At 64.9% G+C, this 57,258-nt stretch carries 54 protein-coding genes (2 of these 54 cut by a window edge); 17 read left to right on the forward strand and 37 right to left on the reverse strand.

Translation table 11 applies throughout. From position 1 onward, the window contains the following. The 12 genes in view from ftsY to gdhA are tightly spaced (at most 56 nt apart) and all read right to left on the reverse strand, a layout consistent with a single transcriptional unit that may run on beyond the window. A protein-coding gene (gene ftsY / locus HMA55_RS04630) for a signal recognition particle-docking protein FtsY (protein ID WP_181191889.1) crosses the window boundary here: on the reverse strand, positions 1–501 show its 5' portion. The gene continues 1,209 nt to the left of window position 1, outside the view; only the first 501 of its 1,710 coding nucleotides appear in the window; the start codon lies at positions 499–501; its stop codon lies beyond the left edge, outside the window. A 56-nt stretch (positions 502–557) separates the two neighbouring features. Beyond that, a complete protein-coding gene (locus tag HMA55_RS04635) occupies positions 558–899 on the reverse strand; it encodes a hypothetical protein (RefSeq protein ID WP_181191890.1) in 342 nt (113 codons plus the stop codon). A 30-nt stretch (positions 900–929) separates the two neighbouring features. Beyond that, complete coding sequence (gene smc / locus HMA55_RS04640) at positions 930–4,388, reverse strand: chromosome segregation protein SMC (protein WP_181191891.1); 3,459 nt, start codon at positions 4,386–4,388, stop codon at positions 930–932. 24 nt (positions 4,389–4,412) lie between these two features. Next, a complete protein-coding gene (locus HMA55_RS04645) occupies positions 4,413–4,901 on the reverse strand; it encodes a CAP domain-containing protein (protein ID WP_181191892.1) in 489 nt (162 codons plus the stop codon). Next, on the reverse strand, positions 4,898–5,182 hold the full coding sequence (locus HMA55_RS04650; protein WP_181191893.1) for an acylphosphatase: 285 nt from the start codon (positions 5,180–5,182) through the stop codon (positions 4,898–4,900). The genes HMA55_RS04645 and HMA55_RS04650 overlap by 4 nt, the downstream gene beginning before the upstream one ends. A 21-nt stretch (positions 5,183–5,203) precedes the next feature. Next, on the reverse strand, positions 5,204–6,712 hold the full coding sequence (locus HMA55_RS04655) for an alanine/glycine:cation symporter family protein (protein ID WP_181191894.1): 1,509 nt from the start codon (positions 6,710–6,712) through the stop codon (positions 5,204–5,206). A 53-nt stretch (positions 6,713–6,765) separates the two neighbouring features. Continuing rightward, on the reverse strand, positions 6,766–7,272 hold the full coding sequence (locus HMA55_RS04660; protein ID WP_181191895.1) for a flavin reductase family protein: 507 nt from the start codon (positions 7,270–7,272) through the stop codon (positions 6,766–6,768). Positions 7,273–7,294: 22 nt separating this feature from the next. Continuing rightward, complete coding sequence (gene mutM, locus HMA55_RS04665; protein ID WP_181191896.1) at positions 7,295–8,116, reverse strand: bifunctional DNA-formamidopyrimidine glycosylase/DNA-(apurinic or apyrimidinic site) lyase; 822 nt, start codon at positions 8,114–8,116, stop codon at positions 7,295–7,297. Further along, positions 8,109–8,876: a ribonuclease III gene (gene rnc / locus HMA55_RS04670; protein ID WP_181191897.1), complete on the reverse strand. Its 768-nt coding sequence runs from the start codon at positions 8,874–8,876 to the stop codon at positions 8,109–8,111. The genes mutM and rnc overlap by 8 nt, the downstream gene beginning before the upstream one ends. Then, positions 8,873–9,409 (reverse strand): YceD family protein, encoded by a 537-nt coding sequence (locus HMA55_RS04675; protein WP_181191898.1) that lies wholly within the window; start codon positions 9,407–9,409, stop codon positions 8,873–8,875. Before HMA55_RS04675 ends, rnc begins: the two co-directional genes overlap by 4 nt. 21 nt (positions 9,410–9,430) lie before the next feature. Further along, entirely contained in the window at positions 9,431–10,228 is a 798-nt protein-coding gene (locus HMA55_RS04680; protein WP_181191899.1) for a DivIVA domain-containing protein, read from the reverse strand. 26 nt (positions 10,229–10,254) lie between these two features. After that, on the reverse strand, positions 10,255–11,601 hold the full coding sequence (gdhA, locus tag HMA55_RS04685; protein ID WP_181191900.1) for an NADP-specific glutamate dehydrogenase: 1,347 nt from the start codon (positions 11,599–11,601) through the stop codon (positions 10,255–10,257). A gap of 100 nt (positions 11,602–11,701) precedes the next feature. Between gdhA and HMA55_RS04690 the strand changes: the two genes are divergently transcribed. After that, the gene (locus HMA55_RS04690; RefSeq protein ID WP_181191901.1) at positions 11,702–12,832 is read left to right on the forward strand and encodes a glycerate kinase family protein; all 1,131 of its coding nucleotides are present in this window, start codon (positions 11,702–11,704) and stop codon (positions 12,830–12,832) included. Here HMA55_RS04690 and HMA55_RS04695 read toward each other — a convergent pair. Continuing rightward, positions 12,802–13,191: a hypothetical protein gene (locus tag HMA55_RS04695; protein WP_181191902.1), complete on the reverse strand. Its 390-nt coding sequence runs from the start codon at positions 13,189–13,191 to the stop codon at positions 12,802–12,804. The genes HMA55_RS04690 and HMA55_RS04695 overlap by 31 nt on opposite strands. Positions 13,192–13,222: 31 nt before the next feature. Between HMA55_RS04695 and HMA55_RS04700 the strand changes: the two genes are divergently transcribed. The 3 genes from HMA55_RS04700 (at position 13,223) to HMA55_RS04710 (ending at position 18,289) form a co-directional block, all read left to right on the forward strand. After that, positions 13,223–14,563 (forward strand): DUF4921 family protein, encoded by a 1,341-nt coding sequence (locus tag HMA55_RS04700; protein WP_235961737.1) that lies wholly within the window; start codon positions 13,223–13,225, stop codon positions 14,561–14,563. Positions 14,564–14,584: 21 nt separating this feature from the next. After that, on the forward strand, positions 14,585–15,838 hold the full coding sequence (locus HMA55_RS04705; RefSeq protein WP_181191903.1) for an amidohydrolase: 1,254 nt from the start codon (positions 14,585–14,587) through the stop codon (positions 15,836–15,838). Between the two features lie 66 nt (positions 15,839–15,904). Then, entirely contained in the window at positions 15,905–18,289 is a 2,385-nt protein-coding gene (locus tag HMA55_RS04710) for a glycogen/starch/alpha-glucan phosphorylase (RefSeq protein ID WP_181191904.1), read from the forward strand. On the opposite strand, the gene HMA55_RS04715 is transcribed toward HMA55_RS04710, so the two are convergent. Beyond that, positions 18,290–18,760, reverse strand: a complete 471-nt coding sequence (locus HMA55_RS04715; protein ID WP_181191905.1) for a GNAT family N-acetyltransferase — start codon at positions 18,758–18,760, stop codon at positions 18,290–18,292. 29 nt (positions 18,761–18,789) lie between these two features. Between HMA55_RS04715 and HMA55_RS04720 the strand changes: the two genes are divergently transcribed. Next, a complete protein-coding gene (locus HMA55_RS04720) occupies positions 18,790–20,631 on the forward strand; it encodes a chorismate-binding protein (RefSeq protein ID WP_181191906.1) in 1,842 nt (613 codons plus the stop codon). Next, positions 20,624–21,415, forward strand: coding sequence for an aminotransferase class IV (locus HMA55_RS04725; protein WP_181191907.1), 792 nt, complete (start codon positions 20,624–20,626; stop codon positions 21,413–21,415). Before HMA55_RS04720 ends, HMA55_RS04725 begins: the two co-directional genes overlap by 8 nt. A gap of 134 nt (positions 21,416–21,549) precedes the next feature. Here the strand turns inward: HMA55_RS04725 and HMA55_RS04730 are convergent, their stop codons facing one another. From HMA55_RS04730 to HMA55_RS04770, 9 genes are read right to left on the reverse strand one after another with little or no spacing between them, the layout of a single operon-like run. Continuing rightward, a complete protein-coding gene (locus HMA55_RS04730) occupies positions 21,550–23,970 on the reverse strand; it encodes an excinuclease ABC subunit UvrA (RefSeq protein ID WP_181191908.1) in 2,421 nt (806 codons plus the stop codon). 25 nt (positions 23,971–23,995) lie between these two features. Further along, positions 23,996–25,423: a pyruvate kinase gene (gene pyk, locus HMA55_RS04735; RefSeq protein ID WP_181191909.1), complete on the reverse strand. Its 1,428-nt coding sequence runs from the start codon at positions 25,421–25,423 to the stop codon at positions 23,996–23,998. Beyond that, a complete protein-coding gene (gene lgt / locus HMA55_RS04740) occupies positions 25,416–26,375 on the reverse strand; it encodes a prolipoprotein diacylglyceryl transferase (protein ID WP_181191910.1) in 960 nt (319 codons plus the stop codon). The genes pyk and lgt overlap by 8 nt, the downstream gene beginning before the upstream one ends. Positions 26,376–26,392: 17 nt before the next feature. Beyond that, positions 26,393–27,211 (reverse strand): indole-3-glycerol phosphate synthase TrpC, encoded by an 819-nt coding sequence (locus HMA55_RS04745; RefSeq protein ID WP_181191911.1) that lies wholly within the window; start codon positions 27,209–27,211, stop codon positions 26,393–26,395. Between the two features lie 51 nt (positions 27,212–27,262). Further along, a complete protein-coding gene (locus HMA55_RS04750) occupies positions 27,263–27,961 on the reverse strand; it encodes a TIGR02234 family membrane protein (RefSeq protein WP_181191912.1) in 699 nt (232 codons plus the stop codon). Then, complete coding sequence (locus HMA55_RS04755; RefSeq protein ID WP_181191913.1) at positions 27,962–28,768, reverse strand: inositol monophosphatase family protein; 807 nt, start codon at positions 28,766–28,768, stop codon at positions 27,962–27,964. Positions 28,769–28,773: 5 nt separating this feature from the next. Further along, positions 28,774–29,409, reverse strand: coding sequence for a type 1 glutamine amidotransferase family protein (locus HMA55_RS04760; protein ID WP_181191914.1), 636 nt, complete (start codon positions 29,407–29,409; stop codon positions 28,774–28,776). A gap of 27 nt (positions 29,410–29,436) precedes the next feature. After that, complete coding sequence (locus HMA55_RS04765; protein WP_181191915.1) at positions 29,437–30,735, reverse strand: MFS transporter; 1,299 nt, start codon at positions 30,733–30,735, stop codon at positions 29,437–29,439. Between the two features lies 1 nt (position 30,736). Further along, complete coding sequence (locus tag HMA55_RS04770; protein WP_181192070.1) at positions 30,737–30,916, reverse strand: hypothetical protein; 180 nt, start codon at positions 30,914–30,916, stop codon at positions 30,737–30,739. A 110-nt stretch (positions 30,917–31,026) separates the two neighbouring features. Between HMA55_RS04770 and HMA55_RS04775 the strand changes: the two genes are divergently transcribed. Beyond that, positions 31,027–32,064: a YbjN domain-containing protein gene (locus HMA55_RS04775; protein ID WP_181191916.1), complete on the forward strand. Its 1,038-nt coding sequence runs from the start codon at positions 31,027–31,029 to the stop codon at positions 32,062–32,064. Here the strand turns inward: HMA55_RS04775 and HMA55_RS04780 are convergent. Beyond that, positions 32,012–32,518, reverse strand: a complete 507-nt coding sequence (locus HMA55_RS04780; RefSeq protein ID WP_181191917.1) for a hypothetical protein — start codon at positions 32,516–32,518, stop codon at positions 32,012–32,014. The two genes, HMA55_RS04775 and HMA55_RS04780, sit on opposite strands and share 53 nt — an antisense overlap. Positions 32,519–32,571: 53 nt before the next feature. Beyond that, complete coding sequence (locus HMA55_RS04785) at positions 32,572–33,291, reverse strand: nuclear transport factor 2 family protein (RefSeq protein WP_181191918.1); 720 nt, start codon at positions 33,289–33,291, stop codon at positions 32,572–32,574. 226 nt (positions 33,292–33,517) lie between these two features. Here HMA55_RS04785 and HMA55_RS04790 point away from each other — a divergent pair, with 226 nt between their 5' ends. Genes HMA55_RS04790 through HMA55_RS04815 form a run of 6 tightly spaced genes read left to right on the forward strand, consistent with a single transcriptional unit; the run spans position 33,518 to position 41,747 of the window. Beyond that, positions 33,518–34,081 (forward strand): TetR/AcrR family transcriptional regulator, encoded by a 564-nt coding sequence (locus tag HMA55_RS04790; protein WP_181191919.1) that lies wholly within the window; start codon positions 33,518–33,520, stop codon positions 34,079–34,081. Between the two features lie 22 nt (positions 34,082–34,103). Beyond that, positions 34,104–36,272, forward strand: coding sequence for a glycogen debranching protein GlgX (gene glgX, locus HMA55_RS04795; protein ID WP_181191920.1), 2,169 nt, complete (start codon positions 34,104–34,106; stop codon positions 36,270–36,272). Beyond that, on the forward strand, positions 36,272–37,672 hold the full coding sequence (locus HMA55_RS04800) for an exonuclease domain-containing protein (RefSeq protein WP_181191921.1): 1,401 nt from the start codon (positions 36,272–36,274) through the stop codon (positions 37,670–37,672). Before glgX ends, HMA55_RS04800 begins: the two co-directional genes overlap by 1 nt. Before the next feature lie 52 nt (positions 37,673–37,724). Next, on the forward strand, positions 37,725–38,306 hold the full coding sequence (locus HMA55_RS04805) for a hypothetical protein (RefSeq protein ID WP_181191922.1): 582 nt from the start codon (positions 37,725–37,727) through the stop codon (positions 38,304–38,306). Between the two features lie 10 nt (positions 38,307–38,316). Then, complete coding sequence (gene treY / locus HMA55_RS04810) at positions 38,317–40,692, forward strand: malto-oligosyltrehalose synthase (protein WP_181191923.1); 2,376 nt, start codon at positions 38,317–38,319, stop codon at positions 40,690–40,692. 14 nt (positions 40,693–40,706) lie between these two features. Next, complete coding sequence (locus HMA55_RS04815; RefSeq protein ID WP_181191924.1) at positions 40,707–41,747, forward strand: GTP pyrophosphokinase; 1,041 nt, start codon at positions 40,707–40,709, stop codon at positions 41,745–41,747. Here HMA55_RS04815 and HMA55_RS04820 read toward each other — a convergent pair whose 3' ends face one another. The 4 genes from HMA55_RS04820 to ilvA are packed head-to-tail and all read right to left on the reverse strand — an operon-like array spanning position 41,748 to position 44,333. Continuing rightward, positions 41,748–42,116, reverse strand: a complete 369-nt coding sequence (locus HMA55_RS04820; protein ID WP_181192057.1) for an RNA-binding S4 domain-containing protein — start codon at positions 42,114–42,116, stop codon at positions 41,748–41,750. A 16-nt stretch (positions 42,117–42,132) separates the two neighbouring features. Beyond that, positions 42,133–42,366, reverse strand: coding sequence for a hypothetical protein (locus tag HMA55_RS04825; protein ID WP_181191925.1), 234 nt, complete (start codon positions 42,364–42,366; stop codon positions 42,133–42,135). 19 nt (positions 42,367–42,385) lie between these two features. Beyond that, positions 42,386–43,027 (reverse strand): IMPACT family protein, encoded by a 642-nt coding sequence (locus tag HMA55_RS04830; protein WP_181191926.1) that lies wholly within the window; start codon positions 43,025–43,027, stop codon positions 42,386–42,388. Between the two features lie 4 nt (positions 43,028–43,031). After that, complete coding sequence (gene ilvA / locus HMA55_RS04835) at positions 43,032–44,333, reverse strand: threonine ammonia-lyase IlvA (protein WP_181191927.1); 1,302 nt, start codon at positions 44,331–44,333, stop codon at positions 43,032–43,034. A gap of 196 nt (positions 44,334–44,529) precedes the next feature. Between ilvA and HMA55_RS04840 the strand changes: the two genes are divergently transcribed. After that, complete coding sequence (locus HMA55_RS04840) at positions 44,530–45,000, forward strand: hypothetical protein (RefSeq protein WP_181191928.1); 471 nt, start codon at positions 44,530–44,532, stop codon at positions 44,998–45,000. A gap of 33 nt (positions 45,001–45,033) precedes the next feature. Then, on the forward strand, positions 45,034–45,567 hold the full coding sequence (locus HMA55_RS04845) for a hypothetical protein (protein WP_181191929.1): 534 nt from the start codon (positions 45,034–45,036) through the stop codon (positions 45,565–45,567). 83 nt (positions 45,568–45,650) lie between these two features. Here HMA55_RS04845 and dnaE read toward each other — a convergent pair whose 3' ends face one another. From dnaE to lspA, 7 genes are read right to left on the reverse strand one after another with little or no spacing between them, the layout of a single operon-like run. Beyond that, positions 45,651–49,211 carry a DNA polymerase III subunit alpha gene (gene dnaE / locus HMA55_RS04850; RefSeq protein ID WP_181191930.1) on the reverse strand — a complete coding sequence of 1,187 codons (3,561 nt, stop codon included), beginning with the start codon at positions 49,209–49,211 and terminating at the stop codon, positions 45,651–45,653. 57 nt (positions 49,212–49,268) lie between these two features. Beyond that, positions 49,269–50,537 carry an ABC transporter permease gene (locus HMA55_RS04855; protein WP_181191931.1) on the reverse strand — a complete coding sequence of 423 codons (1,269 nt, stop codon included), beginning with the start codon at positions 50,535–50,537 and terminating at the stop codon, positions 49,269–49,271. After that, positions 50,538–51,278 carry an ABC transporter ATP-binding protein gene (locus tag HMA55_RS04860; protein WP_374680588.1) on the reverse strand — a complete coding sequence of 247 codons (741 nt, stop codon included), beginning with the start codon at positions 51,276–51,278 and terminating at the stop codon, positions 50,538–50,540. It lies immediately after the preceding gene. Further along, entirely contained in the window at positions 51,279–53,018 is a 1,740-nt protein-coding gene (locus HMA55_RS04865; RefSeq protein WP_181191932.1) for an efflux RND transporter periplasmic adaptor subunit, read from the reverse strand. 41 nt (positions 53,019–53,059) lie between these two features. Further along, positions 53,060–53,563, reverse strand: a complete 504-nt coding sequence (locus HMA55_RS04870) for a hypothetical protein (RefSeq protein WP_181191933.1) — start codon at positions 53,561–53,563, stop codon at positions 53,060–53,062. After that, positions 53,563–54,492 carry an RluA family pseudouridine synthase gene (locus HMA55_RS04875; protein ID WP_181191934.1) on the reverse strand — a complete coding sequence of 310 codons (930 nt, stop codon included), beginning with the start codon at positions 54,490–54,492 and terminating at the stop codon, positions 53,563–53,565. Before HMA55_RS04875 ends, HMA55_RS04870 begins: the two co-directional genes overlap by 1 nt. Then, a complete protein-coding gene (gene lspA, locus HMA55_RS04880; protein WP_235961738.1) occupies positions 54,482–55,003 on the reverse strand; it encodes a signal peptidase II in 522 nt (173 codons plus the stop codon). The genes HMA55_RS04875 and lspA overlap by 11 nt, the downstream gene beginning before the upstream one ends. Before the next feature lie 72 nt (positions 55,004–55,075). Between lspA and HMA55_RS04885 the strand changes: the two genes are divergently transcribed. Next, the gene (locus HMA55_RS04885) at positions 55,076–56,014 is read left to right on the forward strand and encodes an oxidoreductase (RefSeq protein ID WP_181191935.1); all 939 of its coding nucleotides are present in this window, start codon (positions 55,076–55,078) and stop codon (positions 56,012–56,014) included. A gap of 3 nt (positions 56,015–56,017) precedes the next feature. Here HMA55_RS04885 and HMA55_RS04890 read toward each other — a convergent pair whose 3' ends face one another. Beyond that, positions 56,018–56,623 (reverse strand): hypothetical protein, encoded by a 606-nt coding sequence (locus tag HMA55_RS04890; RefSeq protein ID WP_181191936.1) that lies wholly within the window; start codon positions 56,621–56,623, stop codon positions 56,018–56,020. Between the two features lie 76 nt (positions 56,624–56,699). Here HMA55_RS04890 and HMA55_RS04895 point away from each other — a divergent pair, with 76 nt between their 5' ends. Beyond that, positions 56,700–57,258: the 5' portion of an asparaginase gene (locus tag HMA55_RS04895; protein WP_181191937.1), read on the forward strand. Its footprint extends 335 nt past the window's final position; only the first 559 of its 894 coding nucleotides appear in the window; it begins with the start codon at positions 56,700–56,702; its stop codon lies off the right edge, out of view.

A 57,258-nucleotide genomic window follows, 5' to 3' on the forward strand; every position in this document is an offset into this window, starting at 1 on the left:
GACACCCGCAACCGGTTGCTGCTCGGCGGGACGCTCCGGCTCCACCGGTTCGTCAGCCTGCTCCACCGGTTCGTCCGCCGGCACCGCCGGTTGCTCAGCGGCAGGCTCTTCCTGCGCCGGTTGGGAGATCTCGGTGGGGACCTGCGGCTCGTCGTCACGCGAAATTGCTCGCTCGATGACGCTTTGCTCGCCGTCCTGCTCTTGTGGAACAAAAGCAGCCGCGGCCTCGGGCTGCGGCGCCGCCTTCTCACGGCGGATCGGCTCCGGCTGCTTGGGCTGCGCGTCGGCCTGCGCGAAGTTGAAGCCGCCCTTCGCCTGGTAGTTGCCCGACTTCTCCTGTTGGGTGAGCTCCTTGGGCTCCTCCACCTTTTCAAAGGAGATGGTCTTCGATTCCTTGCGCTTCTTCCCGGCCGCGACAATGCCGATGAGGATCAGCGCGATGACAACGACTGCAAGGACGATCCAAAATGCAGTGCTATTTACTAAGGCATTGAGATCCATGGGCTCCAGTGTGCCAGCCCCGTCGACATCACGCGGGAGCGGGCACCAGGAAAGCTCTAGTGGCTCCGTTGGTAGAGCTCCCCGTCACCGAGACCGATCCTCACATCCCCGTCGTCAGTCTTGGCCACCGGCAACCGTGCTTCTTCGCCGCCCTCGGTAAACACGATGTGATCGCCATCGACGGTGCACGTCTCGTCGCGCTCTACGCTCCCAGGCTCGGCAGCGTGGTGGAGCGTGCAATCTCCGCCGTCGATGGTGAGAGTGCTGGTCAGGTTCTCCCCACCGGCTGACTCCACTTTGGTGTAGGTGCCGTCGAGATTCGTTGTAGCGGAGCATCCTCCCGCAAAGAACGTCAACGCAACAACACCGATAACCCCGGCAGTACGTAAAGCTGACATTTCCATCCTTTCTCCAACTTTCGGACGATACTACTCGGCGGGAGCCGCCCCCGCAGGTTGCATGCGCTGCGACAGCACCCGCGTTACCCCGTCCCCGCGCATGGTCACGCCGTAGAGCACGTTGGCTACGTCCATCGTCGGTTTCTGGTGGGTGATCACAATGAGCTGGGAGTCCTGCCGCAGCTCCTCCAGCAGGGCGATGAGACGCCGAAGGTTGACGTCGTCAAGCGCTGCCTCCACCTCGTCCAGCACGTAGAACGGGCTGGGGCGCGCGCGGAAGATGGCCACCAAGAAAGCCAGCGCAGTGAGGGACTTCTCGCCGCCGGAAAGCAAGGACAGACGCTTGACTCGCTTGCCCGGCGGGCGCGCCTCGATCTCGATGCCGGTAGCGAGCATGTCGTCCGGCTCGGTGAGCAACAGGCGGGCCTCGCCGCCCGGGAACAGTGTCTGAAACACGCGGGGGAACTCGGCCTCAACGTCCGCCCAGGCGTCGGTGAACAGCTGCAGGATCTGCGCGTCCACATCCTCGATCACGCCGGTGAGGTCCTTGCGCGCCTGGATAACGTCATCGAGCTGGGTGCTGAGGAAGGTGTAGCGCTCCTCCAGCGCCTTGAACTCCTCCAGCGCCAATGGGTTGACCTTGCCCAGTGCTCGGAGATCCTTCTCGGCTTGCTTCAGGCGGGCCTGTTCCGCTTCGCGGTCGAAGTCCTCGCCGGGGGTGTACCCGGCAAGCAGGTCGGACACGGCGATGCCGAGGGAGGAGGTGATGTTTGCCTCCGCCTCGTCGATACGCACCTGCGCCTGCGAGCGCGCGATGTCTGACTGGTGGGCGCTGTCGGTGAGCCTGGCGAGCTGCTGACGCGTGGCGTTGACCTGTTGGCGGGCCTGCTGCACCTTGCTCTGAAGACTGTTTACCTGAGCGTTCAGGTCGTCGCGCTGCGCGGTCGCACGGGCGAGCGCGTCGTCGATGCGGGCGGCCAGGTCGCGCGCATGCTTCTCGACGGCGCGAGCTAGCTCACCTTCCGCCCTACGCCGCGCCACCGCCGCCTCGTGCCGGGCCTTCGCCAGCCGCTCCTGCTCAGCCTGCCTGCGCAGCGCGTCGCCTTTGCCGGCCTCTGCCTCGGCGCGCTGCTGTGCAGTGCGCGAGGCAAGCGTGGCCTCCATCTCCAACGACTTGGCGTGGTTGAGCGCGCTTCGGGCCTGGTCGCGCTGCTCGGTGGAGGGCTCTTCCGGCGAGGCCGCCACGTCAGTGTCCACGCGGGTGAGGCGGTCGCGCGTCTCCTCCAGCTCGGCACGGCGCTGAGCCAGGCGCGCGTCCGCCTCCGTCGCGCGGGCGGCCGCACGCTCGTGCTCGGTCGTGTTCGCCTCAGCCTGCTTGACCAGGCGGGTGCGGTCGCGCCGCCAAGACTCGACCTCAGTGTCGTGCTCGCGTAGCGCAGCCTTGGCGGACGCGGCGCTCACCCGGGCCTCGTCCGCTGCCACGGTCGCGCCTTCGAGCGTGCCGGCGAGCTCGTCGAGCAGCTGCTGTGCTTCGGCGAGTTCGGCTTTCGCCACCTCGATGCGGGCGGAAACCTCCACAGTGGAGGTCTGCCCCGTGCCGGCGGCGACCCAGCCCTCGCCCACCAACACGCCGTTTTTCGTCACGGCACGCAGTCGCGGGTCTTGCTCAACCGCCGCGCGGGCCGCTGCAAGATCGTTGGCCAGCACCACGTCCGCGAGCAGGCGCGTCACCGGGCCCACCACCTCAGCGTCCAGGCTGACGTGGTCCAGCAGCCAGTCCACCTCTCCGTCGGTGTCCAAGCGCCAGGACGAACCGCCCTGCGTGTCCACCACCACGGTGCGCGCGGCTGCCTCCAGCGCACCCACCGCGTCCTCGGACACTTCTCCGGCGAGCGCCTCCGCGTGCTCCCCGAGCGCGGCCGCGAGCGCGCGGTCCAGCCCGGACTCCACGGTGACTAAGCCCGCTAGCGCTGTAAACCCTGTGAGCACGTCCACCGCCGACCGCTTCGGAGCCTGCTCCGCGAGCGTGTCGATACGCGACTGCAGCGTCGCCACTGCGCGCTCGTGCTCGCGCTGCTGTGCGCGCAGCTGGTCTAGACGCTTATCCGCGGCATCCGATTCGGTGTGGGCGCGGGCGAACGCGTCGTCGAGAGGCGCACGCTCCGCCTCAAAGCCCGCAATGCGCTCCTCCACTTCCGCGACCTCCGCGTCGGCTTGACGGGCCCGTTGCTTCGTTTCTGCCAGCGTTTCCTCGAAACGGCGGACCTCCTCCTCGGCCGCCTGTACCGCCGCCGCCTGGGATTCCTCCTGCGCGATCAGGCGCACCACACCCTCACGGCGGTCCGCGATTGCGCGCACCTGGGCCATGTGCTCGCGCTCGGCGGCGTCGAAGGCCTCCTGGCGCTCGGCCACCTCCTCACGGATGGTTTCCAGCTGCTCGGCAGCTTCCTCGGCCGCGTCGAGGGCTTCGGCGTAGCGCTCGTCCGCAAGCTGCGCCCTCGCCTCGAGCTCTTCGGGGTCCTGGCCGGAATACGGCGCGACCGCGTTGGAGCTGCGGGCGCGCTCGGACGCGATGCGCTGCGTGGCGCTCACGCGTTCCGCGAGTGTGGAAAGCGCGAACCAGAGCTCCTGCGCCTGCTGCGCCTGCGGCTGCAGCTCCTGCTGGCGGGCCTCGACGCTTTCCTGTTCTTCTACTGCCGTCTCTAGTGTGGCCGTGACGGTTTCCACCTGCTCCGCCAGCATCTCGGCCGCGCGCTCCGCATCGGCGTATTTGGCGCGCAGGTGCACCACCTGGTCGCCGGCGAGCTTCAGTTTGGCGTCGCGAAGCTCCGCCTGCACCGCGGCGCCCCGCTTCGCGGCCTCGGCCTGGCGCGCCAGCGGTTTGAGCTGTTTGCCCAGCTCCTCGGTGAGGTCCGTGAGGCGGTCCAGGTTCGCCTGCATGCCGGTGAGCTTGCGCTGTGCCTTCTCCTTGCGGCGGCGGTGCTTGAGCACACCGGCAGCTTCTTCGATAAACGCGCGGCGCTCCTCGGGGCGCGAATCCAGGATCTCCGAGAGCTTGCCCTGGCCGACGATGATGTGCATCTCTCGGCCAATACCGGAGTCGCTCAACAACTCCTGGATATCCATCAGGCGCGCCTTCGAGCCGTTGATCTCGTACTCGCTCGCGCCATCGCGGAACATGCGACGGGTGATGGCCACATCTGTGTAGTCGATGGGCAGGCGCTTGTCCGTGTTGTCGAAGGTCAGCGTAACTTCCGCGCGCCCGAGCGGCTTACGCCCGCCGGCGCCCGCGAAAATGACGTCCTCCATCTTTCCGCCGCGCAGGTTTTTCGCACCCTGCTCCCCCATCACCCACGCGAGCGCGTCCACAACGTTGGACTTCCCCGAGCCGTTCGGCCCCACCACGGCACAGATGCCGGGCTCGAACTTCATCGTGGTCGCCGACGCGAAGGACTTGAATCCCTTGAGCGTCAGCGATTTCAGGTGCATTTTGTGGATGTTACCGCGCGTTTGCTAGCGCGCCTGCATGACCACGATAAAGCCCCACCCGCGGCCGTCGACGTAGCCGTGCGCCGCACCAATACCCACCGCACGCGCGTTGGAGCGCATGTTTTCCTTGTGCCCCGGCGAGGTGCGCCACTGCTCAAACGCCGCCTCCGGGCTATGCGAGCTGAACGCGATGTTCTCGTACAGGTTCGCTCCCGAGTGCCGGAAGCTGTGTGTGCGGCTGAGCTCTTCCGCCCACGCCTGCGCCTGCGCGTCTAATTGGCCGCTTCGCAACCACGGCAGGCGGCCGTTCTGGATGCGATAGAAGCTGATGTTGCGGTAGGTTTTCGCGCGCGACGCTTCTGCCACGTCCCACGGCAGTCCGGGATCGTACTGGCGGGTGGGCAGGCTGCTCATGGACGCGAAACTTGAAGATAAGTCCTGCGCCTGCGCAGGTGCCGGGACCGCTGCGAAAGCGGCCACTGCTACAGCGGTTGCCGCGATTGGCTTTATCATCGCTCCTCAAACCCTTCCGCGCCTTTCGGCTCTGAGAACTGTGCTTGCACGTGCTCGACGTTACCGGGCCGACCCGCGGTAGTGGGCTGTTCTTCGAGGAGCTTTTTCAGCTTTGCGACGTCACCTTCGGCCCCCTCCGCAACCACCTCAACGCGACCGTCGCTGAGGTTCTTGGCGTAGCCGGTAAGCCCCAGCTCGAGGGCGCGGGAGCGGGTCCACCACCGAAAGCCAACGCCTTGAACGTGGCCGCGGACGTGAGCTGTCATGCGTGTGTTTGTCATGCCGCCCAAGGGTAGCGCCGATTAGCCCGCACTACTGTCCTGGCCGATCTCAATGCGGTCCTCCGAACTGCGGCGGGTGACCGGGTCGGAGCCGTCCCAGTACTCCACGTTCTTGATCTCCGGGAGCATGTCCCGGTTGAACACCGGATCGACCCCTTGACGGCGCTGCTCGTTGAAGTTCTTCAGCAGCTTCAGCGCCACGCCGCCGAGCGGGATGATCGCGACGATGTTGAAGATGGCCAGCAAGCCAGCCATCGTGTCGCCGAGCGCCCACACAAGCGGGACCGACCCGAACGCGCCGAAGATGACGAAGCCGATGACGATGAAGCGGAACACGTTCAGCGCCGTCTTGGACTCGGTGAGGTATTCCAGGTTCGTCTGCGCGAGGTAGTAGTTGCCGATCACGGACGAAAACGCCAGGAAGAACAGGATAAATGTGATGGCATGAGCGCTCCAGTCGCCGAGAGAATCTGCCAGCGCAGATTGGGTGAGCGACACACCTTGGACGTCGCCTAGGCCGTAGGACACGGCCGGGCCGAGCAGCACGATGAACGCGGTGATGGTGCACACCAGCAGGGTGTCGAAGTAGACGCCGAGCGTCTGCACCAAGCCCTGCTTCACCGGGTGGGACACCGTCGCGGAGGCGGCGGCGTTCGGCGCGGAGCCCATGCCGGCCTCGTTGGAGAACAAACCGCGGCGCATGCCCTGGGTGAAGGCGAGCCACACTCCAGCGCCGGCAACTTCTTTCAGCCCCAAGGCGTGGCCGACAATCAGCTCGAACATGCCGGGGATCTCGCGCCAGTTCACTACCAGAACCACGACGCCCATAATGATGTAGATGCCAGCCATGAACGGCACGATGACCTGTGTCCAGGAAGCGATGCGGGTCACGCCGCCGAAGATGACCAGTGCGGTGAGGGTCGCCAGCACACCCGCGACGATCGCCTTCACAACAACAGAGTCGTTCCCCACGGATGTCTCAATGGCCGCGGTGATGGAGTTGGTTTGGATGGCGTTGTACACGAAGCCATAGGTCAGCGCTAGGAAGGCGGAAAACAGCACGGCGAGGGGCTTCCACCCCAGCCCGCGAGTCATGTAGTACGCGGGCCCGCCGTGGTAATTGCCGTCAGCGTCCTTGGTCTTCCACAGCTGTGCCAGGGTGGACTCCACGAACGCGGTCGCACCGCCGAGAAGTGCGAGCAGCCACATCCAGAACACTGCACCGGGCCCGCCAATGGAGATCGCTAGCGCCACGCCGGCGATGTTTCCGGTACCGACGCGCGAGGCGGCTGAGATCGTGAACGCCTTGAACGCTGAAACGCCGCCATACTCCTCGTCGAGGTCTCGGCCCTCGCGGTCCTTGCCCTTCGGCGTCTCGGCTACCGCCTTGAGCATCTCCGGGATCAGGCGGATTTGAACGAACAATGTGCGGAAGCCGAAGTACACGCCTGCGGCGATAAGGAACCAAGGCACGAGGTTCCAGATCACGCCGTTCAGGGAGTCCTCGACGAAAGAAGTGGCTTCATCCATGGCGGGCAGTGTATCGCCGGGTTGTCGGGATCACACAACGGGCGCACTTTGAGCTACCCCTCCACAGGTTGCGTGCGCACCTCACCGGGCTTGATGGTGCCGTGGGTGCCGAACTCGCGCTGCCAGTACAACAGCGGGCAGTTGGAATTCACCTCCGCCGCCTCCACGTCCACGAGCACGAGAAAGTGGTCGCCCGCGGCGATGATTCGCGAGACGGTGCCCGCGACCCAGGTGTGGTCCCCTGCCAGCTGCGGCGCGCCGTCCTTCATCAACCATTCCACGCCCGCAAATCGGTCCACAGATTTGTCGGCGAAGCGCCGCGCGAGCACGTCCTGCTCCGTGGATAGCACGTTGATGCCTATCGACGAACCTTCGGCCAGCAACGCCAGCAACGACGACTTCCCGTCGAGGGACACCAACACCATCGGGGGGTTCAGCGACAGGGACATAAACGCGCTGACGGTGGTGCCATGCGGCTCGGACTCGGAGCCGGTGGTCACAATCGCCACCGCCGCAGCCAGCTGGCTCATGGCGTCTTTAAATGCTGACAGATCAACCATGTCGATCAACCGTACTCGAGCCCTACAGCACCTGGCAGGTGGGACAGAAGTAGCTAGAGCGCCCACCCACCACCACCCGTTTAATTGGGCTGCCGCATCGGGCGCAGGGCTTGCCGGCCTGTCCGTAGGCATTGAGCGAGCGCGAGAAGTATCCGGAGGCGCCGTTGACGTTCACGTACAACGCGTCGAAGCTCGTACCGCCCTGCTCCAGCGAGCGGGCCATCACCTCGCGCGAGGCGTCGAGGACGGCTTCAGCGTCGCGCTGCCGCATCGTCTTCGCACTGCGCCAGGGTTTGAGGCGCGCCGCCCACATCGCTTCGTCGGCGTAGATGGAGCCGATGCCGCTGACCACTTCCTGGTTGAGCAGCACACTTTTCAACGGCGACCTGCGCCGACGCATCGCACGCGCCGTTTCGCGCACGTCAAAGTCGGACTCGAACGGGTCCGGGGCGATGTGCATGGCGGGTTGCGGAACGCCGTCGATGAGCTGCGTGTACTGCCAGAACCCGAAGGTGCGCTGGTCCACGAAATCCAGCTCCACGTCCCCCATATCTGCGCGGATGCGCAGGTGCGGCGACGTCACCTCCCCATGCTCAGCCACGAGCATTTGCCCGCTCATGCGGAGGTGGATCAGTAGCGCATTGCCGTCGCTGAGCGTGAACCACATGTATTTGCCTCGGCGGCCCGTGCCGGTAACCGTCAGCCCCGGCAAAGTCGCTTCCAGATCCACAGTGTTGCCGCGGGCGGCGCGGGGATGCAAGACCGCGACAGCGCCGAAAGTGCGGCCGACAACGTGGGTGTCCAGTCCGCGGCGCACCACCTCAACCTCGGGCAGCTCAGGCATTGCCGCGTACGGCCTCCGCAGCGTGGTCGCGCAGGTAGAGCACCGCCTGGTGCGCCGCCTCCTGCTCAGCCAGCTTTTTATTTGGGCCGATGCCCGTGCCGCGGGAGACCCCAGCCACCAGGGCCTGTGCGGTAAACGTCTGGTTGTGCTCGGGCCCTTCCGCCTCGGAGACATACTCGGCCACCGGCAGTTTGAGCTCCGCTAGCCGCACCTGCAGGTCAGTTTTCCAGTCGTGGTGCTTCTTGCTCACGGTAGCGGTGCGCAGCTTTTCGTCGAAAAGCTTGAGAATCACGTCCCGGGCAGTTTCGAACCCATGCTGCAGGTAGATCGCGCCGAGGAGGGCCTCGGTTGTGTCCGCGAGGATGGACTCTTTATCCCGGCCACCAGTGAGCTCTTCTCCCTTGCCGATGAGCACGTGTCTGCCCAAGTCGATCTCTCGGGCGATATCCGCCAGACCGTAACGCGAGACGATGCTGGCGCGCATCGGTGAAAGGTCCGATTCTGGCCTGGATGGGTAGAGCTCAAACAGCTTGGTCGCCACAGAGAGACCGAGCACCGCGTCACCAACGAACTCCAGCCGCTCGTTGTTGGGAAGGTGGCCGTGCTCGTTGGCAAATGACCGGTGGGTCAGCGCGAGTTTCAGGCCGTCGCGTTCAATGTCGACCCCGAGGCGCCCAAGCAGCGGCGCGTGGTCGACCGCGCTAAACGTCTGCTCCCACAGCTCCTCCGCGTTGACTTTGTTCTTGCGGGAGCGGCTCACAGGAACTTCTCCAGGCCGGCCCAGCGGGGGTCAACCAGGTTGTTCTCCTCGCCTTCGACTGCGTCCGGCGCCGGAACATCGGTATCACCCTCGCACTCTGGCTGGCACGTGGGATTGAAAGGCCAATTCAGCCCCGCCTCGTCCACGAACGCCTGCTCCAAGTCGACGGCGTTGTCCACCACTCGACGAATCTCGTCGCCGGAACCCCGGTCATCTTCAGTTTCCTCATCACCGGTGACGAAATCGTCCGCTGCGGCAAACACCTCTGAAATGCGCACAGACTCAGTCGGGGTGAGCTCCTTGAGGCAGCGGACGCACTGGCCTTCCAGCGTGGCGGTCGCCGTAGCGTCCACCATCACGCCGGAGCCGAGGGGGATTAACGTAGCCTCGACCGTCACCTCCCGGCCTTCAGGGATGGCGATCATCTCGGGGCCAATGCGTGACGGGGAGGGACCCGTCTGTGTCACGGTCTCGGCAGTGCCGTCCCCGCCCAGCACATCGGTGACATCAAATACGAAAGGATTGGTAGCCATAGCGCCCACAGACTACCCCGTTTAATACTCCTCGCCGTAGCCGCCGGAACGCTCCGAGTACCCGGCCCGCTCACCACGGTCCGCGTGGACAGGACGCTCGGTGCGGCGGACCCGCGAGTTTGCGCCAGCGCCCGATGCCCCAGCGCCGCGACGAAGCGCACTGCGGTCCGAAGACACGGTCTGCAACACAGAACGCAGGCCGTCTTCAAACTCCGCGAGCTTCGAATCGACGTAATCGTCGCACTCTGCACGCAGGCGGTTCGATTCCGCGGTCGCCTCATCGACCAGACGGTGCGCCTCCTCATCCGCGCGACGGATGACCTCGGACTCCGAAATCAATCGCTCCTGCTCCGCCAAACCCTTGTCCACGGAGCGCTGGTACTCCTGGTTACCGGATTCCACGATGTTGTCCGCCTCACGCTGGGCGTTGTTTACGGTCATCTCAGCCACGTTCTGCGCCTGAGTGACCATCATGTTGGACTCTTCCTCCGCGTCGGTGACCATCGCGGTGGCGCGAGCCTGCGCGTCCGAAAGCATGGACTCGGATTCGGAGTGCGCGTCGCTGACAATGCGGCGCGCATCCTCCTCCGCGTCGCCGACCAGCATGTCGGCGCGGTCCTGCGCCCCGCGCAAGATCTCGTCCTGCTTGTCCAGCACGTCCTGCGCGTCGTCCAGGTCGACGGGCAGGGCGTTCCGGAGGTCGTCGAGAAGCCCGAGCATCTCGTTGCGGGGAACCATGCAATTGGAGGTCATGGGCACGCCGTAGGCCTGCTCCATCGTCTGAACTAACTCATCCAGGGCTTCGAAAACGCGGTACATGGTGCCCCAGCGTACCCGCTACGCAGTTAGATCACGCCCTGCGCGAGCATCGCGTCGGCCACCTTTTTAAAGCCGGCGATGTTCGCGCCGATGACGTAGTCACCCGCCCGGTCGTACTCCTCGGCGGTGTTCTTGGTCACCGTGAAGATGTTGGACATGATCTTGTGCAGCCGGTCGTCCGTGTAGTCGAAGGACCACGAGTCGCGCGATGCGTTCTGCTGCATTTCCAGCGCCGAGGTTGCCACGCCGCCGGCGTTTGCGGCCTTGCCCGGGCCGAAGCCGATGTTGCGCTCCCGGAAAACCTCGATCGCCTCCGCCGTAGACGGCATGTTCGCACCTTCGGCAACGTAGCGCACGCCATTGTCCACGAGTGCGCGGGCGTGGTCGCCGTTTAGCTCGTTCTGGGTTGCGCAAGGCAGCGCAACGTCCGCCTTGAGGTCCCAGATGGAGCCGTCGGAGTGGAACGTTGCCCCAGAGGCCTCCTCCGCATACTCCGAGACGCGACCACGGCGCTGCTCCTTCACCTCGCGCAGCAGCTCCACATCCACCCCGTGAGGTGTTTCTACCCAACCGGAGGAATCGGAGAAGCCCACCACGGTCGCGCCGAGCTCCTGAGCCTTCTTGATGGCGTAGATGGCCACGTTGCCGGAGCCGGAGACGATCACCTGCGCGCCGTCGAGGGAATCGCCGTTGGCCTTCATCATCTCGTCGGTGAAGTACACCGTGCCGAAGCCGGTGGCCTCCGTGCGCACCAAGGAACCGCCCCAGGTGAGCCCTTTGCCGGTGAGTACGCCGGATTCATGCTGGTTAACCAGGCGGCGGTACTGGCCGAACAGGTAGCCGATCTCGCGGCCGCCCACACCGATATCGCCTGCCGGCACGTCGCGGTACTCGCCGATATGACGCCACAGCTCCGTCATGAACGACTGGCAGAAGCGCATGATTTCGCCCTCAGACTTGCCCTTGGGATCGAAATCGGAGCCGCCCTTACCGCCGCCGATGGGCAGGCCGGTCAGCGAGTTTTTGAAAATCTGCTCGAAGCCGAGGAACTTAATGATGCCGAGGTTCACACTCGGGTGGAAGCGAAGCCCGCCCTTGTAGGGGCCCAGCGCGGAGTTGAACTGCACGCGGAAACCACGGTTGACGCGGATGTTGTTGTCATCGTCCATCCACGGCACGCGGAAGATGATTTGGCGCTCCGGCTCGCAGAGGCGCTCGATCAGCCCGTAGTCGGCGTAGTGGGGGTCTTTGCCCAGCACGATCTTGAGTGATTCGAGCACTTCGGCGACTGCCTGGTGGAACTCCGGCTCACCCGCGTTGCGCTCTAACAGCTTCTGGTAGTAGCCGGCAACTTCCTGGTCAACAGTGCTCATGGGCGAAAACCTCCGATACCTATAAGGGTGCAGAATTACGTACCGGGGGAACTTTACAGCACCTTCAGCCGTAAGATAAGACCCCGCTAAACTCTCCCCCATGGCTCATCCCCTCGACCCAGTCCCGTCGCCCAAAATCGTCGTCGCCCCCGATTCATTCAAGTCCACCGCGAGCGCCGCGGATGCTGCGGAGTGGCTCGCTGAGGGCGTTCGCTCAGTCATCCGCGACGCCCACATCGTGCTCACCCCGATGGCGGACGGCGGCGAGGGCACCTCTTCCCTGTTCGAGGGCGAGCGCATTTGCTTGCCGACGACTACCGCAGCCGGCCGACTGACCGAGGCGGAGTACACATTCCACGCCACCAGCAAGACCGCCTACATCGACGTTGCCGCAGCCTCTGGCCTACCGGCCGTGGAAGCGGACCCGGTGCCGTTGACCGGCGACACCTACGGCACCGGCGTGCTCATTGCGGACGCGCAGACCCGCGGCGCCGAGCGCGTCGTGCTGGGGCTTGGCGGTACAGCAACTATCGACGGCGGTACCGGCATCCTCGTCGCCCTCGGCGTCAACCCACTTGATCAGGCCGGCTACCAGCTTCCCCCCGGCGGCGGCGCGCTCGAGCATTTGGCCGGCTTCGACACCGCCAAGGTCAACGTTCCGGCCGGCGCGATGGAATGGGTACTGCTGACGGACACGACAGCTCCCGCCACAGGCCCGGAGGGCGCAGCGCACGTCTTCGGGCCGCAGAAGGGCGCCACGGAGGCGGACATTGAGGTCCTCGACCGGGGCCTGGCTCGCCTGTGCGAGGTCACAGAGGTGGACCCGTCCACACCGGGTCTGGGCGCGGCTGGCGGCGCGGGCATCGGCTTGACCTGGCTGTCCAGCATGCTCCACGGCGATTCGTCCCACGTGCACATCCTGCCCGGCGCGCGAGTGGTCGCGGACTCAAACGGCTTGGCGGAACAGGTCGACGGCGCAGCGCTCGTGATCACCGGCGAGGGCCGCTATGACGGCCAAACCGGCACCGGAAAGGTCGCATCCGTGGTGGGCGAGCTCGCCCGCGAAGCAGGCGCGGCCTTCGCGGTCGCTGCAGGGCGCTTCGATGAGCAACCCGCGGACGGCACCATCGCCGTCACACTGCCCGAACGTGCGGACGTGCGCGAGCAGCTTCTCCAGGCCGGCGCGGAGATCGCGGTGGCCTACCTGAACACCTCCACGGTCCAGGGGTAGATCGAGGGCGCTTCGAAGCGGTCCTGGTCTTCCAGCATCACCGGGTCGCGCGGCAGGTCCGCCTTCGGGGTGAGGATGCGCGACAGGCCCATGGCCAGGCCGTTGAGGCTGTCAGCGCCGTCCACCTCAATGCGGTAGCGGTGCACCTCGGCATCGTCGGGGGATTCGCCGCGGTCCCGCTCGTAGGTTTCTGCCAGTTGGGCGCGCACGGAGTCGTCGATAAGCACCCGCTGCATCCCCACCGTGCCGGAGGAGAGCATCTCGCGGCGCACCAGGATGTCAAGCGCGCGCTGAAACGCGTCGTTGACCTCGCCGGCTGCGGCAGGCGGGACAAGGACATCGAATTGGATCACAGACATGCGCACAAGGCTAACCGGTATGGTTGCGGGCATGTCCAACCCTTCCGTAAACCCCGCGCACTCGTACCACGTTGCGCTTCGGACCATGGCGGACGGGACGCTCAAGCAGGTCAACCCGTTCTCCGGGACGGAGGTGTGGACGGTACCCGGCCGCGGCAACCGTCCGTTGCGCGCAGCTGGCGCCCCTCCGGTGCCACTGTTGCCTGGCGCGTCCGCAGATACCTGTAATTTCTGCGAGGCCCGCAAGCTTCGCACACCCCCGGAGAAGTCGCGCCTGGTGGCCACCGGCGAGGGGTACGAGATCCTGCGCGACGCCATGCCCGAGGAGTTGGACACCACGGTCGCGGAATTTCGGCGGGTGCCTAACCTGTTCGAGATCGTCTCCTACGACTACTGGCAGAAGAACTACGGCTACGAGATGCCGGACACGCGGCGTGAGCACATGGAGCGCTACCTGGCGGATCCGGCGGGGCGCGAGCATGTGCTTGCGACGGTGCGCACGCGCCTTACGGCCGCTGGGCTGGAAGCGGACCTGCCGGAGCCGGAGCTGCTGCAGTACGCGCCGGCGTATTTCGGCGGCGGGCACGACGTGATCATCGCCCGGCGCCACTTCGTCGAGGGCGCGCAACGTTCGGACCAGATCGCTGGCTCAGGCTCGCTCACACCCGAGGAGCACTTCCGCTTTATTGCGTTCACCGTCGATTCGCTGCGCGACCTGGTGGAGCAGCACACCTACGCGCGCTACGTGGTGGTGTTCCAAAACTGGCTCTCCCCCGCCGGCGCCTCGTTCGAGCACCTGCACAAGCAGCTCGTGGCTATCGACGAGCGCGGGGTCAACGCAGAAACCGAAACTGCGAAGCTGCGCCAGAATGTGAACTTGTACAACGACTGGGGTGTCAACCACGCCTTTTACCAAAACCTGGTCATCGCTGAGAACGAGCACGCGATCCTCACCGCAGGTGTGGGCCACCGCTACCCCACCATGACCGTGTACTCGAAGTCGCGCGCTAGCGAGCCGTGGCTGCACACGGCCGAGGAAGTCCGCGGCGTGTCTGATCTGTTGCACGCCGCGCACGCCGCCACTGGTGCCGAGGTAGCCACCAACGAGGAGTGGCACTACCGCCCCGTGGACTTAGACGTGCCCATGCCGTGGCGCATCAACCTCAAGTGGCGCATCTCCACCCTCGCCGGCTTCGAGGGCGGCACGCAGATCTACGTGAATACGCTGTCGCCGTTTGACGTGCGCGACCGCGTCACCGCCTCGCTTCGCACACTGCGTAGCGGCGGCACCGTCTCTGCCTCCCTGCGCATCGCAGAAGAATGCACCCCGGCGCCGAACCTGCTGCTCTACAACCCGAACCTGGAAAGGTGATCTGTGAGTCCTGTGAGTCCTGTGAGTACTGTCTCTGACATTTTGCGCTCCTATCGCGTCGACGAGGTGTGGCAGCGTCGCCTCTACGAGCTGCTGCACGCCAACCCGGAGCTGTCCATGCAGGAGGAGGAGACGTACAGCCGCCTGATGATGGAGCTGTCCCGCTTCGATTGCGAAGTGGTCGCCCCCATTGGCAAGTTCGGCATCTGCGCCGTATTCCGCAATGGCGATGGACCAACCGTGCTGCACCGCGCGGACTTCGACGGCCTGCCGGTGGCAGAGCAGACAGGCGCGCCGTACGCGTCCCACAAAGTGGTGAAAACCACCGACGGCCAAACCGTTGGCACCATGCACGCCTGCGGGCACGATATCCACACCACCGCGCTGCTGAGCATGTGCGACTTCCTTGACAACACGCGCCAGCACTGGTCGGGTACGTTCATTGCACTGTTCCAGCCAGGCGAGGAAATCGGTGCCGGCGCGCAAGACATGGCCGACAACGGCCTGACGGACAAGGTGCCCACCCCCGACGTGGTCTTCGGGCAGCATGTCATGCCCGGCCGCGCCGGGGAGGTCATGTCGAAGCCCGGCCCGCAGTTCGCGGCGTGCGATTCCATCCGCATCCGTATCCCCGGCCGCGCCGCCCACGGCTCCATGCCGCACAACGCCATCGATCCGACCTACACCGCCGCAATGATCATGACGCGGCTGCAAGCCATCGTGGGCCGGGAGGTGGATCCGGCAGACTTTGCCGTGGTCACCGTGGCTAGCATGCACGCCGGCACCACGAACAACATCATCCCGGGTGAGGCGGAACTTGTGCTGAACTGCCGCTTCTACTCCGATAAGGTCAAGGCGAAGGTGTACTCCGCCATCAAGCGCGTGGTCCACGCCGAAGTTTTGGCGTCAGGCTCGCTGGACCAGGCCATGCTCAGCTTCTTCGCCCACGGCGAGCTGCTGGACAACGACGAAACCGTGTTCGCCCGGGTGCGCGAGCAGTTCGACCAGGTTTTCGGTGCTGAGTCTGTCACCGCCGACCCGAAAACCGTCTCGGAGGACTTCCCCGTCATCGGCCAGGCCTTCGGCGCGCCGTACTTTTTCTGGCTCATCGGCTGCACCCCGCACGAAGTGTGGGACAAGGCGGTGGCTGAAGATCGCGTGGGCGAGGACGTGCCGGTCAATCACATGTCCACTTTCCTGCCCGAATACGAGCCGACGATCTCTACTGCGACCCGTGCCGGCCTGACGGCGGTTTTGAGCTATCTGGGCAAGTAACGCGACCGCACGCCAGCACGAGCCCCCGCCTGCACACACCCCAACGCACCGGTACGCTCGGGGCACATGACTGCCACCACACCAGCATTCGAGCAGACCGTCGCAGGACACGTCCGTGCATTCTCCGGCCGCGCGCCGAAAGACTCCACGGTGAAGAAGTTCTGGACGGGCTTGTCCGCCGCCACCGTCGAGCAGTTTGCAGACAACTGGGCGAACACCCGCAACACCTACAAGAAGTCCCGGCGCGCCGCGTACTTCTCGGCGGAGTTCCTGGAGGGTAGGGCGCTGCTGAATAACCTGACCAACCTTGGGCTCGTCGATAAGGCGGAGGCTATTGCGAAAGACAACGGCTTCGAGCTTTCGGACGTGCTGGAGGCCGAGCACGACGCCGCGCTGGGCAACGGCGGCCTGGGCCGCCTCGCCGCCTGTTTCCTGGATTCCGCCGCCACGCAGGACTACCCGCTGACCGGCTACGGCCTGCTGTACCGTTACGGCTTGTTCCGCCAGGAGTTCGAAGACGGCTTCCAGCGCGAGCACCCGGACGCCTGGAAGGAGTCGTTCTACCCCTTCATCATCCGCCGTGGCTCCGAGCAGCGCATCGTGCGCTTCGACGACATGCACGTGCGCGCCATCCCCTACGACATGCCGATTACCGGCTACGGCACGGACAACGCGGGCACGCTGCGCCTGTGGGACGCCTCCCCGATTGCGGAGTTCGACTACGACGCGTTCAACTCCCAGCGCTTCGCCGACGCGATTTTGGAGCGCGAGTCCGTCCACGACATCACGCGCGTGCTCTACCCCAACGACTCCACCTACGCCGGCAAGCTGTTGCGCGTGCGCCAGCAGTACTTCTTCTGCTCCGCCTCGCTGCAGGAGCTGATCAGCGACTACGTCGACACCCACGGCGACGACCTGCGCGAGTTCCACAAGTACAACTCCATCCAGCTCAACGACACCCACCCGGTGCTAGGCATCCCGGAGCTCATGCGCCTGCTCATGGACGAGCACGGCCTGGGCTGGGACGAAGCGTGGGAGGTGACCACCCACACGTTCGCCTACACCAACCACACGGTGCTGCAAGAGGCGCTGGAAACGTGGGAGGAATCCATCTTCAAGCAGCTGTTCTGGCGCATCTGGGAGATCGTCGAAGAGATCGACCGCCGCTACCGCCTGGACATGGAGTCCCGCGGCATCGATGCCGAGACCGCCCACCACTACTCCCCCGTCCACGACGGGCGTGTGCACATGGCGTGGATCGCCTGCTACGCCTCCTACTCCGTCAACGGTGTGGCGGCGCTGCACACCGACATCATCAAACGCGACACCCTCGGTTTCTGGCACGGCCTCTACCCGGAGCGCTTCAACAACAAGACCAACGGCGTGACCCCGCGCCGCTGGCTGCGCATGTGCAACCCGCGTTTAAGCGAGCTTCTGGACCGCCTCGCGGGCTCCGACGAGTGGGTCACCGACCTGTCCAAGCTGCAGGAGCTGCGCCCGCTTATCGACGACCCGGAGGTCCTCCACGACCTGCGCGAGATCAAAGCCGCCAACAAACGCGACTTCGCCGAGTGGATCGCGGAGCGCCAGGGCGTGGAGATCGACCCGGACTCGATCTTCGACACCCAGATTAAGCGCCTCCACGAGTACAAACGCCAGCTGATGAACGCGCTGTACATCCTGGATCTGTACTTCCGCATCACCGTCGACGGCGAGCAGGACGTGCCGAAGCGCACCTTCATTTTCGGCGCGAAGGCCGCGCCGGGCTACGTCACCGCCAAGGGCATTATCAAGCTCATCAACACCATCGCGGAGCTGGTGAACAACGATCCGGTGGCGTCCAAGTACATCCACGTGGTGTTCGTGGAGAACTACAACGTCTCCCCTGCCGAGCAGATCATCCCCGCCACGGACGTCTCCGAGCAGATCTCCACAGCCGGCAAGGAGGCCTCGGGCACCTCCAACATGAAGTTCATGATGAACGGCGCGCTGACGCTGGGCACCATGGACGGCGCGAACGTGGAGATCGTCGACGCCGTGGGCGAAGACAACGCCTACATCTTCGGCGCGCGCGAAGAAGAGCTGCCGGAGCTGAAGGCGCACTACAACCCGCGCCAGGTTGCGGAGCAAACGCCGGGGCTGATGCGCGCGCTCGACGCGCTTGTGGACGGCACCTTGGACGACCGCGGCACTGGCGCCTTCCACGACATCCGCGCCTCGCTTCTGGACGACAACGGCTACGGCGAGCAGGATGTCTACTACGTGCTCGGCGACTTCGCCGCCTACCGCGAGGCCCGCGACCGGATGGCGAACGACTACTACGCCGACCCGGACGAGTGGGCCCGCAAGTGCTGGAACAACATCTGCGAATCCGGCCGCTTCTCCTCCGACCGCACCATCCGCGACTACGCCGAGGATGTGTGGAAGATCGAGCCCACCCCGATCAATTAACTAGTCGCGCACCATGCGCTTCAAAGTGATGCCGTCACCCGCGTGGTGCGTTTCCTCGCCGTCGAAGCGGTAGCCGTGTTTGCGGTAAAACGCCTGGGCGCGCTCGTTGAACTCGGCCACCCACAAAAACGCGGGTTCGCCGGGGTGCACGACTGCGTCCATGAGACGCGGGGCGATACCTGATCCGGCCGCCTCCGCTAGCAGGTAGAGGTTGCGCAGCTCGGTTCGCTCGCCGTGCTCGCCCCCTGGGATGCCGTACGCCATCCCAACCGGGCGGCCATCCACCTCCGCGAGGTAAACCCGGCCGTCCGGCCGCTGGAAGTATTTGGCCCACTCTCGTTCGAGCGGCTCGTGGTTGTTCAAGACCGCATCAGGGATGTGTCCGCGGAAGGTCTCGGCGCGTGAACGGTTGTGCACGTCGGCAACTGCTGCTGCGTCTTTCGCGCCGGCTGGCCGGATTGTGGCGTTCATGCGCGTTAACGCTATACGATTCCACGGCGATGATCCTGCTCATTGACAATTACGATTCGTACACGTTCAACCTCGCCCACCTCATCGCGGAGGCAGCCGGGCGCGAACCGCTCGTCGTCCCCGCGGGCGAAGCTGCGGACCTACCGGAGCGTGTGCGCGCCGGCGAGTTCAGCCACGTGGTCATCTCCCCCGGCCCCGGCACCCCGGAGCGCGAGGAGGACTTCGGCGCGTCGCGCCGCGTGATCCAGGCCGCCGCTGACGCGGACATCCCGCTGCTCGGCGTCTGCCTCGGCCACCAAGGGCTGGGCCTGCTCGCCGGCGGGCGCGTTGACCGCGCCCCGGAGCCGCGCCACGGGTTCGTCTCCACCGTCACCCATTCCGGAGAAGGCATCTTTGCCGGCATTCCGCAGGACTTCGAGGTGGTGCGCTACCACTCGCTGCACGTGGAGGAGCACCCCGGCATCACCGTCCACGCCCGCAGCGAAGACGGGGTGATCCAGGCGCTCAAAGTCGACGGCCTGAATCACTGGGGCGTGCAGTTCCACCCCGAATCCGTGCTCACCCAACACGGGGCGGCGATCCTGCGCAACTTCCTGGGCGGCTGGCATCTCCTCCACCGCGAGGTGCCCGGCGCGCTCGACTGCCAGCGCGTGTTTCACGCCATCCGCGAAGACGGCAACGACGCGTTCTTTCTCGACTCCGCCGATTCTCGCGGGCGCTTTTCCATCCTCGGCGACACCGCAGGGCCGCTTTCGCGCTCCATGAGCTATTCGCTTGACGACGGCGACATTCTGGACACCCTCGAGCAGGAGCTATCCACGCCGCTCTATGGCGCACCGGACCTGCCGTTTAGCGGCGGGTGGATCGGCTACCTGGGCTACGAGTGCGCGCAGCTAACTTTGCCGATCACGCTGCGCCACCGTTCGCCGTACCCGGACGCCTACTTTGTCCGGCCGCAGTCGTTTATCGTCTACGACCATGCTGCCGAGGTGGCTCACCTGTGCGTGCTGGCAGGCGAGGGTTCCGCAGAGCTCCTCGCACGGCTGGGCGACAAGCTGAGCGGGGCCGAGGAAGCGGAAGGGGCGCGGATAGGCAACGGCTCCTGGAGCAACCCCGACTACCTGGGCAGCATCGAGCGGGCTCAGGAGCTGCTGCGCGCGGGTGAGAGCTACGAGGTGTGCCTGACCGACACCTACACCGCCGCCGCCACAGGCGATCTCTACCCCGCACTGCGCGAACACAATCCCGCCCCCTACGCCGCACACCTGGTTTTCAACGGCGTGGAGGTCGCCAGCGCCTCGCCCGAGCGCTTCCTCACCGTGCGCGGGCGCGAAGTTGAAGCGAAGCCGATCAAAGGCACTGTCGCCGCCGATCAGGACCCGGCGCTGCTAGCGGATGAAAAGACGCGTGCGGAGAACCTGATGATCGTGGACCTGCTACGCAACGACCTTTCCCGCGTCTGCGACCCAGGCACCGTCCGAGTACCGGCCCTCATGCAGGTGGAAAGCTACGCGACGGTGCACCAGTTGGTCTCCACCATCACCGGCCGCCTGCGCGAGGGGTGCACCGCCATCGACGCTGTGCGCGCGACCTTCCCGCCCGGCTCCATGACCGGCGCGCCGAAGCTTCGCACGTGCGAGATCATCGACAGGCTCGAGACCTCCCCGCGCGGCGTGTACTCCGGCGCGTTGGGGTATTTCGGTTTCGACGGCCAGGCGGACCTGTCGGTGGTCATCCGGACCGCGGTGCGCGCCGGCGACACAATGACTGTGGGTGCCGGGGGCGCGATCGTGCTGGCCTCCGACCCAACGGCCGAACTCGCCGAGCGCAACCTCAAGGCACAGTCGGTACTGGGAGCCTTCGATGCGTAGGTACGTCTGGCGCGGCGACTTCGTCCCGCGCGATCTCTCCGACGGGCCCCTCGATGTCGCCGACTCCTGGCGCCACTCGTCCGGGCGCACCAACGGTCTGGGGCTGCACCTCGCGCGTTTTACTCGCTCGGCTGGGCCGCTGCCCGAAGGCTTCGTCGATAAGCTCATGCCGCTTTTGCAGGAGGGCGAGTTATTTCCCCGCATCGCGCTGTCGCAAGGACAATTGCTTCTCGACGTCCGCCCCGCCCCTTCTCCTCGCCCCACCACTGCCCTGACCTATGCGCCTGCCCCCGACCCGCGAACCCAGCCCGAGGTCAAAGGCCCCGACTTCGCCGCGTTTTCCGCATACCGTTCGCGGTACCAGGCCGACGGCACGGACGACACGGTGATCGTCGGTAGGCACGGCGCCATGCTGGAGACCACCACCGGCGCGCTCGCGATGTGGGATGGTGACACCCTCTGCGTTCCCGACGGCGTGTGGCTGCCGAGCGTGACATTGCACCAGGTTTTTGCGCGGGCTCAGCGGCTAGGCATCCGCGTGGAGCGGCGTCGGCTCAAACCCGAACCCGCCACCGAGCACCCGCTGTGGTTCCTCAACTCCCTGCACGGCATCAGCCCGGTGCGCGAGCTGCACGTCGGCGACACCGTGGTCGCGCCCCCGGCACACCCTTGTTTCGACGAGTGGCGCGATTGGTGGTGGGGCGGCTTCGCGGTCGAATTACCGGGCTCTGGCTTGAGCTGTACCGCTGCTACCACCTCGGTCTGGACATCCCGACAGAGTTAAGCCCACCAGACGAGGACATCGACCACGACGCCGAAGAATCGGAAACGCCAACCGCCGGGCTCAAAAACTATGCAGCCGCATAGTGGAATCGGCCCGGGAGACTATGCAGCTGCATAGTCCCCGCTTACAGCAACCTACGCTGATCGCTCCGCCAGCACCTTTCCGGTGGCGGTGTCGCGCTCGGCCAGCTCGGCTGGGGAGCCGGTAGCGACGATCTGCCCGCCGTCGGCGCCGGCGCCCGGGCCCATCTCAATCACGCGGTCAGCTTGCGCGATCACGGAGAGGTCGTGCTCGACCACGATCACGGTCTGCCCCGCGTCGACAAGGCTGTTAAGTTCCTTGGTCAGCAGCGCGACATCGGCCGGGTGCAGCCCGGTGGTCGGCTCGTCCAGCAGGTACACGGTGTGGCCCCGGCGCGAGTTGCGGGAGCGCTGCAGCTCGGTGGCCAGCTTGATGCGCTGCGCCTCACCGCCGGAAAGCTCCGGCGCGCCTTGCCCGAGCCGCAGGTAGCCCAGCCCCACCGCTTGCAGGGTTTCCACAGCACGCAGAATCTTCGGCTCGTCGGTGAACACGTCCGCGGCCTCGTCGACGGTGAGGTCGAGCACCTGCGCGATATTGAATCCCTCCCAGGTCACCTCCAACGTCTCGTCGTTGTAGCGCGCACCGCCGCAGTCCGGGCAGGTGGTGTAGGAGCCGGGCAGGAACACCAGCTCAACCTCGATCTTGCCGGCGCCGCCGCAGGTTGGGCACTGGCCTTGCTTCACGTTGTAGGAAAAGCGCGACACGGTCCACTTGCGGCGCTTTGCCTCGTCGGTGCTGGCGAACAGCTTGCGCACGCCGTCAAAGAGCCCGGTGTACGTCGCCAGCGTTGAGCGCGGCGTGCGCCCGATGGGTTTCTGGGTGATCTGTACCACGCGGCTGACAGCATCGAAGCCTTCTTGCTTATCGACGTTCCATCCGGCCTCCCCCGCCCCAGCGCCGTCCGCCGCGTCATCGTCCTCCTCGACAACGGTGGACGCCGCCTCCCGCAGCACACTGGCGAGCACGGTGCTCACCAGCGTGGACTTACCGGAGCCGGACACGCCCGCCACAGCGGTGAACTGACCCATTCCAAACGACACGTCGAGGCCCTCGATGGAGCGGGCGTGCACGCCGGACAGGGTCAGTTCGCCGGTGGCGGACCGGGGGGCGTCGTTCAACGACAGAGTCCGGTTGGCAAGGGCGCGCGCGGTAGGCGCATCACCGGTGTACTCGCTGGTGGGACCCGCGTACACCACTTCGCCGCCGCGCTCGCCTGCGAGCGGGCCCACGTCAACCAGGTAATCAGTCTGGGCCACCAGCTCCATGTCGTGCTCGACCAGGAGTACGGAGTTACCGGCGTCGATGAACCGGCGGCAGATTTCCAGTACCGCGCCGCGCTCGGAGGGGTGTAGGCCCGCGGACGGCTCGTCAAGCACGTACGCCACGCCAAACAAACCGGAACGCAGCTGGGCGGACAGGCGGATTCGCTGCAGCTCACCGGCGGACAGAGTCGGCGCGGGACGATCCAGACTCAGGTGCGCCAGGCCCAGGTCAAGCGCGGACTGCAGCGCGGGCAGGATCTGCTTGAGCAGCAGATCCTCTGCGGTACCGTCCGCTGGTTCCTGCGCGGCGAGCACGGAGTGCACCTGGTCGAGGGGTAAAGCGCCCAGCTCGTCGATAGGCATGCCTGCGTAGGTCACCTTGAGGGCCTCCGGGTTGAGGCGGCGGCCGTGGCAGGTCTCGCAGACGCGCGACTCCATGTAGGACAGCACGCGCTTGCGCAGCGTATCGGACTGGGTTTCGGCGAGCGTATTGGTCAAATACGACGCCACGGAACGCCACGTGCCTTTGTAATTGCGCTGGATCTGGTCCTCGCCGCGCAGGGGCTTGACGGTGACCACGGGGCGCTCCTCGGTGAACAGGATCCACTCACGGTCATCTTTTGGCAGGTCCTGCCAGGGCGAATCCAGGTCATAGCCGAGCGTTGCCAGGATGTCGTGGAAGTTTTTGCCCGCCCACGCGCCGGGCCAGGCCTGGATCGCGCCGTCCTCGATGGACAGCGTCGGGTCCGGCACCATGGACTCCTCGGTGGGTTCGTGCACCACACCGGTGCCCTGGCACGTCGGGCACATGCCCTCCGGCGTGTTCGGGGAAAATGAGTCGGAGTACAGCCCCTTCGGGTTGTCGCCTGCGCGCGAGTACAGCAGGCGGATGCTGTTGGACAGCGCGGAAACTGTGCCCACGGTCGAGCGCGCGCCGCCGCCGGAGGTGGACTGCTCCAGCGCCACCGTCGGCGGCAGGCCCTCCACGGAACCGACCTGCGGGTCCACCGCAGACCCGATAAGCCTGCGGGCAAACGGCGCGACCGACTCCAGGTAGCGCCGCTGGCCTTCGCCGTGGATAGTGCCGAACGCCAGAGAAGACTTACCGGAGCCGGACACCCCGGTCACCGCCACGAGCGTGCCGCGCGGGATGTCCACATCCACGTTGCGGAGGTTGTGCAGGTGGGCGTCTCGAACCTTGATACCAGTCATGGCACCCAGCGTAGGCCCCGCCGAACTACTGCGGGCTGCGGGTGTCCTCGCCCAGCTGGTGCACGTGGATAGTGTTCGTCGTGCCCGCTACCCCGGGCGGGGTGCCGGCAACCACAACCATGGTGTCGCCCTCGTTGTACTGCTCCATAGCGAGCAGCTGGCGGTCCACCACCTTGATCATGTCGTCGGTGCTGTGGACCTGCTCGCACAGGAACGTCTCCGCGCCCCACGTCATGGCCAGCTGCGAGCGCACCTGCTGGACTGGCGTGAACACCAGCAGCGGCAGTTCCGGGTGCAGGCGAGCCACGCGACGAGCCGTGTCACCGGAGGTGGTGAAGGTGACAATGGCCCGGGCGTTCAGGCGGTCCGCAATGTCGTTGGCGGAGTAGGACACCACGCCGCGCTTCGTGCGTGGAATGTGGTTGAGCGGCGGCACGTCCCCCATAGTCTCAGCGGAACGCACGATGCGACTCATTGTGCGCACCACGTTGTGCGGGTCCACGCCCACGGACGTCTCGCCGGAGAGCATGACCGCATCAGCGCCGTCGAGCACCGCGTTCGCCACATCGGAGGCCTCGGCACGGGTCGGCCGGGAGTTCTCGATCATGGAATCGAGCATTTGCGTAGCCACGATCACCGGCTTCGCGTTCTCGCGCGCAATCTGGATCACGCGCTTTTGCACCGCCGGCACCTGCTCGAGTGGGATCTCGACGCCGAGGTCGCCGCGCGCGACCATCACAGCATCAAACGCCAGGATGATGGATTCAAGCGCGTCGACAGCTTCGGGCTTTTCAAGCTTCGCCACCACGGGCACCCGCCGACCAACCTCATCCATGATCTCGTGCACGAGCTCGACATCCGCCGGGGAGCGCACGAACGACAGCGCGATGATGTCTACGCCCAGACGCAGGGCAAAGCGCAGGTCCTCTTTGTCCTTTTCACTCAGCGCTGGCACGGAGATGTCCATGCCCGGCAGGGAAACGCCCTTGTTGTTGGACACTGGTCCGCCCTCGGTGACGCGGCAGACCACGTCGTTGCCCTCTACCTGGGTGCAGACAAGCCCCACCTTGCCGTCGTCCACCAACAGCCTGTCGCCCGGTTTCGCGTCTAGCGCAAGCTGCTTGTAGGTGGTGGACACGCGGTCGTGCGTACCCTCTACGTCATCGACGGTGATACGGACAGTCTCGCCCGTTTCCCAGTAGGTTTTCCCGTCGCCCTCGAAACGGCCGAGGCGGATCTTCGGCCCCTGCAAGTCCGCGAGGATGCCCACCGCGTGACCGGTCTCGTCGGTCGCCTCGCGGACCCAATGGTAATTCTGCTCGTGGTCCGGGTAGTCCCCATGCGAGAAGTTCAGCCGCGCCACATCCATACCATCGCGCACCAGCCCGAGAATCGCCTCCTTGCTGGCCACAGCCGGGCCGAGGGTGCAGACGATCTTTGTCCTTCTATCCACGTGTACCAACCTCACCTTCGTCGGTTTCTTGCGCGTCATTCACCGCCACACGGTACCCGCGATCTCCAGAGCCCGCCGTGGATGAACGGTTGTACTCCGGGTCCACTTCTTCCGGGGTTTCCCTGCCCTTGCGCAGCATGAGGAAGATAACCACTGCTGTGATGAACAAGATCGCCGAAACCCAGGTGTTCACGCGCAGGCCGAGGATGAGATTCGCCTCGTCGCGGCGCATAAATTCAATGAAAAAGCGACCGAGCGTGTAGCCCGCCACGTACAACCAGAACACCCGGCCGTGACCGAGCCGGAAGCGGCGGTCAGCCCAGATGAGCACGAAAAATACCGCCACGTTCCAGATCAACTCGTAGAGAAACGTGGGGTGCACGCTCGCGATGACTTCACCGGTGGATCTGCCGGTGAGCGGGGCGTACTGGCCGGCCTCGTTCACGCGGTAGTAGATGTCGAGCGCCCACGGCACGTCCGTCTCCGCGCCGTAGAGCTCCTGGTTGAAGTAGTTGCCCAACCTGCCAATGCCCTGGGCGAGAATGACGCTCGGCGCGACCGCGTCGGCAAACGGCGCCATCGGCAGTCCCTTGCGGCGCATCATCACCCACACCGCGAGAGCACCGAGCGTGACCGCTCCAATGATGCCCAAGCCACCAGCCGTAATATTGAAGGCCTGCCAGGGGTTTTTCCCCTCCCCAAAGTATTTCTGATGGTCCGTAATCACGTGGTACAGCCGCCCGCCGATAATACCAGCGGGGATGACTACCAGCGCCGCGTCCCACACCGTTTCCGGGTTGCCGCCGCGCGCGCTGTAGCGGCGCAGCGACACAGCCATAGCAACGATGATGCCAGCGATAATGCACAGGGCGTAGGCGCGGATCGGAATGGGCCCCAAGTACCAGACGCCTTGCGGCGGCGACGGGATGTTGGCCAAGTTCAGCATTTGCACGCAAAACAGTGTGCCATCTAGTGCCGGGAGGGGCACGCGGGGTGCTGCCCCGCTGTGGCCAACGAGCGGGTGGCCGAAAGCACGTCGCCGGCTGCCATGACAGCTTCGGCCGCAAGGACAGCGTCCGCGCCGCAGGACGCGGCATCGATGAGGTCCCGGGGTGTGGCCACACCGCCGAGACTGATCTTGATCACTTCGCTGGGCAAACCCGGTGCGATCTCCGCAAATGCGTTTCGGTTCAGGTCGTTGGTGTCGAAGGTCCAGGAATTCACCGCCACCACGCTCACCCCGGCGCGTAACGCCCGATCAGCCTCCTCGGGGGTGCGAACTTCCGCCACAGCCACCATGCCGAGCGACTCAGCTCGGTCCACCAAAGCCTCGAGCCTGTGCTGATCCAGGATGCCAACCTGCAGCGGCAGCGCATCCGCCCCGTAGCAACGCGCCTCGTGGATCTGGTACGGGTCGACGATGACATCGCGGCACACCATCGGCAGCTCTACCGCAGCCCGCGCTTCGGCCATATCCGCCAGGGAACCGTCGAAGCGCAACCGCTCCGTCTGGCAGGCAATGAGGTGGGCACCACCGGCCTCGATGTCTCGGGCAAGCGCCTCCACCGGTACGTAACCGGCCCCGGTAGGGCCGAAGACGGGGGAATTGCGTTTAATCTCCACGATGACGCTGCAGCCGTGACGCAAAAGCGCCGCCCGGGCATCCCGGGTCGGCGCCATGTCGCGGGAACGAGCCTTGATGTCTTGGAATGGCACGGCGGCCTCCCGCTTCGCAACGTCGCGAAGCACACCAGCGACGACGTCGTTGAGCGTGCCCGGTGCCGGCATGGCTACCTCCCAGTTGCAAAGGGCCTGTCAAAGCTAAGGCTAGCCGGTGGGCTACGGGGAGCGGAAATCCCGCCCTGCGCCGTTGGAGGGGTCGGTCGGATCGATATCGGCACTGATAGCGTCCCAAAGCACACGTCCGGACTGGGGATCCTCCTCCAAGTCGTCGCGGACCTTTTCCCGCCGCACAGTTTCTTTTTCGTACTTGTTCTGCCGCGGCGAGTCCGTGCCGGGGCGCACAAGAAGCACGAGCGCGCCGAGCACGCCAAGCATCGCGGCGAGCAGCGTAAGCGCTGGCCCTAACGGTTGTGTCGTGACCGAGGTGATCTCCGCCCACTCGGCCACGGCCGGGGCCGAATTCGACCGCTGTGCCTGGTCCGCACCTGCAGTGAGCAACGTGCGCACACGCTCACTGTCGGCACCTGAAACAAGCAGCCTGGCCGCGGGGACGGCGAGGCCGATCGAGGCTGCGGCGCAGATTCCGCCCACGATTCTCCGGCCCACGCGCCGCAGCGCGAACGCGGCCACCATCCCGGCGAGCAGAAGGACGGCAACGGCCGAGGTTTCGGTGGACCAGTCGGTGCCGTTGACGGCCGCGGTGCCGCCGCCTGAGATGTCGTCGCTGTACTGCGCACTCACCCATTCCAGGCGGGAGGCGATCCAGGTCAGTGCGCCGGATACCCCGAGTAGCGCCGCGCCGGCGCGGGCTGGCCCTTTGCCGTGCTTGTCCTGGGATTTGACTTCAATTGCCATCTATTCCTCCTCGCCCGTTCGGGCTTGCACTGACTCGATGGCACGCATGACTGCCGCGTGCGCGGCCGGATTGCCCACTACCGCACCGGTCTTCCCAGGCTCCCAGCGTGAGCCGTCACCCGCCGTGGCCACAGCTCCTGCGCTTCGAGCCAGCAAAATCCCCGCGGCGTTGTCCCACACATGCGGGGAGAAACTCACTGCCGCTTGGTAAATTCCCTGCGCGGCAAACGCAAGATCGACGCCCACCGAACCGCTGATACGCGGCCGCAGCCCAACCCGGGTGAGCTCCCCCGCAAGCTCTACACGCTGGTTCGACGGCATACGTGGGCGATCCCGTGAAAATACAGACCCTATCCCCACGTGCGGTGCGGCAGCGGTTGCAGTCCCCACCCGCGGCAACGGTTCACCGTTGAGGTGCACCGGTTGGCCGTCGAGAGCAGTCAGACGCATGTTCAGTAACGGGGCGTCTACCACGGCAACTGCGGGCTGGCATTCGAGCAGCAGTGTGACCAGAATTGCGCAGTTGGGGTTGCCGGCTGAGTAGTTGGACGTGCCGTCAATCGGGTCAACCACCCAGCAGGCCTCCTGGCTGAGCTGCCCTCCGTGCTCTTCGCCGACGACGTCGATCCCAGTTGAGCCGGTGAGTTCAGTTCGGAGCAACTCCTCCACAGCCAAGTCAGCGGCCGTAGCGAAGTCGCCCGGCCCCTTGTGCAGCGCGGGCGCAGCCCCGAGCTCGTTGAGAAAAATCTCGCGTGCGGCGCTGACTGCGGACTCTGCAGCCTGCAAACTCCCCGTCACATCCGTCATGGCGTTTACCCCAGCTGTGCAATCCAGTTGCGTAGCACCGCGGCCCCGGCCTCGCCGGAGCGCTCCGGGTGAAAACGCACCGCCCACAGTGGGCCGTTTTCCACGCCCGCCAGCACCGGCATGCCCTCCGCCCAGCTCAACTTCGGGTAGGCGATGAACTCGTCTTGCGCGAGTTCAAAATTGCTCACCCCAGTGTGGGCGTCGAACACAAATTCCGCATCGCCTGCGAGCATCGCGGACCCCTCCGCCGCGGCTACGGTAGCTCTGTTCACAGGAGCGGCGAGCTTATCGACGCCCCCCGGCCACTCCCCGAACCCGGCTTCCTCTTTCGGGCCCCGCTCGAACAAGGCGTCCATGGCTGCCCCGACCACAAGTACCGGGCGAGATCCGGCGAGACGCTGGCCGACCACACGATCTGCCTGAGACGCGAGCAGCGCCCGCAGTGCCACTGCAGTGTCGCCGCTGGCAGCGATCACCATGCCGTCCGCTGTCGCAGCCTCTGCAGGGTTTGTGGTCACCGACACATTCGCGCCTAGCGCACTGAGTGCGGCGTGCACCTCCCGCACGCAGGGGTCTTTTCCCGCGAAAGCGTCAAAGACGGCAACCGTGGGTGCAGCCGTAGTGCCAATTGCGTCGCTCATAAGTGCGTAGTCTAGCTACCGTCACAACTAGCGGCCCCGGCGCGGGTAACGGCGCGGTGCCTGCACGGCCTTGAGGCGAGCGGAGAGGTTGTTCACCTCCACAACACGGTGCCGGCCCAGTTGGCGGTCGAGCAGCGTGATAGCCAAACCGATGGTGATCACGCCGGACGCGACGCCGAATACTGGGGCGAAAGCCATTTGGGCTACCAGCATGCCGTAGAACGTAGAGCCCAATCCGGTGCCGCCGTCGAAACCGATGTTCCAGATCGCGGACGCCTCCGATGTCTTGTGGCGCGGCAAGCGGTAGAACAACAGCGTCAACGCCTCGTTTTGCACCCCACCGAAACCGGCGCCGTAGAACAGCGCGGCGATGAGCATCGTCCACGCAGGCAGCTGCATCGCCAAGATGATGGCCATCAGCGCCACACCAATGGCGGCGGTGATCTGGAACGGAATGAGCACGGTCCCTGGGTAGCCGCGGCGGTCCATGATGCGGCCGGCGATGTAGCGCGAGATCATTGCTGCGAAGTTGAGCACGCCAAGCATGACGCCGGCGAGCGCGGCACCGGAGACCGGGTCGAGCTCGCGCATGGACACCGGGAGGAAGTTCGTGATGGCGCCGTAGGCGGTGGTGACGAACATCAGCGCCAGTGCCGGCACGAGCGCAAGGTGCCACATGGGCACCCGCACGCTTTGCGACGTCTCCGTGTCCGGCTCTGGCGGCGGAATTGTCGGAATGGCCAGGCACGCCACCAGCGATACCGCGCCGATTGCCGTGGCGATCATATACACCGCGTCGTAGCCGATCATTTGCACCAAGGCCAAGCCCGACGGGAGCGCGACCATTTGCGCAAGCCCCACTACCACGCCGAAGATGCCGGTTGCGCTGCCTAAGAGCCGCAGCGGCACCAGCTCCGCGATGATTGCCGCCTCGGCCACCGACAGTGCACCGAAGCCGATCCCGCGGATGGCACTGACGGTGAGCAGGGGCGTGGCCCCCATACCAATCATGTAGCCGAGGGCGGGGATGCCCAGGAGCAGCGAAGAAATCGCCATCACCCAGCGGTACCCGATCGTCTTCAGCGCTTTCGGCGTGAAGATTTGGGTGATAACCGTGGCCAGCATAAACACGCCAGTAGACAGCCCAGCCAGCGAGGCCGGCTGCTGCGCGTCAATCACGGCGGTGGGCACCACCGGGAGCAGCAGCGCCCACGCCGCGAACGCCGCGGCGACCGCGACGAGCACGGGAATCAGCCCTCGCGCGCGCCAGACGTTGGTCAGCGACTCAACCTCGGAGCGGCTCAGCGGCGCAGTGGACCATGCCATGTCACATCACCTCCACGAGGGTGAGCGCTGCAAAGAGTACGGCCATGACCGCCAGAAGCGCCAGTACCCCGGTCACCGCGCGCGATGCCCCGCGTTGGTAGCTAGACCACACTCCACCGACGAGAAGCCCCGCCATAAGGCTGAGCACAACCACCAAGATCGGGTTCCCGACAGCGGACACCGCAACGACCTCCTTCATAACCGACTCAAACCAGCCGACATTGTAGACGTTGCAGGCGCTGCGCAGGATTCCACCGGCAACTCTTCGCCATCGGGCGTTATGCTCGCCCTATGGGAAAGCACGCCGCCCCCGCTGAAGACCAGCGCCCGACCGAGGTCACTCTCGATCGCGTCGCCGTCCTGCTGGAAGGGCTCGGGCTCGAGCCCTTGGCTGGCCCGGATCGCCTTGTCATCGGCGCGCACGCGTTTACCGCCGCCGTGTGGGTGGACTACGCCCGTCCCATGTGCCTTGTTGTGGACACCGCGGACCGCATACCCACTGACTTTGAGCATTCCACCGCGCTTGCCCGATTCATCAACACGTGGAACCACGACCGCGTTGGACCGGCCGCCTCCTACCGGTTAATGGAATCCGGTGACCTTCGTGTGGGCATGCGCCGTGGGATTCACATCAAGCATGGGCTTAGCGACGACCAGCTGGCCGCCGAACTCATCGACACCCTGGAGCACGCCGCCACGTTCTACCAACAGGCGCGCGAGCGCTTCCTCGATGCGGGACTTGACCAGCCGCTGCCACCGCAATTGATGCGCAAACAAGATTCGGACGAGTTGCTTGGGCGCCACCCGTCGTTGCGGCACATTCCCCGTGGCAGCACACACGACACTGGCACCGTGCCGGAGCTGTACAGCGAAGTCGAGGAGGTGCTCAGCCCAGTGGACGTGGAGGACCTGACTGCGGCCTTGGAGCGACTCGACTTCCGCTACGGCGTCGGAGCAGACGGCATCATCGCCACGGGTGTCAACGGCGTGGCGTTCGCGTTAACCGTCGACGGGCAGCCGGGGACGCGATACGTCCGCGTTACCGGAATGTGGGATACAGGACGCGACGCTCTGGAGGATTTCTTGCCGTTGTGGTTGGTGTGCAACGACGTCAATGAACGCACGTGCGCCACCGCAACCTACCTCCACGAATTCGACGGTCTCATCCACATGCACGCCGAATCCACGATGTTCGCCGGCGAGGGAGCTGCGCCAGCGCAGGTCGTGCAGTTTGTCGTCTCCGCGATGGCCGCCTGTTTGGCCGCCATCGACCATGTCAGCCAACAGGCATCTGGCCAGTCCGTGGTTGATTGGCCGGGGAGGTCTTAAGCTCCCGGTCATGGGAGTACGCAACGAGGTTTGCGCTCCAATAGACAAACACTGCGCTGAAAGGCCCGACTGCCCAGGCGGCCCCGGGGTTGACAGGCGGCACCATCGTGACCGACGCTCCATCCGAAAGGGCGTCTGCCTCAGGAACGGGGTGCAGCAGGCCGACAAACCAGTCACCAAACACGTAGACGCTCAGCACCGCCACGGCACTGACAGCACCGGCCCAGAGCAGCCAACCGGCTCCCCCGCCGACCTTGCCGCGGCGCGCAGCACCGAGGGCGGCAACGGCTAAAGCCAGACCAATCAGTGCGGAGATCAGGGCGAACGTGCCGAATCCCGCGAACTCGACGTTTACCGGGCTGGCTGCCTGATCCACCCGCAACCCGTCGCCCTCCACTTCACCGACGTAGGCGGGGCGCAGCGTCGCCCACGCTCCGCCGCCGACTATCCCCAAAACGCAACCGAGCGCCAGGAGTCCAGCTCCGGCGCTCAGTGACGGTCTAGTTACTAGTTGCACAGCTTCCAGCGACCGTCTTCCTTCTGGAAGATCATGGTCTGGGTCTCCTCACCCTGATCGTTCTTCACTAGCACGCTGCCGGATGCACGATCCCCGTCGACGCGGACATCGGAAAGGCTGACATCCGTCTTCGGCAGATCAATGCCCTGGCCCTGTTCTTCGGCGAGGCGGCTCGCCTCATTAATCTGGTCGAGCGTCATGCCCTGGCGCTCAATCTCCTGCATCATCGGCTCGGTGACGGCCTTGCAGGAGTTTTCCAAGATGGTCGGCGTCCAATCGGCGAAAGAGCCCGGGTTCAAGACGGTGCGAACCGTGTCCTCCATCTCTTTCCGGTCCTTCTCACTGCCCTCTTTGCCGCTGGCTAGCGGCTGGTTTGTGTTCTGAGGCATGCCGTTTTCAAACGGATTGACCAGCGTCGGGGGCTGTTCGCCGTTACCCCCCTGGGCGTTCTGCTGCGACTTCGCGTCCTTCTTGTCTTCCTGCTGCTTGTCCTTCGCGGAGCTCTTCGTCGTGGTCTCCGTCTTCGTCGTTTCCTCCGAATTCTCGGCGGAGGCCTCACTCGACGTGTTTGCTGCGGAAGCGGAAGAGGGGGCCTCTGCGGCGGTGGACAGGCCGCCGGAAGCACCTTCGTCGTCAGACCCACAGGCGGCGAGGGGGAGCACCAGGGCAACCACTGCTGCCGCCACTGTCACGCTCTGTTTCGTTTGCATCTCCACGGTATATCAGTACCTCTCGTCGTCGGACCCGGCCTATCGTTCGGCCCGGGATTACACCTGCGGCCGAGTTTCGGTAACTGCAGTCGCGGTGAAGACCTGTCGGAAATGGTACCAACTAATCACTGTCGCGCCCGTGGGACGCCTATACAAGCCTTCTGGATGGTTTCTGTGAGCCCGCGTAAAGCCTCGCCCTACCCTGGCCGCGGTCTATGTTGGAAGGATGCAGTTGACCCGCGGGCGAATTACCGACGCAGCCTTGCGCATCCTGGCAGAGTACGGGCTCGCGGATGTGTCCATGCGCCGGGTAGCCACGTCGCTCGGGGTTGCACCGGGTGCGCTGTACTGGCACTTCGAAAGCAAGCAGGAGCTCATCGCATCTCTCGCCGAGGCGATCGTGCAGCCGCTCTTCGACGACCCTCTGCCAGACCCGGCGCGTTTGAGCAGCGAGCTGCGCGCCGCGGTCCTCGCTGTGCGCGACGGTGCGGAAGTGGTGGTTGCTGCGGTAAGCCAGCCCGGCGCGCGGGTGCAGTTGGATCTGGAGGCTCGGTTCGTGGCTTCGGTTCGGGGGTTGCTGGGCGAAGCGGCGTCGATAGGCAACGCGATGGATAAGGTGCACGCCGGTGCCCGCGGGCTGTTGCATCTGACGCTGGGCAACGCTGCGGTGCACCAATCTGCGGCGCAGCTCGCGCAAGCCACGGGCAGCGCATTCTCTGACGATGACGGCAGCGCAGAGCACGCCGCGGCGGTGGCGTTCTTGCTTGAAGGCCTGAAGCGAAGCGAGTGAGGGGGCACTAAGCTGTTGCCCCATGAATGACACCATCGTGTGGCCTGGATCCGCATATCCCCTCGGTTCAACGTTTGACGGGGCGGGCACGAACTTTGCACTGTTTTCTGGCATCGCGGAGAAGGTGGAGCTGTGCCTCATCGACGATGAGGGTGCGGAGACCCGCATCCCCCTGGAGGAAGTGGACAACCACGTCTGGCATGCCTACCTCCCGGGTGTGAGCCCCGGGCAGCGCTACGGCTACCGGGTGCACGGCCCGTGGGACCCGAACGACGGCAAGCGCTGCGACCCCAGCAAGCTGCTCGTGGACCCCTACGCACGGGCTTTCGACGGCGAGTTCGACCAGCACTCTTCACTGTTCTCTTACGATGTCCGTGCCGAGGAGCCGGGCACTGGCCGCAATGAGGAGGACTCGCTGGGTCACACCATGCTCTCGGTGGTCATCAACCCGTTCTTCGATTGGGGGGATGACCGCGCGCCGAAAATCCCCGAGGACGAATCGGTGATTTACGAGTGCCATGTGAAAGGGATGACGCAGACGCACCCCGGCATCCCCGAGCAGCTGCGCGGCACCTACGCGGGCATGGCGCACCCGGTGATGGTGGACTACTTGAATGACTTGGGCGTCACGGCCATTGAACTCCTGCCGGTCCACCAGTTCTTGCAGGATGACCGTTTGCGTGACTTGGGGTTGCGCAATTACTGGGGCTACAACACGTTCGGGTTTTTCGCCCCGGAGCACAATTACGCCTCGTCCTCCGCCCCCGGTGATGCGGTCGCCGAATTCAAGCAGATGGTGCGCGCGTACCACGAGGCAGGTATTGAGGTCATCCTGGACGTGGTGTACAACCACACTGCGGAGGGCAACCACATGGGCCCCACCATCGCTTTTCGCGGCATCGACAACGAGGCCTACTACCGCCTAGTGGACGGAGACAAATTCCACTACATGGACTACACCGGCACCGGAAACTCCTTTAACGTGCGCTACCCGCACTCGCTGCAGTTGATTATGGATTCGTTGCGGTACTGGGTGACTGACATGCATGTCGACGGCTTCCGCTTCGATCTGGCGTCCACCCTGGCCCGCGAGTTTTCGGACGTGGACCGTTTGGCCACCTTCTTCGACCTGGTGCAGCAAGACCCGGTGGTGAGCCAGGTCAAGCTCATCGCAGAGCCGTGGGACGTGGGCGAAGGCGGCTACCAGGTGGGCAACTTCCCCGCGCTGTGGAGCGAGTGGAACGGCAAGTACCGCGACACCATGCGAGATTTCTGGCGTGGAGAGGATTCCACGCTTGGAGAGTTCGCCTCCCGCTTGACCGGCTCGTCCGATCTCTACCAGCACAACGGGCGCAGGCCCACCGCGTCCATCAACTTCATCACCGCCCATGACGGGTTCACACTGAACGACCTGGTCAGCTACAACGACAAGCACAATGAGGCGAACGGCGAAGACAACCGCGACGGAGAGAGCCATAACCGGTCCTGGAACTGCGGCGCGGAGGGCGAGACGGATGATCCGCAGGTACTGGAGCTCCGTGCCCGCCAGCGCCGCAACTTCCTGACCACACTGTTGCTCTCCCAGGGCACACCGATGCTCGCGCACGGCGACGAGATCGCCCGCACCCAAGGCGGAAACAACAATGTCTACTGCCAGGACAACGAGATCGCTTGGATGGACTGGTCGACGCTGGAGGAGGCGGGAGGTCTGCACGATTTCACCCGGCGTCTGATCGGGCTGCGCCGGGACCATCCGGTGTTCCGCCGCCGGCGGTTCCTGGCAGGCGGCGCACTCGGCGACGACGAGCATGGCCGCGAAATTGCGTGGTTGACGCCGGAGGCGGCGCAGATGACGCAGGACGATTGGAACGCACCGTTCGGCCGCGCGCTCATGGTGTACCTGGATGGCGAGACTATCGCCGAGCCCGATTCGCGCGGGCAGCGCGTGGTGGACGATTCTTTCTTGCTGATGTTTAACGCTCACTTCGAAGACATCGCTTTCACCGTGCCGGGAGCGGAGTTCGGCGACGAGTGGGAGGTGGTGGTGGACACCACTGAGGATGTGGGGATCAGAGAGGACGCAGCCCCGGTCCAGCCTGGCACTACCGTCAATGTCGGCCAACGCTCAACTGTGGTGCTGCGCCGCACCCAACCACCCGCAGGCGAAACAACGACGGAGGCTAACCAATAATGATCACCGCGCACGGCGCAACGCTGACCGTGACAAACGACGCGCTGGTCCTCACCCCCACCGCACTCGCCGCGTCGTTGAGCGGCACTACCTCGAGCCGCGAAGTGGCCATCGCCGACATCACTGACACAACGTCCGTTCCGGGCGACGCGTGGACGCGCACCCGCGTCGACGTGCAGACGGGTGCTGGCGCCCTGGCCGTCTGGTTCGCCCCCGGCGATACAGAAGGCCCGGCCGAGCTGCTGCAGCTTCTCGACGACGCGAAGCGCGGCGAGGCGCCTGCGGTCGACACAGTCGCGGGCGGTGCCGGCATCCCCGGTTTTTCTTTCGTCGGCTTCGACGTGGAGACCGCGAACCGCCGTTGGGGCTCCATCTGCCAGATCGGCCTGGTCAAAATCATCGACGGTGAAGAGGTCGACCGCGCTTCCTGGTTGTGCAAACCCCCGGCACCCCTCGCCCAGTTCGAGGAGGGCAACGTAGCCGTCCACGGCATCACGGCCGATGACGTCTCGGATGCGCCCGATGTGCGCGACCGCATCGGTGAAATGGTCGAGTTCGTCGGCGATTTGCCGCTCGTCGCCCACAACGCCCAGTTCGATGCCTCTGCACTGCGCGACGCCTGCCTCGCATCCGACGTCGACATTCCCCAGATGCTCTTCGCCTGCACCCTCGCGCAGGCCCGCGCCACCAAACTGGATGTGCCGAACCACCGCCTGCCCACCCTCGCAGAACACTTTGGGGTGGAGTTAGACAACCACCACGACGCGTGCGAGGACGCCGCCGCGTGCGCGGGTGTGATGGTGGGTTTGGCGCGGGAAGCCGGACACACCGGCAGTCTCATGAGTTTTGTGCACGACTCGGGGTTTACCCTCGGCTCTATCGACGAAGCCCGCGTGACGCCCGTGTTGCGGGATCGCTCTGGCGCCGGACGAGCCACGCAAGCGGAACAAGCCGCGCAGGGCGGTGTGGCAGCGGCGGTGAAGGCCACCGCGGCGCCGCGCGGATCCAATCAGGCGGGTCCAGCGAAGCGGGCGTCGCAAAGCGCAAGCCCTGGTAAGAAACCCGCTCCTTGGCAATCCGTGGCCACCCCGGATACAGTGCCCGAGCCGAATCCCGAGGCGGATCCGAATGCCGCGCTCTACGGAGAGCATGTGACGCTCACGGGCGAGTTCGAGCCCCACGACAAGGGCGAGCTGTGGTCGAAGATCGCGGATCAAGGCGCGAACGTGGGCAAAAACGTGACCAAGAAAACCACCATCCTGGTTGTCGGGGAATGGGCCACGATGACGTCGAAGGAAAAGCGGGCGCGGGAGCTCATGGACAAGGGCCAGGACATTCAGATTTGGCCTGCGCACCACCTGTTCGAGGTGCTCGGGCTTGGGGAGCAGCCGCCGTTTTAAGAATTTTTCCCGCCGAGGGAACCGGGGGCGTGAAGCGAGCGTCTAAGTAGCCATGCAGCTTCTTCATTCAACGCCCGTCTCTCTCGGCGGGGTCACCTTGCGCCTGGCGCGCCTGGACAACCAGGAGTCCCGCGCGTGCATCCGAAGCGGGTTCGGCTCCTCCACCGCCTTCATCAGTCTGTCCCCTGGTTTGGTGTGCGTGTTCGACTCCCCCACCGCGTCAGGGCTGACGCACCAGGAGGTCGGCGCCGCCGGGCTTAGCGTGCACCAACTGTGGAACGCCGCGGCGGACCAGCTCACAGCCCGTGCCCAGCGCGAACAGGGCGTGGAGTTCCTTGTGCGGTGCCCCACTGCGGTGCTCGACTGCGCATCGCTTCCGCGCGGGTTTGAGGTGGACGGCCACGGCGTGCCGGCCGCCTGGTGGCTGGCCCACCCGCAGCCCTTTTCCCTCTTGCACAGGCACTTCGAGGCCGTCATGCAGCCGGATACCGGCCTGGTGTACGCGACCCGCGACGGCCGCGAGCTGTTTGTCTTCGATGCCGGCGTGGACGAGGTAGCCCGGTGCCTTTCCGACGCGGATGTGCTGACGTACTCAGTGGGCTTTCCCCTACTGTGCCGTGCGCGGGCGCACTAGGGTGTGAGAGGTGAAACGCACGATCACCTCCACCTACCGCCTCCAGCTGCGTGGGCCCCACGCTGATCCGGAGGGCCGCGAATTCGGCTTTGCTCAGGCGGCCGAGCTAGTGCCGTACCTGGCAGATTTGGGGGTGTCGCACCTGTACCTGTCCCCCATCTTCGCCTCCGCGCCGGAGTCCAACCACAACTACGACGTCATTGACCCGACGGTGGTGAATCCGGAGCTCGGCGGCATCGACGGGCTGCGGCTGCTCGCCCGCACCGCCCATGAGGCGGGGCTCGGGCTGGTGGTGGATATCGTGCCGAACCACCTAGGCGTCGAAGTCCCGCGCCGGAACAAGTGGTGGTGGGATGTGCTCAAGCACGGGCAGGGTTCGGAGCACGCCCGCTTCTTCGACATTGACTGGGCCGCGGATAACGGGGCAGACGGCAAGCTCGGCCTGCCGGTGCTGGGCGCTCCCGACGACGTCGGGGCGCTTGAGCTGCGCTGCATCGACGGCGAGGACGTGCTCACCTACTACGATCACGTCTTCCCGCTCGCCCCCGGCAGCTACTCGGGGCTGGAGGACGATCCTGTCGCCGTCCACGGCCGCCAGCACTACCGCCTGATGTACTGGCGCGACGGCATCATCTCGTACCGCCGGTTCTTCTCCATCAACGGCCTCGCTGGGGTACGCCAGGAGGACGAGGATGTCTTCAACGCCACCCATGCCCAACTCCGCGAGCTCGTGAGCGAGGGGCTTATCGACGGCGTCCGCGTCGACCACCCCGACGGCCTCACCGACCCATTCGGCTACCTCACCCGCCTGCGCGACGTCATCGGCCACGACACCTGGCTCATCGTTGAAAAAATCCTCGCGGTGGACGAGCCTCTGGATCCCCGTCTGAACATCGACGGCACCACCGGCTACGACGCGCTTCGCGAGTTCGACGGCGTCTTTGTCAACCCCGACGCAGCGGGTCAGCTCGGTGACGTTGCTTACCTTTACAGCGGCTCGCGCTGGGACGAGCGCGCCGTGGAAGTCTCCGAGTGGATCCTCAAAGCGCGCGTTGCGGAAGACGAGCTCGCTGCGGAGATCCGCAGGCTCGCCCGCGCGGTGCGCCACGACAGCCTCTCTTCCACAGGTTCCCAGGTCGGCGACGAAGCGCTCACCGAGGTGCTTGTGGAACTGGTTGCGCGCATGCCCGTCTACCGCGCCGACTACCGTTCGCTGTCGAGAGTGACCGCGACGCTGGTTGCGGAATTGGCCCAGAGCCCAATCGGGTTTGACGCGGCGGCGCTCGACCTTGTCGCGGGTGCCTTGGCCGCCCGCGGCGAGGCCGCCCACCGCTTCGCGCAGGTCTGCGGCGCGGTGATGGCGAAGGGTGTAGAAGATACCCTGTTTTACCGCGCCTGCCGCCTGGTGGCGTTGCAGGAGGTCGGCGGCGATCCGGGCCGCTTTGGCGTGAGCCAGGCGGAGTTCCACCTCCTGCAGGACGAGCGCGCACAACTGTGGCCGCACACCATGACCACGCTGACTACGCATGACACCAAACGCAGCGAAGATACCCGCGCCCGCATGCTGGAGATTGCAGAGATGCCAGAAGAGTTCGCCCAGCTTGTGCACGATGTCTTCGCACTGACTCCCCCGCCGGATCACGCCACCGGGCTCTTCCTCATCCACAATGTGCTCGGTGCCTGGCCTCGCGATGGGCGTGCGACGGAAGATTTCACCCGCCGCCTCCAGTCCTACGCCGTCAAAGCCGTGCGCGAGGCCGATGTGTTGTCCAGTTGGAACGACAGCGATGCCGCGTACGAAACCGAAATCACCGAGTGGATAGGCCATCTCACCCACGGCCCTGCCACACGCATATTGGCGGATTTCGCGGTGCACCTCGACCGCGGCGGGGTGGCAGTCTCCCTCGGCCGCAAGCTGCTTCAGCTCGTTGGCCCCGGTATCCCGGATACGTACCAGGGCACCGAGTTCCTAGATTTTTCGCTGGTGGACCCGGACAACAGGCGGTTCGTGGACTACGGGGCGCTCAAAGATGGGGTGGGGTCACCGGAGGACGTCGCAAAGCAACGCATCGTGCGAGAGGCGCTCACCTTGCGGCGGGAACAGCCGGAACTGTTTTTGGGCGGCGGCTGCCAGGCAGTGTTCGCCGAAGGCGCCGCGCGCAGTCATCTGGTAGGGATGGCGCGCACACTTGCGGGTGCGCCACGGGCCCTTGCGCTAGCGACTCGGGCACCGATCGGATTGCAGCAGTCCGGAGGGTGGCGCGGCACCACCGTGACCCTGCCCGAGGGAACGTGGACCGACCGGCTCACCGGACGCAGGTTTGCAGGCCGCGTGGAAGTGGACCAGCTTTACGCCGAACTGCCAGCTGTGCTGTTGACCAGGTAAACTAACCGGCCGTTATGAGCACACAGAAGCATCCCGCCAAAGCGCCGAAACCCCGGAATAAGGCGGTGGACGACACCATCGCGCGCCTCGGATCGACGTATTTTGCCTGGGTGCGCGAGCACGAAGACGCCGCCACAACGTTCCGGCACGCGCTTCACGAGCTCATGCGCGATGCTGGCGTGAACTTTGACCGTGTGGATGCGCGCGTGAAATCGTGGACGTCCCTCAAAGAGAAGGCCCGGAAAACCCGCCCCGATGGCGAGCTAGTGTACCCGGATCCGTGGCACGACATCAAAGACATCGTCGGCGCACGCATCACCGTGTTGCACTCCACGGAGATTCCAGCGGTGCAGCGTCTGCTGGCCGACCAGTTCGACGTGCTGCGAAGCGTGGACAAGGCGGAGGAAACACGCGTCGCCGGCGGTTTCGGCTACGGCTCCCACCACCTCGTGGTGCGCGTGGAGGAGCAGTCCGAAGGGTTGGAGGACTACCTTGGACAGGTCTTCGAGGTGCAGATTCGCACGGTGCTCCAGCACGCGTGGGCAGAGTTCGAACACGACATCCGCTACAAGCGCGCGGGCAAAAGTTTGGACCCTCAGGTAGACCGCGCCTTCACCCTCGCCGCCGGATTGATCGAGCTGGCGGACCAGCAATTCGACCAGATCGCGTCCCTGGCCGACCCTCAAGAGAAGGTGAACACGGACGTGGACGCGGAAATCTCGCCGGAGACCCTGCCCGGCATTCTGACAGTGCTGCTGGGCAATCAGTTTCCTCTCTCGCGCGCGGGCGACTACCGCTTCTGCACGGAACTCCTGCGCGCGCACGGAATAGAGCACGTCTCTGAGGTGGCGGAGCTGACCAACCCGGCGGACATCGAGGCGCTTTCCAACTCACTGTCCTACCCGTTTGTCCCGGGCCAAGTGCGGGTTGTCGATGACCTGTTGCTCAACCGTTACGGCACCGAGCACATCGAGCGAACCTGGGATGCCGGCAACCGCCCGCAGGTGCGCCGCAAACGCCTGACCACCCGTCTGGCGCTGCTGCGCGGCGAATAGTTAGCGGCGGCGTCCGAGCAAGCGGTCGGTCTCCCTGCGCTCTTTTTTCGTGGGGCGCCCAGAGCCGCGATCTCGAACTGGGGGTGCCGCGAACAGCTCCCGGGGCGGGGGAGGCGGCGAGTGATCGATGTAGCACGACCGTGCAATCGGCGCGCCGACACGCTTGCTCACTGTCGCGGCAACTTCGAGGATGTGCTCGCGGTGGTCTTTCCACACACGCACCGTCTCTCCCGGAACCACCTGGGCCGCGGGTTTGACGGCCTTACCGTCGATCTTCACATGCCCGGCGCGCACTGCCTCTGCGGCTTGACTGCGGGTTTTGAAGATACGTACGGCCCACAGCCACACGTCGATGCGCACCGCGGCCATCGTAGGCTGCGTCAATTTAGTACTGGTCCTTGTGGTTGACGATGCGCTGGACCTTGTTCCAGTTAGAGAACCCGCCCGCAACAGCCACGATCAGGCCGAGCAGGAAGATGGTCCAAGATCCAAAAATCAGACCGAAAGCGATGCCGCCAGCCACCCCGCCACCGGCCCAGAGGACGGCGTTGCGGGAGTATTGGCGCACGGCGGCTTTGCGTTGGGCAATAGGGTCGTTGGGGCGCGGCTGCATCGTCATGGAGTGTAAGTGTAGCCCCTTACAGGGCGCGTTCGACCCAACGGTGGCCAGCAGGTTTCATCTCCGCTCCCCCATGCGTGGCCGCAGCAAGGAGTGCGTGAACGCGCTCTGCTTCCCCAGGAGCGAAGGCGAGCGTGTATGTCGCCGCGCGGTTGTATGAAACATCCACTACGTCGATGCCGGCCGCACGCAGCTCCGACTCTATCCGCCCGGCCTCCGCATGCGGGAAGTCCACGGTGCCGAGCTCCCGGACCTCCCGCGTCACTCGCGTGGCCCCCTCGAGGGTCGCGCTGACAGCTTCGGTGTAGGCGCTGACTAAACCGCCGGTGCCGAGCTTGATGCCGCCGAAATAGCGGATCGCTACCGCTACCATGTCCTGCATCCCGGAGCCTTTCAGCACCTCGAGCATAGGTTTGCCCGCGGTCCCTGAGGGTTCCCCGTCGTCGGAGGAGCGCTCGATCGGCTGAGCGCCGTCCTGGTGCACGATGAAAGCCGAGCAGTGATGGCGCGCATCCGGGTACTGATCCCGCGCAGTCTGGATGACCTCGCGGGCCCGCTCTTCGGTGTCCGCCCGGGTGATCCAGCCGATAAAACGCGAGCGCTTAACCTCGAGCTCGTGGGTTACCAGCTCTTCCGCTGGGCGAACGTAGGATTGCTCCACTGCTCTACCCCGCCACGATGAAGTCGTACTCCGGCGTGCCGGGTTCCAAGCGTCGGCAGCCGAGCGGCGACGCCTCCATGCGCCCCAGCAGCGGTTCGAGGTCTCCAGCGCGAGCGAGCTCAATGCCCACCAGAGCGGCGCCCGTTTCACGGTTATTCTTCTTCAGATACTCGAAGAGCACGATGTCGTCCTCCCCGCCGAGGATGTCGTTGAGGAAGTGGCGCAGCTGCCCCGCTTCCTGCGGGAAGTTCACAAGGAAGTAATGCCTCAATCCTCGGTGGACGAGCGAGCGCTCCATCACCTCGGCGTACCGCAACACGTCGTTATTGCCGCCGGAGATGATGCACACCGCAGTCGAGCCCGGGGCAAGATCAGCTAACCCCAGACCAGCCACCGATAACGCGCCAGCGGGCTCTGCGATGATGCCCTCGTTTTGGTACAGCCCGAGCATCTCCGTGCACACCGCGCCTTCGTCTGCTGAGAACAGCGCCGTCGCGTCCCGGTGCCCGTTGAAGATCTGCCATGGGATGGCGCCGATGCGCTTGACCGCTGCGCCGTCCACAAACGGGTCGATGGTCTCCAACGTCACAGGCTCGCCTGCTGCGCTTGCCGCGCCTAACGACGCAGCACCTTTCGGCTCCACCCCAACCACCTTTGTCGCCGGAGACATGTCTGCCAGGTAGGACAGCACCCCGGAGATGAGACCGCCACCGCCCACGGGCACGAGCACGGTGTCCAGCTCCTTGCCCAGGCTGGCAAGCTGCGCCACTATCTCTGCCGCCACGGTTCCTTGGCCAACGACGGTGTCCCGGGAATCGAACGGCTCGATGATCGTTGCGCCACATGCAGCCGCGTCCTCGCGTGCGGCCTGCGCTGCTTCGTCGAAAGTGTTGCCCGTGACCACGAGGTCAATCGCGTCACCGCCGTGCACGCGGATCCTGTCGCGTTTCTGTTTCGGCGTGGGCTTCGGGACGAAGATCCTGCCCTGAATACCCATGGCGCGGCACGCGTACGCAACGCCCTGGGCGTGGTTACCGGCGGAGGCGGCTACCACGCCTGCCGCCCGCGCGTCATCGTCAAGCTGAGAAATGCCGTAGTACGCGCCGCGAATCTTGTATGAGCGCACGTCCTGCAGATCTTCGCGCTTGAGGTAGACCTCCACCCCGTGCTGCTCCGACAGTCGAGGGCAGTACTGCAACGGCGTCGGCGAAATCACCGACGAAATACGACCCTGCGCGAATCTAATATCCGCGGCATGGACGGCATCGAAGGCGGCATCGGACGATTCTGGGGTGCCTGTACGCATGGTTAGCGAGTTTATCCCTGTCCCACTGCGCATGTTCGTTCACTCTCTTGGCTCCTGGCTCGGTGCCCTGCACTCCCAACCGAAACAGAGCACTATATTTTTAACGACGAACCTGCTAGGTTCATCGGAGTGTCATGTGGGGCGCAGCTCCCACAATGACGGCTTTGCATCTTTTACGAGGAGAATACGAGAACATATGAAGCGCATTTCCACTGCAGCAGTCGCTGCGGCTACCGCCATGTCCCTGGCCACCGTCCCCGCATTCGCGCAAGACGCCGACACCGCACCCACCGTGTCGACCACCACCGAGTCCAAGCCGACCACCACCGAGTCCAAGCCGACCACCACCGAGTCCAAGCCGACCACCACCGAGTCCAAGCCGACCACCACCGAGTCCAAGCCGACCACCACCGAGTCCAAGCCGACCACCACCGGTTCCAAGCCGACCAACAACACCAAGCAGGATTCCAATAGCTCCGGCTCCTCTCAGGGCACTCTCGTTGCCGTCCTCTCCGGTACGCTCGGTGCGGTGCTGACCACGAGCCTCATCGTGCTCTCCGACCCGCGTGGCGCCAACAAGATCATCGACCTGGTCAACAACCAGTTCGGCCTTGGCATCCCGCACCTGAACGTTCCGAAGATCCAGCTGCCGAACCTCCCCTTCTAACCAATCACTCTTTCGCCTGAGGAAGGTCCATCAATGAAGTCCCGTTTCGTAGCCGTGTCCTTCGCCGCCACCGCTATCGCAGCCGGTTCCCTCGCGGGTGCCGCAGCCGCCGCCGAATCTGCAACTTCGACGACGACCCAGTCCAAGCCTGCCGAGCCTACTTCCTCGGTAGCGCAATCGAAGGCGACCGCCGAATCCAGCACGGCGGCCACCAAGACCAGCGAGCCGGCACCGAAGCCGTCCGTTGTTGCCCCGAAGCCCACTGAGAACGATCCGACCACGACGATCTCCCTGGGGGAGGAGGCTTCCGAGTCCGCTCCGGCCACGAAGCCCAAGGATCCTAAGAACACAAGCACCCCCGGGGTCACCATCACTCCGACCCCGACGTACACGGCGCCAGAATGGCTGCAGCCGTCCTCGCACGAGGAGAAGGCGCTTGAAGTCATTGCGAAGATCACCTTGTGGGTTACCGCGATTACTGCCGCTGTGAGCTCGCTGATGGTCATTGCGGGTTCCATTCCGGGCCTGAAAGAGAATATTCGGCAGATAACTGGCGCTTTTAAGTAAAAACGCGCCTAGTCTCGCTTAAAAGCCCGCCCGGCCTCCGCCGGGCGGGCTTTCACTGTTGCCCCACCCCGCACGGGGCGGGGCTAGCCTAAAATGCCGGCCCCAAGGGTTGCCTTCAGGTCGCCCATCAAGCTGGCGGAGCGGTTTACTCGGAGGTGGTCTCCTAAAATCATCAATTGGCTATGCTCTCCGTTGATGAGGTTGAGGTAGACATCCGAGTCGCCCGGATTGTTCACTAGGACCTGTTTCAAACGCGCGATGTTCTCCGCTGTGCACTGGTCCGTGCGCATCGTCAGCCGAAGCGGCAGCCCGACCCCGTTCCCTGGGCCCAATTCAGGCACCTTCACGTCGTCGCCGAACAAGCTCATGCGATCGTCTCGTATGGACACATGCGCTTTCACCAGGATGATGTTGTCCTCCACGATCTGTGGCGCCACGAGGGCGTACACCTTGTTGAAGAGCAGCACATCCACCTGTGCGCCGTGGTGGTCCTCGATCGTGACGATCGCCCACGGGGATCCGTCCTTTTTGGAAAAACGACGGTCGACGGTAGAGATCAACCCACCAATGGTTACCTCCGCGCCATTGCGCAGTTCGCCGGAAAGGATGGTTGTCAGTTGCGTGTCGGTCTGCGCGTCGATCGCTTCCTCGAAGCCGTCGAGTGGGTGGCCGGAGACGTATAGGCCGAGCATTTCACGCTCGAGCGCGAGTTTGTGTTTGCGGTCCCACTCGTCATCGGGTACTTCGATTGTGAAGGCGGAGCTGTCTGCCCCGTCCGCGCCGCCCAGACCTGCGAAGAGATCGAACTGGCCCTTATCGGCCGCCTTCTTCGTGGACAAGACGGAATCGACGGCATCCTCCTGGATGAGCATGAGGCCCTTGCGCGGGTGTTCGAGCGAATCGAAGGCACCGGCCTTAATCAAGGACTCTGTGATTCGTTTATTGCAAGCAAGTAACTCGATCTTGTCCAGGTAATCGGAGAAACTGGTGAACTGTCCTTTCTCCTTCCTGGTCGTCTTGATGGACTCCACCACTTCAGCACCAACGTTGCGCACTGCGGCGAGGCCGTAACGGATGTCGTCGCCGACAGCCATGAAATTTTCCTCGGATTCGTTGATGTCGGGCTGCAACACGCTGATGCCCAAATGCCGGCAGTCCGACAAATAGATGGCGGACTTGTCCTTCTTATCTCCCACTGAGGTGAGCAGGGCGGCCATGTACTCAGCGGTGTAGTTAGCTTTCATAAACGCCGTCCAGTAGGACACCAGGGCGTACCCGGCGGCGTGCGACTTGTTGAAGGCGTAGGACGCGAACGGCTCGATGGTGCCCCACAGCGCATCAACAGCCTCCTTGGAGTAGCCGTTGGAAAACATGCCGGCAGAAAACGTTTCGTATTCTTTGGCCAGCACTTCCGGCTTCTTTTTGCCCATCGCCTTGCGGAAACCGTCTGCCTGGCCCGCCGTGTAGTTCGCCACCTTCTGCGAGATGTTCATGATCTGCTCTTGGTAAACGATCAGGCCGTAGGTCTCGTCCAGGATTTCCTTGAGCGGTTCCTCGAGCTCCGGGTGAATCGGGGTAATCGGCTTACGCCCGTTCTTTCGGTCCGCATAGTCCCAGTGAGCGTTCACACCCATCGGGCCCGGGCGATACAGCGCCAGCGATGCAACGATATCGTTGAACCCAGTCGGCTTCATCCGTTTGAGCAGCTCCTGCATGCCACCCGAGTCCAGCTGGAACACGCCGAGCGTGTCGCCTCGGGACAGTAACTCGTAGACCGCCTGGTTATCAGTGTCCAGCGCCTCCAAATCGATGGTTTCGCCGCGGTTTTTCTGCACATTCTCCAACGCGTCGCCCAGCACTGTGAGGTTGCGCAGACCCAGGAAGTCCATCTTCAGCAGGCCAATCGCTTCGCACGCCGGGTAATCCCACCCGGTGATGATGGCGCCGTCCGCGGGCCGCTTCCACATAGGAATGTGCTCCATCAACGGCACGGAGGCCATGATCACTGCACACGCATGCACGCCAGCCTGCCTGACCACACCCTCCAGCCCTCGCGCCGTCTCGTAGATCTTTGCGACGTCTGGGTCCGTCTCGATGAGCGAGCGTACCTCGGCAGCCTCTGCGTACCTTGCGTGTTCCGGGTCAGTGATTCCGGACAACGGAATGTCCTTCGCCATGATCGCTGGCGGCAACGCGCCGTTGATCCGGTCCGCCATCTGGAAACCGGGCTGGCCGAAGTTCACTTTGGCCGAGTCCTTGATTGCTTGTTTGGTCTTCACCGTGCCGAATGTGATCACCTGGGCAATCTTGTCTTCGCCCCAGCGCTCGGCCGCGTAGGTAATCATCTCGCCGCGGCGGCGATCATCAAAGTCGATATCGATATCGGGCGCGGACGGACGCTCGGGGTTGAGGAACCGCTCGAACAACAAGCCGTGCTCCATTGGATCGATATTGGTGATGGTCAGCGCGTACGCAACCAGCGATCCAGCCGCCGAGCCACGGCCCGGACCGACGCGGATGCCGATCTCGCGAGCATGCTTGATCAGCTCGGCCACGATAAGGAAGTAGGACGGGTAGCCCTTCATATCGATGACGTCGATCTCGTAGCTCGCTCGCGTGAGGTACTCCTCGGGAACCTCTCCTCCGTCGAAGCGATCCTTCAGCCCGCGGAGAACTTCCTCGCGCAGCCACGTGGTCGGAGTGTGGCCCTCCGGCACGTCGGCGATTGGCATGCGGTCGTGCGGGTGCTCCTCCCACAATTCCCCGTAATCGCCGACGCGCTCGGCGATCCACAAGGTGTTGTCGCAGCCGTCGGGCACTGTGGAGTCCCACAGCTCGCGCATTTGCTCGGCCGACTTGATGTAGTACCCGGTGCCGTCGAACTTAAAGCGATCCGGATCTAAAAGCGTCTTGCCCGTCTGCACACACAGCATCGCCTCGTGCGCTGGCGCTTGGGATTCGAGCACGTAATGGCAGTCATTGGTCACCAGCGGCGGCAAGTCGAGCGCCTGACCGATACGGAGCAAATCCTCGCGAACCCGGCGTTCGATGTGCAAACCGTGGTCCATCAGCTCCAGGAAGTAGTTGTCCTTACCGTAGATGTCCTGCCACATCGCGGCGGCCTCCAGCGCAGCGTCGTACTGGCCGAGACGCAACCGAGTCTGCACATCCCCCGACGGACAGCCTGTAGTAGCGATGATGCCGTCTGCGTGTTCCGCGATCAGCTCCGCATCCATGCGGGGCCACTTGCCCAGCTGCCCCTCGTAGGACGCCAGCGACGACAGCTTGAACAGGTTGCGCAGACCCGTCGCGTTCTCCGCGAGCATGGTTTGGTGGAGGTAGGCGCCGGAGGCGGACACATCGTCCTGCTTCTGATCCGGGGTGCCCCACAGCACGCGCTTTTTGTTGAATCGGGATTCGGGCGCCATGTACGCCTCAATGCCAATGATCGGCTTCACGCCAGCGTCCGCCATACGGCGGTAGAAGGCGTTCGAGCCGAACATGTTGCCGTGATCGGTCATGCCCACCGCGGGCATGCCCTGGCGGGAGACTTCCTCGGCGAGCAGATCCACCTTCGCCATGCCGTCCAACATGGAGAATTCGGTGTGGTTATGCAGGTGCACGAAGGAGGATTTTTTGGCCATGCGGCACATCTTAGACAACGGGCCGACACGGACGAATCCCCTCGAAAATCTATTCGGTTATTCGTACCGGAGGGCGTCGATAGGCTGCATTTTTGCGGCCTTCGACGCAGGGTACGCACCGAAAAACACACCCGTAGCAAGCGAGAACAGCAGGGAGAAGATTACCGCGCTGAGCGGGGGCCACGTCATGTCGAGCACCACGGAGCTTGCGATCATGCCGACTGCCCCGCCGAGGATCACGCCGATGATGCCGCCGATGAGGCACACCAGCATCGCCTCGACAATGAACTGCACACGAATATCGTTCTGGGTCGCCCCCAGTGCTTTGCGCACACCGATTTCGCGCGTGCGCTCCGTAACGGTGATGAGCATGATGTTCATCACGCCGATCCCGCCGACGAGCAGCGAGATGCCGCCGATGGCGGACAGCACAGTCGACAAGGTGCGGAAGATCGTGGTCAGGCCTTCCAGCCCGGCGGCGATGTCGAACACCTCGGCCTCGAAGTCCTCGTTGCCGGCGTACTTTCGGTCGAGGTAGCTCTGCAGGTCAGCACGGAAGGCCTCAGGGTCCTCGTCCGCTGAGGAGCGGACGCTAAACGACGGCACCCAGTTGACCTCCATCCCCAATCGGTCGGCCGACGTGATCGGGATGAAGATATCCGCGAAAGAGGACTCGCCGAAGGTCGGGTTGTCCGCTGCCTTCTCCAAGACACCCACGATGGTGAACACGCTGGTGTTGTTATCCACCTCCACGTCGAACCGGGAGCCGAGGGCCGCGCTTGCGTCGCCGCCGAAAAGTGCGTCCACGAGCTCGGGGGAAACCACCGCAACGGGGCGCTGACTATCGATCATGTCCTGCGAAATGCCGCGCCCGTACTGCACCTTCAGACTGCGGATGTCGAGGGATCTTTCGAGCACCGGGTTCACGCTCACGCCGGCGGTCGTGTCTCCAAGGCTGGCCTCGCCGTCACTGGAGATGTCGATGTCGACGCCCTGAACGCGGTCGCCGAAGGAGGCGGCGAGGGCGTTCAAGTCGTCGATAGTCATCCCGTCGCGCTCATCCGTCGGTGGAGCCATGCTGAAACCGGCGAACGGGTCGTCCGACGCCTCGCCGTCCTCCGCACGCTCGTGGACCATCACCGGATACGTGGTGGTGCCGGCGTCTTCCAAACCGCCCATGACGTCGTTTTCTAGCGCTCGCCCGAGCGTCATGATGATAATCACGGCCATGATGCCGATGATGATGCCCAGCAGGGTGAGCAACGAGCGGAGTTTGTTGGTGTTCAAGCTGGACATGGCCAGCCGCAGTGATTCACGAATGTTCATCTAGGTCGCACCTCCCGGCTGGCGCACTCCTGCGATGCGGCCGTCCATCATCTCCACCACTCGTCCGGTTTCCTCCGCCAGCTCCGGGTTGTGGGTGATGAAGACGATTGCTTTGCCAAGCTCCTGGTTGAGCTCGTGGAACAAATCCATCACCATGCGTCCTGTCTTCGAGTCGAGCGCGCCGGTCGGCTCGTCCGCCAAAAGCAGATCCGGATCGTTGGCCAAGCTGCGCGCAATCGCGACGCGCTGCTTCTGGCCGCCCGAGAGTTCGTTCGGGTTGTGGTGAAGGCGGTCCCCCATTCCCATCCGGTCCAGCAGCGCAGCCGCGCGTTCCTCACGCTCCTTGCGCTCCACGCCCGCGTACATCATCGGCATCGCCACGTTCTGCAATGCGTCGATACGCCCGATGAGGTTGAAGTTTTGAAAGATGAAGCCGATGTTTTGACTGCGGTAGGCCGCGAGTTCCTTGTCCTCCTTGGCGTATACCGGCTCGCCGTTGAAGGCGTACGCCCCCTTTGTCGGCCGGTCCAGCATGCCAATCAGATTCATCAGCGTGGACTTGCCGCAACCGGACGGACCGACGATGGAGACGAACTCGCCTTGGTCGGCGTAGAAGTCAACGCCGTGCAGCACTGTCAGTTCGCTTGGCTCACCCTCGTTGTAGGTCTTGACTATCTGGCGCATGTCGATGAGCAGGCCTGAATCGGCCATGCCCCGGTGCCTGGCTGTGGGTGCAGTCATCTACTGCCCCTCGGCGGCACGCCGGGTGCTCGTCACCGTCACCGTCGCCGTAGTGCGCTCTTTCTCCTCCTTGGCCTGGCGGACTTTCTCCGTGTCAAAGTTCCGGTCAGTGACCTCCACCGTTTCACCGATGCGGTCCATGTATTCGTCCGGCCAATTGATCACAATGTCGCCCGGCTTGAGGTCTCCGCCGGTCACGGCGATGTCCACATCGTTGGCTGCTCCAGTCTTCACGGAGCGTTCTTCCACGGTGCCGGACGTGGCGTCGTCGTTGTCCGTTGCTAGGACAAGCACTTTCTGGTCCTTGTCTTCACCGAAAACGGCGTCTTGGGGCACGCTGAGAGCGTCCTTGGCTTCTGCGGTGATGATCTCCGCGCGTGCGCTGCCCCCGAGAAGCAGCCCCTCTTTGTCGCCGGTGATCTCGATTTCCACCGGGAAGGTCACCTCGTTTGATTTACTGACCTGCCCGCCCATGCCGCCCAGCGCCGGGTTCTGGTTGCCGCCCGACACGGAATCGGCTGCGGGCGCAATGCGCGACACTCGACCGCTGAATGTCTTCTTGCCGGTGGCGGTGGAGGTGAATTCCACCCGGTCCCCTTCGGTGATGTTGGGGATGTCCGCCTCGCGGACGTCGGTGCGGATGACCAACCGGGAATCATCCGCGATCGTGAGCAGTTTGCCCTGCGGGATATCGCCCTCGCGGACATCGACGCTAGTAACCAGGCCTGCGATCGGAGCGTAGACGGTAGATTCGCGCACTTGGTACTCGAGCGTGCCGTCGCCGTCGCCGAGCTGTGCGGCCTCCACCTGACGCCACGCGGAATCCAACTGCGCCTGGAGTTGATCCCGCTCCTGGACGGCTTGCGCCTGGGCCGCCGCCAGGTTTGCCTGCGCGTCCTGGAGCGCCGCATACGCTTCCTCAGTGCTCACACCGGGCCCGACGCCCGCACCGGGCCCAGCCGCAGCGCCGCCGGATTCCCCCATCAGTTGCGTGAGCTGATCCGGGGACAAGCCTCCCGGTTGGCCGGGCTGGGCCGGTGCGCCGGGCGTTCCCGGAGCCCCGATTGGCCCAGGGGCGCCCGGCTGACCAGGTACCGCCTCCGGAGCCTGGGGTGCCGCCGGAGGGGCGGTGCGCACGCCGGGCAAGTGGGACGAAATGTCACCGGCTGCCCGCTCGATCACCGCGAGCCCCCGGCTTGCTACGCGCGCACCGCCATTAGCAGCGACAGCCGCGTTGTACGCCGCCTGCGCTTGGTTGACTTGAGCCTGCGCTGCCCGAATAGCCGGGTTCGTGCCGTTGTCCAGACCGGCCTGGTGCGCATTGAGCTGAGACCGAAGCTGGTCAACGGTTGCCTGGGCATCCGCCTGCGCGTTGGCCTGCTGCTTCTGCTGGATTTCCAACTGCCGCTGCAGTTGCTCGGAGTCCAACGCCGCGAGGAACTGCTCAGGCTGCACGCGGTCGCCCGCCTTCACCGCCACTTTCTGCACCTCGGACTGCACGGGAGTCGAGATATTAATGGAGCGCACCGGCTCGATCGTGCCGTTGACAACGACGCTGTCGGACACTCCCTCGCTGGATGCCACCGTGTAATCGCCCGGGTTCAGGCCATCCCCTTGTGCATCGTTGCCCTCGCCGCCGAAGCCACATGCGCCAAGAAAGAGTGCGGATGTGGTCACTAACGCAAGCCCCGCCCGCGTGAAACGCTTACGTTCGGTCTGGTTGTCGGTGTGGGAAGCCAAGAGATCTCCTCGCATCACGGCCATGCAGATAACTCCGCAAACTATACACGCCCACCTGTTACCGGCGGGGTGAGAGCGAAAGCTCCCCACACCGCGTCAGCCGGAAGCATTTCCACGGCAAGCACGCGGTAGTCGGCCTCAATCTGCAACAGCTCCGCGCGTCCGGCGTGCACCACAGCGCCGGTGAGGGGGTCGGTGGTGGCGGACCGGAGGACGTCGATACGCAGTCTGCCTATCGACGGCTCCGGGACCACGATCGGCGCCCGCCCCGTGACCAGCACTTCGCTCACTCGCGGAGCTGGCTGCACCACCGCCGCTGCCTCGTCCGCGTCGAGGGGGCGGGCGAAGCTCACCAGTGCGAAAGAAGCCTCGTCGTGGTCGAGGGTGGCCGCGGCGCGTTCCACGTAGGCAGGCTCGGATTCCCCCGGCTGCGGGCCTAACGTGTCACCCTGTAACACGCGCGGCGCGGGAGGAGTTGCGGCGCCGACCGCCCAAAAGCAGGCGACAGCGAGTGCCACGGCGACCACGCACGCCCGGAATCGCATTACCCCTGGCGCACCCTCTCCAGTGCGATGCGTAGGTCCTCGGGGTACTCGGAGACGACCTCCATGTACTCGCCGGTGCGAGGGTGGGTAAAGCCCAGCTTTGTCGCGTGGAGCCACTGGCGCCTCAGCCCGAGCTCCTTGGCAAGGTTGGGGTCTGAGCCGTACATGGGGTCACCCACGCACGGGTGCCCCACCGAGGACATGTGCACGCGGATCTGGTGGGTGCGGCCGGTTTCCAGATGGATATCCAGCAAACTGGCACGCCGGAAAGCCTCGATGACGCTGTAATGGGTCACACTCGGCCGCCCATCCTGGGTGACGGCGAACTTCCAGCCCGCAGAAGGGTGGCGCGCAATCGGGGCGTCGATGGTGCCCTCGATCGGGTCGGGCAACCCTTGGACGAGCGCGTGGTATGTCTTGTCCACCGTGCGCTCCTTGAAGGCCCGCTTGAGCACCGAATACGCGGGCACGCTCGCGGCCACGATCATGACTCCGGATGTTCCCACGTCCAGCCGCTGGACAATGCCTTGGCGTTCCGGGGGTCCGGCGTCGGGCAGCGTGTACCCCATCGCCTGCAAACCACCGACAACGTCGGGCCCCTCCCACCCAAGCGTCGGATGCGCAGCCACGCCGACCGGCTTGTCCACAGCGATGACATCGGCGTCCTGGTACAGGATCTCCAGACCTTCCACCAGCTCCGTCACCGGCTGGGGCGCCCGTTTCGGCTCGGGCAGCGTCACCTCCAGCATCGCGCCGCAAGACACCCGGTCGGATTTTTGCGCCGCAGCGCCGTCGACAAGCACATCGCCCTCAGCAGCCATTTCAGCGGCGACCGAGCGGGAAACGCCGAACAGCTTCGCGATTGCTGCGTCCACCCGCATGCCTTCTAGCCCCTCTGGGACGGGCAGCGCCCTGAACTCACCGCTCATCGCCACCGCCCTTCAGCTCCGTCGCAAACGTGGCCAGGATAAAGACCGCAATGCCGACGGTGATGGCGGCGTCCGCCAGGTTGAACACCGCGAAGCCACCGACGGAGATGTAGTCCACCACGTGGCCTACCCAGAATCCGGGATCCCGGAAAAGACGGTCGCAGAGGTTACCCAGCGCCCCGCCAGCCACCAGCGCAAGCCCGAGCGCTTCCCAGCGACTGGCCATCCTCGGCCCGAACCACAAGGCGCCGACGACAAACGTGAGCTGGATCGCCGTAAACAGCCCAGTGAGATTGCGCCCCATGGAAAACGCTGCACCAGAATTAAACAGCAGGTAGAAGCGGAACCAGTCCCCGATGACAGGGTGCACAACCCCGGGCTCCAGCCAGTTCAGCATCAGCTGCTTGACCAGCTGGTCTATCGCAGCGACTGCGATGGTCACTGCCACCACCACACCGAGGTGGCGTCGTGCGGGGCGCTGTGGTTTCGCCGGTGTCATTGCCTCGTCCATCGCCGAACCACCTTAGCCGGTCGCGCGCGGGCGGCCTGTATTCCACCGTGTAGGCCAGGTAGTTTCGTAAGAATGTTCCGTTCTTTCCGCAGTATCACCGCCGCCGCAGGCCTCGCCCTCGCGCTCACCGCGTGCTCCACGGGCGAGGACGATCCAGTGGCTGGGGTTCCAGCTTTTCCTCTCGACGCCCCTTCGGTCACCCTCCTCAACCCCGGCGACGACCCCCAGGACGTCCACTACACCTCAGGCGATGAGTGGGACACCACCGTCGCCGTGTCCGCCGGTGTGAACCAGCAGGTCATAGCACCCGGTAAGGACGTGCCCGCCGAAGCGCCCGCCGGCGGAGACGTCGACAAGACCACCCTGCCGCTGACGGTCGCCAGCGCCGGCGCCCCCGCCCCCGGTGCGGGCGAGGAGGACGCGGACGCGCGCGTCGATGTCGTAGTCGGCGCTGGAAAACACTCCAATCTGGACGTGGGCCAAGACGTCGCCGCGTCTGAAGGCTTCCGGGCGAGTTGGCGTGCGGACGCGTCGGGGCGTATCTCCACCCTGAAACTTCTGGCCCCTCCCGATGCGCCCGAGCGTGGCCTGCAGCAAGTGGAACCCGCTCTCCTCGCCCTGGTCAATAGCGCCGTCGTCTTTCCAGACGATCCAATTGGGCCCGGCGCGTCATGGACGGTGGAACACCGTGTGGCCGGGGATACCGCCACGGTGCGCACCACCACCTACACACTCGTCTCCCGCGAAGGCGACACCCTGACACTGAACACGGCTGTGGACGAGCGACCGCAACGCTCCGACGTCGAGATCGACGGGGCGGGCCAGCTCGATGGCCAAAACGTCTCCATCGAGTCCGCGAAGACCACGTCCGAAGGCCAACTCGTGGTGGACCTTTCTCGCCCGCTGCCGGTGTCCGGCCAGTCTGCGTGGACCACTCGACTCATCTACGGAGGAAACGACGCAGCGCGGGTGGTCCAGGACATCACCCGCGCTGTGCAATACGGCGTGTAGAGGCTACAGGCCAGGTGCCGCCGGGGCCTCAGGTGCCGCCGGGGCCTCAGGTGCCGCCGGCGCTTCGGCTGGCGCTTCAGGTGCCGCCGGGGCTGCCGGGGCGTTGGTCTTGCACATGTCCGGCACCTGCTCCGGGGCGAGTGTGTTGTTGACCAGGAAGCAGGCCCAGCTCTTCGAGATCTTCCAGTGGCCGTCCTCGTGAACGAATTCCACGTCTTCGGCCAGCTGGGACTCCGCGTCCGGGCGGGTGAAGTTTACGGTCGCCAGTACCGAGTTGGCGGTGTAGCCGGGCAGCACCGGATCAACAACCTGGAAGTTCGCCCCGGACTCTTGCTGCGACTGCGTCATCAGGTCGAACAGCTCTGGCGATGTCTCTCCGCCCTGCACGGTGTTTGCCCGCTCCGCGACGGGCAGGTTCGGATCCGCTGCACGCTGCAGCACCGCGTTGAGCTCGTCGGCGGTCGGCATAGCTGCGACCGGAGCAGCCTCGGAGGTGGCCGCCTGCGTTGCGGTGGTGGTCTCAGGTGTGTCCGAATCCTCGGAGCAAGCTGCCAGGCTCAGTGCGAGTCCCGCGGCGGCCGCGGCTGCGACAAGTTTCGGTGCTTTCACGTAGATCTCCTTGCGTAGCTTAAATCTCCTGCTTCACGTTACTGCACACCCGCAACTTTCTGGCACTCTGTGGGGCATGGACGTGGTAGTTATCTCAACCGGCGGCACGATCGCCTCCACCGCGGATGCGCACGGCGCGCTCGTTCCCACCCTTTCAGGCGATCAACTCGTCTCGCGCTGCGGTACCCACCGCGCAGTGCGGGCCATCGACGTGGCCAGCCTGGATTCTTCCTCCATGGGTCTGGCGGAAATCGACATGTTGCGCGAGACCGTCCAAGCAACGCTTCTCGACAAAACCGTCACCGGCATCGTCATCACCCACGGCACCGACTCGATGGCCGAGACTGCCCTCGCGCTGGACCTCATTCACACCGACCCTCGCCCCGTCGTCCTCACCGGGGCGATGCGCTCCGCCGATGCTGCGCAGCCCGACGGACCCGGCAACCTGCGCGGCGCCATCGAGGTCGCCGCGACCCGGCGCGACACCGGGGTGCTCGTCCATTTCGCCGGCGAGACTCTCCCGGCGCGCGGGTTAATCAAGGCGCAAACCACCGCCGAGCACGCCTTCGCCCTCACCAGCGGCACTGCCCTGCCCCGTCCCATGGCGGTGTCTGCCGCGCCGTTGGCCGGGTTGA

It is taken from the genome of Corynebacterium wankanglinii (assembly GCF_013601005.1).
GTDB classification, from domain to species: Bacteria; Actinomycetota; Actinomycetes; order Mycobacteriales; family Mycobacteriaceae; genus Corynebacterium; species Corynebacterium wankanglinii.

Coding starts and splice junctions, on each gene's coding strand:
- HMA55_RS04825 (WP_181191925.1), bottom strand. CDS start 42,366: ATGACGATGCAGCCGCGCCCCAACGACCCTATTGCCCAACGCAAAGCC.
- HMA55_RS04860 (WP_374680588.1), bottom strand. CDS start 51,278: ATGACTGCACCCACAGCCAGGCACCGGGGCATGGCCGATTCAGGCCTG.
- HMA55_RS04680 (WP_181191899.1), bottom strand. CDS start 10,228: ATGTACCGCGTTTTCGAAGCCCTGGATGAGTTAGTTCAGACGATGGAG.
- HMA55_RS04870 (WP_181191933.1), bottom strand. CDS start 53,563: ATGCGATTCCGGGCGTGCGTGGTCGCCGTGGCACTCGCTGTCGCCTGC.
- HMA55_RS04815 (WP_181191924.1), top strand. CDS start 40,707: ATGAGCACACAGAAGCATCCCGCCAAAGCGCCGAAACCCCGGAATAAG.
- HMA55_RS04755 (WP_181191913.1), bottom strand. CDS start 28,768: ATGACGGATGTGACGGGGAGTTTGCAGGCTGCAGAGTCCGCAGTCAGC.
- HMA55_RS04765 (WP_181191915.1), bottom strand. CDS start 30,735: ATGGCATGGTCCACTGCGCCGCTGAGCCGCTCCGAGGTTGAGTCGCTG.
- HMA55_RS04730 (WP_181191908.1), bottom strand. CDS start 23,970: ATGACTGGTATCAAGGTTCGAGACGCCCACCTGCACAACCTCCGCAAC.
- HMA55_RS04645 (WP_181191892.1), bottom strand. CDS start 4,901: ATGATAAAGCCAATCGCGGCAACCGCTGTAGCAGTGGCCGCTTTCGCA.
- HMA55_RS04690 (WP_181191901.1), top strand. CDS start 11,702: ATGGCTCATCCCCTCGACCCAGTCCCGTCGCCCAAAATCGTCGTCGCC.
- HMA55_RS04840 (WP_181191928.1), top strand. CDS start 44,530: ATGAAGCGCATTTCCACTGCAGCAGTCGCTGCGGCTACCGCCATGTCC.
- HMA55_RS04750 (WP_181191912.1), bottom strand. CDS start 27,961: ATGGCAATTGAAGTCAAATCCCAGGACAAGCACGGCAAAGGGCCAGCC.
- HMA55_RS04790 (WP_181191919.1), top strand. CDS start 33,518: ATGCAGTTGACCCGCGGGCGAATTACCGACGCAGCCTTGCGCATCCTG.
- HMA55_RS04745 (WP_181191911.1), bottom strand. CDS start 27,211: ATGCCGGCACCGGGCACGCTCAACGACGTCGTCGCTGGTGTGCTTCGC.
- HMA55_RS04635 (WP_181191890.1), bottom strand. CDS start 899: ATGTCAGCTTTACGTACTGCCGGGGTTATCGGTGTTGTTGCGTTGACG.
- HMA55_RS04725 (WP_181191907.1), top strand. CDS start 20,624: ATGCGTAGGTACGTCTGGCGCGGCGACTTCGTCCCGCGCGATCTCTCC.
- HMA55_RS04660 (WP_181191895.1), bottom strand. CDS start 7,272: ATGGTTGATCTGTCAGCATTTAAAGACGCCATGAGCCAGCTGGCTGCG.
- dnaE (WP_181191930.1), bottom strand. CDS start 49,211: ATGGCCAAAAAATCCTCCTTCGTGCACCTGCATAACCACACCGAATTC.
- HMA55_RS04695 (WP_181191902.1), bottom strand. CDS start 13,191: ATGTCTGTGATCCAATTCGATGTCCTTGTCCCGCCTGCCGCAGCCGGC.
- HMA55_RS04875 (WP_181191934.1), bottom strand. CDS start 54,492: ATGAGCGGTGAGTTCAGGGCGCTGCCCGTCCCAGAGGGGCTAGAAGGC.
- HMA55_RS04655 (WP_181191894.1), bottom strand. CDS start 6,712: ATGGATGAAGCCACTTCTTTCGTCGAGGACTCCCTGAACGGCGTGATC.
- mutM (WP_181191896.1), bottom strand. CDS start 8,116: ATGCCTGAGCTGCCCGAGGTTGAGGTGGTGCGCCGCGGACTGGACACC.
- HMA55_RS04720 (WP_181191906.1), top strand. CDS start 18,790: ATGATCCTGCTCATTGACAATTACGATTCGTACACGTTCAACCTCGCC.
- HMA55_RS04760 (WP_181191914.1), bottom strand. CDS start 29,409: ATGAGCGACGCAATTGGCACTACGGCTGCACCCACGGTTGCCGTCTTT.
- HMA55_RS04650 (WP_181191893.1), bottom strand. CDS start 5,182: ATGACAAACACACGCATGACAGCTCACGTCCGCGGCCACGTTCAAGGC.
- HMA55_RS04855 (WP_181191931.1), bottom strand. CDS start 50,537: ATGAACATTCGTGAATCACTGCGGCTGGCCATGTCCAGCTTGAACACC.
- glgX (WP_181191920.1), top strand. CDS start 34,104: ATGAATGACACCATCGTGTGGCCTGGATCCGCATATCCCCTCGGTTCA.
- HMA55_RS04820 (WP_181192057.1), bottom strand. CDS start 42,116: ATGGCCGCGGTGCGCATCGACGTGTGGCTGTGGGCCGTACGTATCTTC.
- HMA55_RS04805 (WP_181191922.1), top strand. CDS start 37,725: ATGCAGCTTCTTCATTCAACGCCCGTCTCTCTCGGCGGGGTCACCTTG.
- smc (WP_181191891.1), bottom strand. CDS start 4,388: ATGCACCTGAAATCGCTGACGCTCAAGGGATTCAAGTCCTTCGCGTCG.
- HMA55_RS04785 (WP_181191918.1), bottom strand. CDS start 33,291: ATGCAAACGAAACAGAGCGTGACAGTGGCGGCAGCAGTGGTTGCCCTG.
- HMA55_RS04715 (WP_181191905.1), bottom strand. CDS start 18,760: ATGAACGCCACAATCCGGCCAGCCGGCGCGAAAGACGCAGCAGCAGTT.
- HMA55_RS04775 (WP_181191916.1), top strand. CDS start 31,027: ATGGGAAAGCACGCCGCCCCCGCTGAAGACCAGCGCCCGACCGAGGTC.
- HMA55_RS04675 (WP_181191898.1), bottom strand. CDS start 9,409: ATGGCTACCAATCCTTTCGTATTTGATGTCACCGATGTGCTGGGCGGG.
- HMA55_RS04845 (WP_181191929.1), top strand. CDS start 45,034: ATGAAGTCCCGTTTCGTAGCCGTGTCCTTCGCCGCCACCGCTATCGCA.
- ilvA (WP_181191927.1), bottom strand. CDS start 44,333: ATGCGTACAGGCACCCCAGAATCGTCCGATGCCGCCTTCGATGCCGTC.
- HMA55_RS04710 (WP_181191904.1), top strand. CDS start 15,905: ATGACTGCCACCACACCAGCATTCGAGCAGACCGTCGCAGGACACGTC.
- HMA55_RS04800 (WP_181191921.1), top strand. CDS start 36,272: ATGATCACCGCGCACGGCGCAACGCTGACCGTGACAAACGACGCGCTG.
- HMA55_RS04700 (WP_235961737.1), top strand. CDS start 13,223: ATGTCCAACCCTTCCGTAAACCCCGCGCACTCGTACCACGTTGCGCTT.
- gdhA (WP_181191900.1), bottom strand. CDS start 11,601: ATGAGCACTGTTGACCAGGAAGTTGCCGGCTACTACCAGAAGCTGTTA.
- HMA55_RS04885 (WP_181191935.1), top strand. CDS start 55,076: ATGTTCCGTTCTTTCCGCAGTATCACCGCCGCCGCAGGCCTCGCCCTC.
- lspA (WP_235961738.1), bottom strand. CDS start 55,003: ATGGACGAGGCAATGACACCGGCGAAACCACAGCGCCCCGCACGACGC.